At 62.7% G+C, this 56039-nt stretch carries 52 protein-coding genes, 2 tRNA genes and 4 pseudogenes (1 of these 58 running past the window's edge); 28 read left to right on the forward strand and 30 right to left on the reverse strand.

The window, feature by feature from the left end:
* The 5 genes from ACIPZH_RS05905 to ACIPZH_RS05925 form a co-directional block, all read right to left on the reverse strand.
* Positions 1-193, reverse strand: a 193-nt coding sequence (locus ACIPZH_RS05905) for a hypothetical protein (RefSeq protein ID WP_400635519.1), incomplete at its 3' end; no start/stop codon positions are given.
* 98 nt (positions 194-291) lie between these two features.
* Complete coding sequence (locus ACIPZH_RS05910; protein ID WP_241806334.1) at positions 292-582, reverse strand: PA4642 family protein; 291 nt, start codon at positions 580-582, stop codon at positions 292-294.
* Between the two features lie 67 nt (positions 583-649).
* Positions 650-1120, reverse strand: a complete 471-nt coding sequence (locus ACIPZH_RS05915) for a hypothetical protein (protein ID WP_400635520.1) — start codon at positions 1118-1120, stop codon at positions 650-652.
* A gap of 53 nt (positions 1121-1173) precedes the next feature.
* A complete protein-coding gene (locus tag ACIPZH_RS05920; protein WP_400635522.1) occupies positions 1174-1647 on the reverse strand; it encodes a WbuC family cupin fold metalloprotein in 474 nt (157 codons plus the stop codon).
* 2 nt (positions 1648-1649) lie between these two features.
* The gene (locus ACIPZH_RS05925; protein WP_012316248.1) at positions 1650-2207 is read right to left on the reverse strand and encodes a hypoxanthine-guanine phosphoribosyltransferase; all 558 of its coding nucleotides are present in this window, start codon (positions 2205-2207) and stop codon (positions 1650-1652) included.
* Positions 2208-2366: 159 nt separating this feature from the next.
* On the opposite strand from ACIPZH_RS05925, the gene upp reads away from it, so the two are divergent.
* Positions 2367-3005, forward strand: coding sequence for a uracil phosphoribosyltransferase (gene upp / locus ACIPZH_RS05930; protein WP_011532223.1), 639 nt, complete (start codon positions 2367-2369; stop codon positions 3003-3005).
* A 2-nt stretch (positions 3006-3007) separates the two neighbouring features.
* Complete coding sequence (locus ACIPZH_RS05935; RefSeq protein ID WP_400625956.1) at positions 3008-4273, forward strand: uracil-xanthine permease family protein; 1266 nt, start codon at positions 3008-3010, stop codon at positions 4271-4273.
* Between the two features lie 46 nt (positions 4274-4319).
* Here the strand turns inward: ACIPZH_RS05935 and hemH are convergent, their stop codons facing one another.
* Together hemH and ACIPZH_RS05945 are read right to left on the reverse strand one after the other, a co-directional pair.
* A complete protein-coding gene (hemH, locus tag ACIPZH_RS05940) occupies positions 4320-5333 on the reverse strand; it encodes a ferrochelatase (RefSeq protein ID WP_400625954.1) in 1014 nt (337 codons plus the stop codon).
* Positions 5334-5346: 13 nt separating this feature from the next.
* Positions 5347-6252 carry a TIGR01777 family oxidoreductase gene (locus ACIPZH_RS05945; RefSeq protein ID WP_241806329.1) on the reverse strand — a complete coding sequence of 302 codons (906 nt, stop codon included), beginning with the start codon at positions 6250-6252 and terminating at the stop codon, positions 5347-5349.
* Between the two features lie 186 nt (positions 6253-6438).
* Between ACIPZH_RS05945 and ACIPZH_RS05950 the strand changes: the two genes are divergently transcribed.
* From ACIPZH_RS05950 to ACIPZH_RS05970, 5 genes are all read left to right on the forward strand, one after another.
* Positions 6439-7425, forward strand: a complete 987-nt coding sequence (locus tag ACIPZH_RS05950) for an NAD(P)/FAD-dependent oxidoreductase (RefSeq protein ID WP_012316253.1) — start codon at positions 6439-6441, stop codon at positions 7423-7425.
* Between the two features lie 106 nt (positions 7426-7531).
* On the forward strand, positions 7532-8500 hold the full coding sequence (locus tag ACIPZH_RS05955; RefSeq protein WP_400625952.1) for a YbgA family protein: 969 nt from the start codon (positions 7532-7534) through the stop codon (positions 8498-8500).
* Positions 8490-9371, forward strand: coding sequence for a MerR family transcriptional regulator (locus ACIPZH_RS05960; RefSeq protein WP_400635523.1), 882 nt, complete (start codon positions 8490-8492; stop codon positions 9369-9371). The genes ACIPZH_RS05955 and ACIPZH_RS05960 overlap by 11 nt, the downstream gene beginning before the upstream one ends.
* Before the next feature lie 7 nt (positions 9372-9378).
* A complete protein-coding gene (phrB, locus tag ACIPZH_RS05965; RefSeq protein WP_400635525.1) occupies positions 9379-10800 on the forward strand; it encodes a deoxyribodipyrimidine photo-lyase in 1422 nt (473 codons plus the stop codon).
* Between the two features lie 17 nt (positions 10801-10817).
* Positions 10818-11516, forward strand: coding sequence for an SDR family oxidoreductase (locus ACIPZH_RS05970; RefSeq protein ID WP_400635527.1), 699 nt, complete (start codon positions 10818-10820; stop codon positions 11514-11516).
* A gap of 57 nt (positions 11517-11573) precedes the next feature.
* Here the strand turns inward: ACIPZH_RS05970 and ACIPZH_RS05975 are convergent, their stop codons facing one another.
* From ACIPZH_RS05975 to hemA, 6 genes are all read right to left on the reverse strand, one after another.
* Complete coding sequence (locus ACIPZH_RS05975) at positions 11574-12092, reverse strand: acyloxyacyl hydrolase (protein WP_241806324.1); 519 nt, start codon at positions 12090-12092, stop codon at positions 11574-11576.
* Positions 12093-12196: 104 nt separating this feature from the next.
* The gene (gene murI / locus ACIPZH_RS05980; RefSeq protein ID WP_241806323.1) at positions 12197-12994 is read right to left on the reverse strand and encodes a glutamate racemase; all 798 of its coding nucleotides are present in this window, start codon (positions 12992-12994) and stop codon (positions 12197-12199) included.
* On the reverse strand, positions 12987-13742 hold the full coding sequence (locus ACIPZH_RS05985) for a molybdopterin-synthase adenylyltransferase MoeB (RefSeq protein WP_241806322.1): 756 nt from the start codon (positions 13740-13742) through the stop codon (positions 12987-12989). The genes murI and ACIPZH_RS05985 overlap by 8 nt, the downstream gene beginning before the upstream one ends.
* Positions 13736-14566, reverse strand: a complete 831-nt coding sequence (gene prmC, locus ACIPZH_RS05990; RefSeq protein ID WP_241806321.1) for a peptide chain release factor N(5)-glutamine methyltransferase — start codon at positions 14564-14566, stop codon at positions 13736-13738. The genes ACIPZH_RS05985 and prmC overlap by 7 nt, the downstream gene beginning before the upstream one ends.
* Positions 14566-15648 carry a peptide chain release factor 1 gene (gene prfA, locus ACIPZH_RS05995; protein ID WP_400635529.1) on the reverse strand — a complete coding sequence of 361 codons (1083 nt, stop codon included), beginning with the start codon at positions 15646-15648 and terminating at the stop codon, positions 14566-14568. The genes prmC and prfA overlap by 1 nt, the downstream gene beginning before the upstream one ends.
* Complete coding sequence (gene hemA, locus ACIPZH_RS06000; RefSeq protein ID WP_241806319.1) at positions 15645-16922, reverse strand: glutamyl-tRNA reductase; 1278 nt, start codon at positions 16920-16922, stop codon at positions 15645-15647. The genes prfA and hemA overlap by 4 nt, the downstream gene beginning before the upstream one ends.
* Positions 16923-17354: 432 nt before the next feature.
* Between hemA and ACIPZH_RS06005 the strand changes: the two genes are divergently transcribed.
* The 8 genes from ACIPZH_RS06005 to ychF all read left to right on the forward strand — a co-directional run bounded on the left by ACIPZH_RS06005 (position 17355) and on the right by ychF (position 24145).
* Positions 17355-19076, forward strand: coding sequence for a tetratricopeptide repeat protein (locus ACIPZH_RS06005; protein ID WP_400635531.1), 1722 nt, complete (start codon positions 17355-17357; stop codon positions 19074-19076).
* A gap of 4 nt (positions 19077-19080) precedes the next feature.
* Entirely contained in the window at positions 19081-19698 is a 618-nt protein-coding gene (lolB, locus tag ACIPZH_RS06010) for a lipoprotein insertase outer membrane protein LolB (protein ID WP_400635533.1), read from the forward strand.
* Positions 19699-19701: 3 nt separating this feature from the next.
* The gene (ispE, locus tag ACIPZH_RS06015) at positions 19702-20562 is read left to right on the forward strand and encodes a 4-(cytidine 5'-diphospho)-2-C-methyl-D-erythritol kinase (protein ID WP_267818767.1); all 861 of its coding nucleotides are present in this window, start codon (positions 19702-19704) and stop codon (positions 20560-20562) included.
* Positions 20563-20581: 19 nt separating this feature from the next.
* A tRNA-Gln gene (locus ACIPZH_RS06020) sits at positions 20582-20656 on the forward strand.
* A 48-nt stretch (positions 20657-20704) separates the two neighbouring features.
* Positions 20705-21646 (forward strand): ribose-phosphate pyrophosphokinase, encoded by a 942-nt coding sequence (locus tag ACIPZH_RS06025; RefSeq protein WP_003247410.1) that lies wholly within the window; start codon positions 20705-20707, stop codon positions 21644-21646.
* A gap of 118 nt (positions 21647-21764) precedes the next feature.
* Positions 21765-22361 (forward strand): 50S ribosomal protein L25/general stress protein Ctc, encoded by a 597-nt coding sequence (locus ACIPZH_RS06030; protein WP_267818769.1) that lies wholly within the window; start codon positions 21765-21767, stop codon positions 22359-22361.
* Positions 22362-22437: 76 nt separating this feature from the next.
* Entirely contained in the window at positions 22438-23022 is a 585-nt protein-coding gene (gene pth / locus ACIPZH_RS06035) for an aminoacyl-tRNA hydrolase (protein ID WP_176512175.1), read from the forward strand.
* A 22-nt stretch (positions 23023-23044) separates the two neighbouring features.
* A complete protein-coding gene (gene ychF / locus ACIPZH_RS06040) occupies positions 23045-24145 on the forward strand; it encodes a redox-regulated ATPase YchF (RefSeq protein ID WP_008099042.1) in 1101 nt (366 codons plus the stop codon).
* A gap of 137 nt (positions 24146-24282) precedes the next feature.
* Here the strand turns inward: ychF and ACIPZH_RS06045 are convergent.
* Positions 24283-24528 (reverse strand): annotated as a pseudogene (locus ACIPZH_RS06045) (DUF1016 domain-containing protein); the annotation flags it as partial.
* Positions 24529-24581: 53 nt separating this feature from the next.
* Positions 24582-24851: a hypothetical protein gene (locus ACIPZH_RS06050; protein WP_267818776.1), complete on the reverse strand. Its 270-nt coding sequence runs from the start codon at positions 24849-24851 to the stop codon at positions 24582-24584.
* Positions 24852-25404: 553 nt separating this feature from the next.
* Between ACIPZH_RS06050 and ACIPZH_RS06055 the strand changes: the two genes are divergently transcribed.
* Entirely contained in the window at positions 25405-27126 is a 1722-nt protein-coding gene (locus ACIPZH_RS06055; RefSeq protein WP_400635535.1) for a SulP family inorganic anion transporter, read from the forward strand.
* Between the two features lie 4 nt (positions 27127-27130).
* On the opposite strand, the pseudogene ACIPZH_RS06060 reads toward ACIPZH_RS06055, so the two are convergent.
* From ACIPZH_RS06060 to ACIPZH_RS06080, 5 genes and pseudogenes are all read right to left on the reverse strand, one after another.
* Positions 27131-27458 (reverse strand): annotated as a pseudogene (locus tag ACIPZH_RS06060) (hypothetical protein); the annotation flags it as partial.
* Positions 27440-27586, reverse strand: a complete 147-nt coding sequence (locus ACIPZH_RS06065) for a DUF2955 domain-containing protein (RefSeq protein WP_400625931.1) — start codon at positions 27584-27586, stop codon at positions 27440-27442. The pseudogene ACIPZH_RS06060 and the gene ACIPZH_RS06065, both read right to left, overlap by 19 nt.
* Positions 27587-27663: 77 nt before the next feature.
* Positions 27664-28482, reverse strand: a complete 819-nt coding sequence (gene ppk2 / locus ACIPZH_RS06070) for a polyphosphate kinase 2 (RefSeq protein ID WP_400635537.1) — start codon at positions 28480-28482, stop codon at positions 27664-27666.
* A gap of 51 nt (positions 28483-28533) precedes the next feature.
* A complete protein-coding gene (gene ycaC / locus ACIPZH_RS06075; protein WP_400635539.1) occupies positions 28534-29154 on the reverse strand; it encodes an isochorismate family cysteine hydrolase YcaC in 621 nt (206 codons plus the stop codon).
* A gap of 107 nt (positions 29155-29261) precedes the next feature.
* The gene (locus ACIPZH_RS06080) at positions 29262-30251 is read right to left on the reverse strand and encodes a Fic family protein (RefSeq protein ID WP_400635541.1); all 990 of its coding nucleotides are present in this window, start codon (positions 30249-30251) and stop codon (positions 29262-29264) included.
* Between the two features lie 227 nt (positions 30252-30478).
* Here ACIPZH_RS06080 and ACIPZH_RS06085 point away from each other — a divergent pair, with 227 nt between their 5' ends.
* The 3 genes from ACIPZH_RS06085 to ACIPZH_RS06095 all read left to right on the forward strand — a co-directional run bounded on the left by ACIPZH_RS06085 (position 30479) and on the right by ACIPZH_RS06095 (position 33906).
* Positions 30479-30868 carry a YybH family protein gene (locus ACIPZH_RS06085; RefSeq protein ID WP_400625925.1) on the forward strand — a complete coding sequence of 130 codons (390 nt, stop codon included), beginning with the start codon at positions 30479-30481 and terminating at the stop codon, positions 30866-30868.
* 91 nt (positions 30869-30959) lie between these two features.
* Positions 30960-32462, forward strand: coding sequence for a cytosine permease (locus ACIPZH_RS06090; protein ID WP_241806307.1), 1503 nt, complete (start codon positions 30960-30962; stop codon positions 32460-32462).
* A gap of 13 nt (positions 32463-32475) precedes the next feature.
* Positions 32476-33906 carry an aldehyde dehydrogenase family protein gene (locus tag ACIPZH_RS06095; protein ID WP_400635543.1) on the forward strand — a complete coding sequence of 477 codons (1431 nt, stop codon included), beginning with the start codon at positions 32476-32478 and terminating at the stop codon, positions 33904-33906.
* Between the two features lie 270 nt (positions 33907-34176).
* On the opposite strand, the gene ACIPZH_RS06100 is transcribed toward ACIPZH_RS06095, so the two are convergent.
* From ACIPZH_RS06100 to ACIPZH_RS06110, 3 genes are read right to left on the reverse strand one after another with little or no spacing between them, the layout of a single operon-like run.
* Complete coding sequence (locus ACIPZH_RS06100; protein WP_400635545.1) at positions 34177-36576, reverse strand: DUF3772 domain-containing protein; 2400 nt, start codon at positions 36574-36576, stop codon at positions 34177-34179.
* A 56-nt stretch (positions 36577-36632) separates the two neighbouring features.
* The gene (ada, locus tag ACIPZH_RS06105) at positions 36633-37685 is read right to left on the reverse strand and encodes a bifunctional DNA-binding transcriptional regulator/O6-methylguanine-DNA methyltransferase Ada (RefSeq protein ID WP_400635547.1); all 1053 of its coding nucleotides are present in this window, start codon (positions 37683-37685) and stop codon (positions 36633-36635) included.
* A gap of 29 nt (positions 37686-37714) precedes the next feature.
* Positions 37715-38341 carry a DNA-3-methyladenine glycosylase family protein gene (locus ACIPZH_RS06110; protein WP_400635549.1) on the reverse strand — a complete coding sequence of 209 codons (627 nt, stop codon included), beginning with the start codon at positions 38339-38341 and terminating at the stop codon, positions 37715-37717.
* Positions 38342-38510: 169 nt separating this feature from the next.
* On the opposite strand from ACIPZH_RS06110, the gene ACIPZH_RS06115 reads away from it, so the two are divergent.
* From ACIPZH_RS06115 to ACIPZH_RS06125, 3 genes are all read left to right on the forward strand, one after another.
* Positions 38511-39026 carry a sigma-70 family RNA polymerase sigma factor gene (locus ACIPZH_RS06115; protein WP_267824101.1) on the forward strand — a complete coding sequence of 172 codons (516 nt, stop codon included), beginning with the start codon at positions 38511-38513 and terminating at the stop codon, positions 39024-39026.
* Entirely contained in the window at positions 39013-39969 is a 957-nt protein-coding gene (locus ACIPZH_RS06120; protein WP_400635551.1) for a FecR domain-containing protein, read from the forward strand. The genes ACIPZH_RS06115 and ACIPZH_RS06120 overlap by 14 nt, the downstream gene beginning before the upstream one ends.
* Positions 39970-40063: 94 nt before the next feature.
* Positions 40064-42538, forward strand: a complete 2475-nt coding sequence (locus ACIPZH_RS06125; RefSeq protein WP_400635553.1) for a TonB-dependent siderophore receptor — start codon at positions 40064-40066, stop codon at positions 42536-42538.
* 52 nt (positions 42539-42590) lie between these two features.
* Here the strand turns inward: ACIPZH_RS06125 and ACIPZH_RS06130 are convergent, their stop codons facing one another.
* Positions 42591-43751 carry an MFS transporter gene (locus ACIPZH_RS06130; RefSeq protein WP_400625909.1) on the reverse strand — a complete coding sequence of 387 codons (1161 nt, stop codon included), beginning with the start codon at positions 43749-43751 and terminating at the stop codon, positions 42591-42593.
* 537 nt (positions 43752-44288) lie between these two features.
* Positions 44289-45500 (reverse strand): MFS transporter, encoded by a 1212-nt coding sequence (locus ACIPZH_RS06135; RefSeq protein ID WP_115273844.1) that lies wholly within the window; start codon positions 45498-45500, stop codon positions 44289-44291.
* Positions 45501-45679: 179 nt separating this feature from the next.
* On the opposite strand from ACIPZH_RS06135, the pseudogene ACIPZH_RS06140 reads away from it, so the two are divergent.
* Both ACIPZH_RS06140 and ACIPZH_RS06145 read left to right on the forward strand, forming a co-directional pair.
* Positions 45680-46509: pseudogene (locus tag ACIPZH_RS06140) on the forward strand (FecR family protein).
* Positions 46510-46604: 95 nt separating this feature from the next.
* A tRNA-Met gene (locus ACIPZH_RS06145) sits at positions 46605-46681 on the forward strand.
* A gap of 86 nt (positions 46682-46767) precedes the next feature.
* Here ACIPZH_RS06145 and ACIPZH_RS06150 read toward each other — a convergent pair.
* From ACIPZH_RS06150 to ACIPZH_RS06160, 3 genes and pseudogenes are all read right to left on the reverse strand, one after another.
* Positions 46768-46897, reverse strand: a pseudogene (locus ACIPZH_RS06150) (IS5/IS1182 family transposase); the annotation flags it as partial.
* A 126-nt stretch (positions 46898-47023) separates the two neighbouring features.
* Positions 47024-47827: an RHS repeat-associated core domain-containing protein gene (locus tag ACIPZH_RS06155; RefSeq protein ID WP_400635620.1), complete on the reverse strand. Its 804-nt coding sequence runs from the start codon at positions 47825-47827 to the stop codon at positions 47024-47026.
* A gap of 176 nt (positions 47828-48003) precedes the next feature.
* On the reverse strand, positions 48004-48582 hold the full coding sequence (locus ACIPZH_RS06160; protein WP_400635555.1) for a YcbK family protein: 579 nt from the start codon (positions 48580-48582) through the stop codon (positions 48004-48006).
* A 66-nt stretch (positions 48583-48648) separates the two neighbouring features.
* Between ACIPZH_RS06160 and ACIPZH_RS06165 the strand changes: the two genes are divergently transcribed.
* The gene (locus ACIPZH_RS06165) at positions 48649-49803 is read left to right on the forward strand and encodes a hypothetical protein (RefSeq protein WP_400635557.1); all 1155 of its coding nucleotides are present in this window, start codon (positions 48649-48651) and stop codon (positions 49801-49803) included.
* A gap of 72 nt (positions 49804-49875) precedes the next feature.
* Here ACIPZH_RS06165 and rimI read toward each other — a convergent pair whose 3' ends face one another.
* Together rimI and ACIPZH_RS06175 are read right to left on the reverse strand one after the other, a co-directional pair.
* Positions 49876-50331 carry a ribosomal protein S18-alanine N-acetyltransferase gene (gene rimI / locus ACIPZH_RS06170; protein WP_012316291.1) on the reverse strand — a complete coding sequence of 152 codons (456 nt, stop codon included), beginning with the start codon at positions 50329-50331 and terminating at the stop codon, positions 49876-49878.
* On the reverse strand, positions 50328-51116 hold the full coding sequence (locus ACIPZH_RS06175) for an energy transducer TonB (protein WP_400635622.1): 789 nt from the start codon (positions 51114-51116) through the stop codon (positions 50328-50330). Before ACIPZH_RS06175 ends, rimI begins: the two co-directional genes overlap by 4 nt.
* Positions 51117-51337: 221 nt before the next feature.
* On the opposite strand from ACIPZH_RS06175, the gene mksB reads away from it, so the two are divergent.
* The 3 genes in view from mksB to mksF are tightly spaced (each overlapping or abutting the next) and all read left to right on the forward strand, a layout consistent with a single transcriptional unit that may run on beyond the window.
* Complete coding sequence (gene mksB / locus ACIPZH_RS06180; RefSeq protein ID WP_241806295.1) at positions 51338-52615, forward strand: Mks condensin complex protein MksB; 1278 nt, start codon at positions 51338-51340, stop codon at positions 52613-52615.
* Positions 52605-53312 (forward strand): Mks condensin complex protein MksE, encoded by a 708-nt coding sequence (mksE, locus tag ACIPZH_RS06185; RefSeq protein WP_241806294.1) that lies wholly within the window; start codon positions 52605-52607, stop codon positions 53310-53312. Before mksB ends, mksE begins: the two co-directional genes overlap by 11 nt.
* Positions 53309-56039: the 5' portion of an Mks condensin complex protein MksF gene (mksF, locus tag ACIPZH_RS06190; RefSeq protein ID WP_400635560.1), read on the forward strand. Its footprint extends 101 nt past the window's final position; only the first 2731 of its 2832 coding nucleotides appear in the window; it begins with the start codon at positions 53309-53311; its stop codon lies off the right edge, out of view. The genes mksE and mksF overlap by 4 nt, the downstream gene beginning before the upstream one ends.

The following is a 56039-nucleotide window of genomic DNA, read 5'->3' on the forward strand; positions in this document are numbered from 1 at the left end:
TGGGGGCATTACGCCTGAACAGGCTGAAACGAAAACGCCCCTTGGAGTTATGCCTGTGAGCTAAGTGATCCAGGGCCGCTATGCGGCCCATCGCCGGCAAGCCGGCTCCCACAGGGATCGCGCCAGCTTTTGAAGTTGAGCAAGACAGTTGTTCCCACGGGTACAGCGCAAGGCTCGAGAACTGCGCGGTCATTGGGGGAGCCGGCTTGCCGGCGATGGGCTGAGTAGCAGCCCTGATCACACTAACTGTATGGCATGGCCCCTGGGGCGTTTTTTGTGCCTGGGGATCAGTCAGCCCCGGGCTTTTTCGATGATCTCGATGTACTCAGCCGCATTGCGCTGATCGGCGATCACTTCGACGAAGGTCTTGCCCTGTTCGTCTTTGCCATCCAGGTCCAACCCGGCTTCAACGAAGAACCCTACGAAACGCTCGAAATCGTCGACACGCAAACCGCGGTAAGCCTTGATCAGCTTGTGCTGAGAAGGTGAGGTCACACCATCCGCAGGCTCAAACTGGAGGAACGACTTGATATAGTCGTCGCTGATTTCGTCACCAATCACCTGCTTCTTGTCTTTGCGCATTGCCGGCTCCAACTGGACCATCACGAATTTCGAAGGCCGGCAGTTTACCCCCCACACGCAGCACGTCTCAACGCGTACGTACGGTACCCGTGTGCAAGTCGGCCCAGACATGGCCGTTGGGGTAGGTCAGAAACTGTACATACACCGTCTCGTTGCGCAGCAGGTCCATCACCACTCGGTAGTCGCTGACCGGATAATTCAGGCTCAACGTACGGGTCTTGTCGTCATACACCGGCTTTTTCAGGCTCTTGCCCGCCTCGCCATCGAAGGTGAGCAACACCTGGCTGATGGTCGCACCTTTACTCAGCGGCTTGCCTTTGAGGCGCATCTGCAAGGAGGCTGTGATCGGAATGGGCTGTTGATCAGATTGGCGCTGCGCTCCAACCACTACCGAGTAGTCGGTGACCTGCAACAGTTGCTGGCCGGTCGGCGCTTCCTGGCGCAGGGCCTGGTCATCGGGCGGGAGAAACTGGCTGTGCAGCGGTGCGGCGGCAAGAGGCAGGCTGACCGCCAGCAACAGGGGAACGATCGCACGCATGTGAGGCTCCTTGGCATGAAGGCGCACTCTAGCACGCGCAACGACAGGGGCTGTCAATCGAACTGCGCGAGCATCCAGGCGTGATACTGGGCAACACCCTCTTCGCCTTCATGCGGCGCCCAAGGGGCATGCTCGCCGTCGGCCAAAGGCCGGTACGGGCCCGCCTTGCATTCGAACAGGATGCTGTCCGCCTCGAGCACCACCAAAGAATGGAAGATGCCCGGGCGCAGGTCCACGCCAAGGCAGTCGCCACCGGCCTCGAGCACGCGCTTGTCGATGACGTCACCCTGCTCATCGAACATCAGCAGCCCCAAGCGGCCTTTGAGCGCCAACAAGGTCTCGGCCTTGTCCTCGCTCAGGTGCCGGTGAGGCGCGATGTAGGTGGACGGCTGCAAGCCCACTGCCAAACGGTGACAGGGGTCCTGCATGTCATGGAAGTTGTGATGGTAGCGACCACGCGGTGCCTCGGCGGCTTTTTGCGCCAGCCCGGCAAACAACGCTTGGTCGATGAAAGCAGGCTGGCTCATGATCACAGTCCCTTGACGGCGAAGATGCCGTTCGCGTTACGCCAGTAACCTTTATAGTCCATGCCATAACCGAAGATGTAGCGATCGATGCACGGCAGGCCCACATAGCTGGCCTTCAGGTCCGGGCTGGCCTTGCGGTCATGGTCTTTGTCGATCAGCACCGCAGTGTGCACCGAGCGGGCGCCGGCATGCTTGCAGAACTCGATGATGGCGCTGAGGGTGTGACCCTCGTCGAGGATATCGTCGACGATCAACACGTCACGATCGATGAACGACACCTCAGGCTTAGCCTTCCAGAACAGCTCGCCGCCACTGGTCTGGTTGCGATAACGCGTGGCATGCAGGTACGAGGCCTCCAGTGGGAACTGCAGGTGGGTCAGCAGCTTGCCAGCGAAGATCAGGCCTCCGTTCATGACACAGAACACTACCGGGTTCTTGTCGTGCAGGTCCTTGCAGATCTGCTCGCCAACCTTGGCAATGGCCGCTTCGACTTCGGCTTCGTTGTACAGGCAGTCTGCCTCGCGCATGACTTGACGGATGTGCTCGAGATCAGCGGACATTGCGCTCTCCAGGGGGATTTTGGAAAAGCGGGCAAAGGTACGCATCCGCTCGTCACAGATCAAGCATTTATGGACTAACGTGCAAAAGGACTGCACGACAGCAAAGGCTGAATAGATTAATCTAGCGCGGTTTTTTTGCCCGCCTTTCGGAGCCCCCCTATGCCCACTCGTGAGATCCGCCACCCGCTGATCCGCCATAAGCTCGGCCTGATGCGCCGTGCCGACATCAGCACCAAGAACTTTCGCGAACTCGCCCAGGAAGTCGGCGCGCTACTGACCTACGAAGCCACTCAGGACCTGCCACTGGAAACCTACGAGATCGATGGCTGGTGTGGCAAGGTGCAAGTTGAAAAAATCGCCGGCAAGAAGATCACCGTGGTACCGATCCTGCGCGCCGGCATCGGCATGCTTGATGGCGTGCTCAGCCTGATCCCGGGCGCGAAGGTCAGTGCCGTGGGTGTCGCCCGCAACGAGGAGACCCTCGAAGCACACACCTACCTGGAAAAGCTGGCGCCGGACATCAACCAGCGCCTGGCGCTGATCATCGACCCGATGCTCGCCACCGGTGGTTCGATGGTCGCCACCATCGACCTGCTGAAGAAAGCCGGCTGCAAGGAAATCCGCGCCATGGTGCTGGTCGCAGCCCCAGAAGGTATCGAAGTGGTGGAAAAAGCCCACCCGGATGTGCAGATCTACACCGCCTCGATCGACCAGCGCCTCAACGAACACGGCTACATCGTGCCGGGCCTGGGCGACGCCGGTGACAAGATCTTCGGCACCAAGCAGAAGGACGCCTGACCATGCAGGACGGCTTCAACGACCCGCTCTGGCGCCAGGTCGTTTCGGGCGCGCAGATGCTCTTCGTGGCATTTGGCGCGCTGGTGCTGATGCCGCTGATCACCGGCCTGGACCCTAACGTCGCGCTGTTCACCGCGGGTATCGGCACCCTGCTGTTCCAGCTGGTCACCGGCCGTCAGGTCCCGGTATTCCTGGCCTCGAGCTTTGCCTTCATCACGCCCATCATCCTTGCCAAAGGCCAGTTCGGCCTGGCCGAGACCATGGGCGGCGTGATGGCCGCAGGTTTCGTGTACACCTTCATGGGCCTGATGGTGAAGATCAAGGGCACCGGTTTCATTGACCGCATGCTGCCACCCGTGGTGATCGGCCCGGTGATCATCTCCATCGGCCTGGCCATGGCACCGATCGCGGCCAACATGGCAATGGGCAAGGCCGGTGACGGCGCGGTACTCATGCCGTACAAGACCGCCATGCTGATTTCAATGCCGGCGTTGCTCACCACCCTGATCGTCGCGGTGTTCGGCAAAGGCATCTTCCGCCTGGTGCCGATCATCTCCGGGGTACTGGTAGGGTTTGCCCTGGCGTTCGCCTTTGGCGTGGTCGACACCGCCAAGATTGCCGCCGCGCCTTGGCTTGAGATCCCCAACTTCACCGCACCAGCGTTCAACTGGCAGGCCATCCTGTTCATCGTACCGGTAGCCCTGGCCCCGGCGATCGAGCACATCGGCGGCGTGATCGCAGTCGGCAGCGTGACCGGCCGCGACTACCTGAAGAAGCCTGGCCTGCACCGCACCCTGCTCGGTGACGGCCTGGCCACCACGGCAGCAGGCCTGTTCGGCGGCCCACCCAATACCACGTATGCCGAAGTGACCGGCGCCGTGATGCTGACCAAGAACTACAACCCGAAGATCATGACCTGGGCGGCGATTTTTGCCATCACCCTGGCCTTCATCGGCAAGTTCGGCGCGTTGTTGCAAAGCATCCCGGTGCCGGTGATGGGCGGCATCCTCTGCCTGCTGTTCGGCTCGATCGCAGCGGTGGGCATGAACACCATGATCCGCCACAAGATCGACCTGGGCGAAGCACGCAACCTGGTGATCGTGTCGGTGACCCTGGTATTCGGTATCGGCGGCGTGCTGATCGGCAGCGGCGACGGCCCAGATGATTGGGGCCTGAAGGGCATCGCCCTGTGCGCTATCGTGGCCATTGCCCTGAACCTGATCCTGCCGGGCAACGATGGCTGGAAGAAAGAGAAGCTGGATGTGTAGAAGCGGCCTCGCGTCGCTAAAGGGCCGCTAAGCGGCCCTTTTTCATTCACGCCTTTTCACACATCTGCGCCAGCACCCTCACCCACTCCGGGTGATCATTCAGGCACGGCACCAGGACCAACTCTTCGCCCCCCGCCTCGATGAACTGCTCCTTGCCGCGATCGCCAATTTCCTCCAGCGTCTCGATGCAGTCGGCCACGAACGCAGGGCACATCACCAGCAGCTTTTTGGCACCGGCCTTGGCCAGCTCATCCAGACGCGTCTCGGTATAGGGTTCGATCCACTTGTCCCGCCCTAACCGCGACTGGAACGAGACAGACCACTTGCCGTCCGGGATGCCCATCCTGGTAGCGAACGCCTTGGCCGACGCCAGGCACTGCCCGCGGTAGCACACCGCGCGCACTTCGGCGCTGGCGTCCTTGCAGCAGTCCGCTGCCCGCAGATCATGCTTGCTGCCAGGCATGAGCTTCTTCAGGTGCCGCTCCGGCAAACCATGGAAACTCAGCAACAGGTGGTCATAGTCCTGTTCAAGGTAAGGCCGGGCGCTGGCCACCAGGGCATCGATGTATTCAGGGTGGTCATAGAACGGTTGCAGCACACGCAATTGCAACGGCAAGGCGCGTTCGGCGACAGTCTGGTTGGCCTGCGCCACCACCGTAGTCACCGTACTGTCAGCGAATTGTGGGTAAAGCGGCGCCAGCGTCACGGTGCGTACACCTTGAGCGGCAAGGCGCTCGAGCACCTGCGGCAGCGCCGGCTCGCCATAACGCATGGCGATTTCCACCGGGCCGTGGGGCCAGTGCTCGACCATCGCGGCCTGCAGCCGACGCGTCAACACCACCAGGGGCGAGCCCTCCTCCCACCAGATCGAAGCATAGGCGTGGGCAGACTGCTCCGGGCGCTTGATCAGGATCAGCGACACCAGCAAGCGCCGCAACGGCCATGGCAGGTCGACTACGTAGGGGTCCATCAGGAACTGATTGAGGTAGCGGCGCACATCGGCTACCGATGTGGAAGCCGGAGAACCCAGGTTGACCAGCAACAGCGCGTGATCGGTCATGCAGCGTCCTATGTCAGAGGCGCTTGGACAGGTTGTCCAAGGCCGATTGCAGATCGTTGAAACGGAAGGTGAAGCCTGCGGCCAGCAAACGCACAGGCCGTGCCCGCTGGCCACCAAGCAACAGCGTCGACAGCTCGCCCAGGCCCGCCTTCAGCAGCAGGCCGGGTACCGGCAGTAGCGCCGGCCGGTGCAGCGCACGGCCCAGGCGCCGGGCGAATTCGCGGTTACGCACAGGCTCTGGCGCGCAGGCATTATAAGGACCGCTGGTGTCCTTGTGCCGTAAGAGAAAATCTATCAGGGCAACCTGGTCGTCTATATGCACCCAAGGCATCCACTGCCGGCCATTGCCCAATGGGCCGCCCAGCCCCAGCTTGAACGGCAGGCGCAGGCGCGACAGGAAGCCCCCATCGCTGGCCAGCACCAGCCCCGTGCGCACCAACACCACGCGCAGCCCAAGGGCCTGCGCACGCTGCGCGGTTTCTTCCCACGCGATGCACAGTTGGCTGGCGAAATCCTCGCGTACCGGCGGCGAAGCCTCGGTCAATTCACGCTCACCGCCATCGCCATACCAGCCCACCGCAGAACCCGAAATCAGCACTTCGGGACGTTGCTCGCGGGTCTCGAGCCAGGCCAGCAATTGCTCGGTAAGGCTGATACGGCTGGCCCATAGCACATTGCGCCGTGACGCAGTCCAGGGCCGGTCGGCAATCGGTGCGCCGGCCAGGTTGATCACGGCGTCCACGGGCTCGTCTGCGGCCAGCTCTTCCAGCCGGGCAACACCTCGCACCCCGCTGCCACACAGGCGCGCAACCTGGTCGGGGCGCCGGCTCCACACGGTCAGGCGATGACCTTGGGCGAGCCAGAACGGGCAAAGATGCTGGCCGATCAAGCCAGTGCCGCCTGTCAGCAATATATGCATGGCTGTGTCCTCACAGAGTGCGGCGATGGTCTATTTTTACAGCAAGGCACTTTTTTAACCCAACGCTCTCAGATAAACATAGGCCAACCTGCCCTAAGAAGCGGTATAACCTTATACAGATTTTAAGCATTGTACAGGTTTGCCTGACAGCGTAGTCTGCTTACAGCAAGGTTCGAAGAGGCCATCATGACAGTACCTATTGCCATCATCGGTGCCGGTATCGCCGGCCTTTCCGCTGCCCAGGCCCTGCAGAAGGCCGGGCAATCCGTTCACCTGTTCGACAAAGGCCACGGCAGTGGCGGGCGCATGGCCAGCAAACGCAGCGAGGCCGGAGCGCTCGATCTGGGTGCCCAGTACTTCACTGCGCGCGACCGGCGCTTCGTCGAGCAAGTGCAGCAATGGGTGGCCGCCGGCTGGGCCGAACAGTGGAAGCCGCAGCTGTACAACTACCGTGACGGTGAACTGACTCCCTCCCCCGACGAACAGACGCGCTGGGTCGGCGTGCCGCGCATGAGCGCGATCACCCGCGGCATGCTCAAGGACGTCACGGTCAACTTCGGCTGCCGCATCGCCGAAGTGTTCCGCGGCAAGCAGTACTGGCACCTTCAGGACACCGAAGGCTGCAGCCATGGCCCGTTCAGCCGCGTTGTGATTGCCGTCCCCGCGCCGCAAGCCACGCCGCTGCTGGCCGCGACCCCCAAACTGGCCGCTGTGGCAGCGGGCGTGGTGATGGAGCCCACATGGGCCGTTGCCCTGGCTTTTCAGACACCGCTGGACACCCCGATGCAGGGCTGCTTCGTACAAGACAACCCGCTCGACTGGTTGGCCCGCAACCGTAGCAAGCCAGGCCGCGATGAGCAGCTCGATACCTGGGTACTGCATGCCACCTCCACGTGGAGCAAGCAGCACATCGACCTGGCCAAGGAAGAAGTGATCGAACAGCTTTGGGGCGAATTCGCCGAACTGGTCGGCTGCGTGGTGCCCGCACCGTCCTTCTCCGTGGCGCATCGCTGGCTGTATGCGCGGCCGGCCGGCAGTCACGAATGGGGCGCGCTGGCCGATGCCGACCAAGGGCTCTATGCCTGCGGCGACTGGTGCTTGTCTGGCCGCGTGGAAGGCGCCTGGCTCAGCGGTCAGGAGGCGGCCCGACGCCTGCTGGAGCATCTCGAATAAGCAAAACTGCAAAACTATACAAAAATACTAGTTTGCATAAGTTTGTGGCTGTGCTGGAATAACCTTGTACACGCGCGATTCCATGTACAAGTTTTCGGAGGCAGCCATGCACGATCCATCCGCCCAGCGTAAGCCCCGCATTGCCATCAGCTCATGCCTGACAGGCCACAGTGTGCGCTACAACGGCGGGCACAAGTCGTCCGATCTGTGCCGTACCCAGCTGGAAGAACATTTCGATTGGCGGCCGGTCTGCCCAGAAGTCGCCATCGGCCTGGGCGTGCCCCGCGACCCGATCCGCCTGGTCGGTGACCCCGAACACCCCGCCGTAGTCGGGACACGCAACCCTGGCGAGGACTTCACTGGCCCACTCGCCAGCTACGGCGAACAGATGGCCGATGAGCTGGATGATATCTGTGGCTACATTTTCATGCAGAAGTCGCCGTCCTGCGGGCTGGAACGGGTCAAGGTCTACCAGGATAACGGTCACCCGGCAGTACAGGGCGGCAGGGGCGCCTATGCAGCGGCCTTCTGCGCCCGTCGCCCGGACCTGCCGGTGGAGGAAGAGGGCCGCCTGCACGACCCGGTATTGCGCGAAAACTTCATCAGCCGCGTCTACGCCTATGCGGACTGGCAGCATCTGCTGGCCGAGGGTTTGAGCCGTGGCGCACTGGTGCGCTTCCATTCGCGCTACAAGTACCTGCTCATGGCCAACAACCCGCAGGCTTACCGGCAGCTTGGGCGCCTGCTTGGCAGCATGAGCCGGGACGACGACCCTGAGGTCATCGGGCCCCGCTATTTCAGCCAGTTGATGCAGGCGCTGCGTCGCTGCGCCAGCCGCGGCACCCATGGCAACGTTCTGCAGCACCTCAGTGGCTATTTCAAAGACGCATTGACGCAGCAGGACAAGGCCGAGCTGAAACACATCATCGACCAGTACCAGCAAGGGGTCGTGCCGCTGGTGGTGCCGCTGACCTTGCTCAAACACCATTTGCGCAAGCACCCAGACCCGTACCTGCTGCAGCAGGCCTACTTGCAGCCACACCCCGACAGCCTGGGGCTACGTAATGCAGTCTGAAACGCCCATGCCCATCGGTGAACTGGCCCGGCGCACCGGCGTGAACCCAGTCACCCTACGCGCCTGGGAGCGGCGCTATGGCCTGCTGAAGCCCCAACGGACCGCCAAAGGCCACCGCTTGTATGGTCGTGATCAGGTCGAACGGGTCCAAGCGATCCTGGCGTGGCTGGAACGGGGGGCATCGGTCGGCCAGGTGCGTGAGTTGCTCGACAAACCACCCGGCGCTGCCCCGCAAGGCGACTGGCAAACCCGCCAGCAACAGTTGATCGAGGCCATCGCCAACCTGTCCCAGCGCAGCCTCGACCAGCAGCTGAACCAAGCCATGGCGCTGTACCCTGCCGTCACCCTGTGCGAGAAATTGCTGCTGCCGTTGCTCGATAGCCTGGCGCAGCGTTGGTGCAATTACTTCAATGCCAGGCTTGAACAGGTGTTCTTCCACACGTGGCTGCGCAGCAAGCTGGGGGCGCGGGTCTACCACGACAATCAATCACTGCACGGCCCGGCCGTGCTGCTGGCCCAAGACAGCGAGCACGCCTTCGACCCCAGCTTTTGGCTTTCTGCCTGGTTGCTGAGCAGCAGTGGCATCCCCGTTGAAGTGCTGGAATACCCCGTGAGCGGGGTGGAGTTGCAGCGCGCCGTCACCGCTCTGCAACCTCGCGCCCTGCTGCTGCACCTGGGCCCGCGCATCGAAGGCAGGGCCCTGCTGCGCACCTTGCAGGGCATAGCAGGCACGAAGCTGCTGGGCGGTGCCACGATCTCCCTCCATCAAGCTCAACTGCAAGCCTTCGGTCTGCCCGAGCTTTTCCTGTTCGATACCCCGCAGGCGGCATTGCGAGCGCTGCAAGGCAATGACCGCCTGCCTGTAGAGTAGATACCCCATGCAATTGATCTGGCTGCGCAGCGACCTGCGCGTCAACGACAACACTGCCCTGAGCGCCGCCTGTGAACGCGGCCCTACCGTGGCCTTGTGGCTGGCCAGCCCAGGCCAATGGCAGGCGCACGACGACGCTGCCTGCAAGGTCGACTTCTGGCTGCGTAACCTGCGCGACCTGCGAAAGTCACTCGAGGGCCTCAATATCCCGTTGCTGGTCCGCAGGATCGACACCTGGGATCAGGCGGCGCAAACGCTGCTTGACGTATGCCGCCAGCACAAGATCGAAGCGGTGCACTGGAACGATGAGTACGGCATCAACGAGAACAGCCGCGACCAGGCGACCCGGGCGCTACTGGAAGCTTCCGGCGTTCAGGCCCACAGCTACCTCGATCAGCTACTGTTCCGCCCTGGCACCGTGCTGACCCGCAGTGGGGATTACTTCCAGGTCTTCAGCCAGTTCAAGAAAGTCTGCCTGGAACACCTGCACCGAAGCCTGCCGTCGCAAGCGCCTCGGGTAAAAAGGCAGGCCCCGGTGGACGTCGCCAGCGACCCCATCCCACAGCACATCGAAGGCTTCGACAAACCACCGCGTGCCCTGAGCGAACACTGGCCTGCTGGCGAGGACGAAGCGCACGCCCGGCTGTCACGCTTCGTGGATGAAACCATCGAGGATTACCATCACCTGCGCGACCTGCCGGCTAAACCGGGTACCAGCCAACTTTCGGCTTACCTGGCGGCCGGGGTGGTCTCACCCCGCCAGTGCCTGCACGCCGCACTGGCGAGCAACCGCGGCGAGTTCGACAGTGGTAGTACTGGCACCCAGACCTGGATCAACGAATTGCTCTGGCGCGAGTTCTACAAACATATCCTGACCGGTTATCCACAGGTGTCACGCCACCGAGCATTCCGCACACACACTGAGGCGTTGCCCTGGCGCGATGCCCCTGCCGACCTTGAGGCCTGGGAACAGGGACGCACCGGGTTCCCGATCATCGATGCGGCCATGCGCCAGTTGCTGCACACCGGGTGGATGCACAATCGCCTGCGCATGATCGTCGCCATGTTCCTCAGCAAGAACTTGCTGATCGATTGGCGCAAGGGCGAACGGCACTTCATGCGCCACCTGATAGACGGTGATCTTGCCGCCAACAATGGTGGCTGGCAGTGGAGCGCGTCCACGGGCACGGACTCGGTACCTTATTTCCGTATCTTCAACCCCATTTCGCAGTCGCAACGGTTCGACCCAGAAGGGCACTTCATTCGCCACTGGGTACCCGAGCTGCGCGGTCTGGATGAAAAAAGTATCCATCAGCCTACGCAAAATAAGGATCTTTTCGCCGATAATTCGTACCATCGTCCTATAGTTGACCTAAGTAGTAGTCGCCAGCGTGCACTGGAGGCCTTCAAGGGGTTGTCGCGTAGTTAGGGTGAGGGGTCCGTGCATTGAATCATCCGCGATTTTTCTGGGTTACGGGGGCCGGCAGCGGCCTGGGACTGGCGTTAGTGGAACAGCTGCTCGGGCAAGGGCACCGCGTAGCGGCAAGTGGCAAGGACTGCCAAGCGCTCGATAGCTTGGAAGCGCACCATGGCAGCCGTATCTTGCGCCTGCCCTGGCAGTTGCATGACGAAGACCAGGCAGCCAATGCCTGCCTTCAGCTTTGCCATACCTGGGGCTCGCTGGACAGCCTGATCATCAATGCCGGGGCCAGCGATTACCTGCCGGATACGGTATCGGCCACAGACGTGTTCGAGACGATCGTCAGCAGTAATCAGCTGGCGGCCGAGCACTGTATGGGCAAGGTATTACCGTTGCTGATCAAAGGCGACAAGCCGCAGGTAATGGCGATCTTCAACCGTTATTCAGCCCTGCAGTTGTATGCGCCCACGCAAGTCACAGCAGGTTGGAACAACACACCGCAGTGGTTTCGCGAAGCGCGCCAGTCGCTGAAAAATGAAGGTATTGACCTGACAGTGGTGGCGCCGCAATCGCTGAAGACGCCAGTCACGTCAGCGATGGCCTACCCAGAAGAGTGGACGCCACATAGCGCGGCACAAGAGCTGCTGCGACGCTTGCCACTGCGCGAGCCGGAGCTCGTGCTGGAGGTCACGAACCCCAGCAGCTTGTGGCCGTTGTCACGCTAAGTGATGGGGGGGTTGCCATCCCCTTCGCGGCCCCGCGAAGTGGATGGCAAGACAACTTCAAAGTGCCATGCGGTAATGCAGGCTGTAGCTCTCGACCCCATCATTGGGCTGTTTGATGCCGGCATTGGAATAGTGGATTGCCCGCACGCCAATCTCATGCCCACCTGCAAAACGCAGCCCGAAACCGATGCGGTCTTCGAACTGGAATGACGAACCCAACTCGTTGCTTTCAAGTTCGGTGCTGGAAAATGCAGCCACACCGATACCTGCTTCGATGTAGGGCTTCACCGACTCACCGGCGAACTCGTAGACGAATACAGGTGCGAAAGACAGGCTATGGTTGCTCGCCGTCTCGTCGCCGTCCCAATAGGTGTAAGCACCGTCCCAATAACCCGTCAGCCGCCCGACGCTCGTCTGCCACCAGCTGGCATCCCAGTTTGACTGCAGACCCAGGCGGTAAACTTGCGTGGAGTCCCCCGTCTGCCCCACCGATAACGAAACATCGGCAGCTTGCACTGCCGCGACTTGTCCCAAAGTGATGGCGGCAGCCGCCGCCAAGCCGAGCAGTTTCCTCATGAGAAACATCCTTCTTTCCAATGCTGTTGTAAGTGTTTGCCTCATGGCAGGCTAAACATAGAAATCAGGAGTGGGACGATAGTTCAGCTGTTTTCACGTTTTTTTTACAACTCGAACTTTTTCACACTACCCGACGTATTCCACAGCACAGGAAGGATGGTTTCCAATGACCGCGGCTCGGCGCTGGTCCAGAATGCCGCTTCGCGTGCCGGCCCCTCGGCCAGCAGCCCGCGCGCGGCGAGTAACCGTTGCAGTTGGCGCGCCACCGCCGCCCCGGTATCGATGATAGCGACGTCGGCGGGCACCATCCCGGCCAGCAATGGGCGCAGGAATGGGTAATGGGTACACCCGAGAATCAACGTATCGCACCCTGCCGCAAGCAAGGGCTGCAAGTACCCAAGCAACAGCTGGCGCAATTGCGGGCTACCCAGATCACCCGTCTCGATCAGCTCGACCAGCCCAGGGCAAGGCTGGGTGACCACGCGTACGTCGCTGGCGAAGCGGTCGAGCAAGGCGGCGAACTTGGCGCTCTGCAAGGTGCCGGTAGTGGCCAGCACACCGACCACGCCGGAACGGGTGGCGGCAGCAGCAGGCTTCACGGCCGGCTCCATGCCTACCAGGGGCCAGTCGGGGTAAAGCTCACGCAAGTCGGCAACCGCTGCCACGGTGGCCGTGTTGCAGGCCAGGACCATCGCCTTGGCGCCCTGCGCCTGGAAAAACTCGGCAATGCGCCGGCAACGCTGGCGGATGTAGTCGGGGGTTTTCTCGCCATACGGCACATGCCCGCAATCGGCCACATAGAGCAGCGACTCGCTGGGCAGCAAGCGCTGGATCTCGGCCAGCACGGACAAACCGCCGACCCCGGAGTCCATCACGCCAACCGCTGCCGAGCGCTCAGCCATCGCGCTTGCCACACACCGCACAAGCCGGGTCGCGCTTGACCCGCAGCTCACGCAGGCGCGTGCCCATTGCGTCGATCAGCAGCAAGCGGCCCACCAGCGGCTCGCCAAAACACGCCAGCAGTTTCATGGCTTCCAGCGCCTGCAGGCTGCCGACCAGCCCCACCAGCGGGCCGATCACGCCGGCTTCGCTGCAGGTCAGCTCGTCTTCGCTGCCATGGCCATACAGGCAATGGTAGCAAGGGCTGTAATCGCGCCGAGGGTCGAACACCGACAGCTGCCCTTCGAGGCGGATGGCTGCCCCACTGACCAGCGGCTTACCGTGGGCGAAGCACGCTGCATTGACGGCCTCGCGGGTACCGAAGTTGTCGGAACAGTCCAGCACCAGGTCGACGGCTGCTACCGCAGCAGCCAGGGAATCTTCGTCCAGCGCCTGACGGTGGGCGACCAAGGTGATTTCAGGGTTGATGGCCGCAAGCCGCTGCAGCGCCGAGTCCACCTTGCTCATGCCAACGCTGCCACTGTCATGGATGACCTGACGCTGCAGGTTGGTCAGGTCGACGGTATCGAAGTCCGCCAGGTGCAGCTCCCCCACACCCGCGGCTGCCAGGTAGAGCGCCACCGGTGAGCCCAGACCACCCAAACCGATGATCAGCGCCTTGCTTTGCTTGAGGCGCAACTGGCCTTCGATGTCCACCTGTGCCAGCAGGATCTGCCGGCTGTAACGCAACAATTCCTGATCGGTCAGCATGGCAGGCGCCCCAGGGAAATACGTTCGTGACCGCCCAGGTCCTTGCGGCTGGCCACCTCGATGAAACCTTGCCCGGCCAGCAGCGCGCGCACCGCCTGTGCCTGGTCGTAACCGTGTTCCAGCAGCAGCCAGCCACCGGGCAGCAGATGCGCCGGTGCCTGGCCAACGATCAGCCGCAGGTCGTCCAGGCCATCGTCCCCGGCCACCAGTGCACTGCTGGGCTCGAAGCGCACATCACCGGCAGCCAGGTGCGGGTCTTGGGCAGCGATGTACGGCGGGTTGCTGAGGATCAGGTCGAAACGCTCCCCGCTCAAGGCACTGAACCAGTGGCTGGCGAGCACCTTCACGTTACCCAGGCCCAAGCGTTGACGATTACGCTCAGCCAGCGCTACCGCTTCCTCGACCCGGTCCAGTGCCGTGACCTGCCAGGCCGGGCGCTCGCTGGCCAAGGCCAGTGCTATCGCGCCAGTGCCGGTGCCCAGGTCGAGCACCTTGGCGGGCGTTGCAGGCTGCAGCTCAAGCGCCGTCTCGACCAGAAGCTCGGTATCAGGGCGCGGAATCAACGTGTGAGGTGCCACTTCCAGGTCGAGTTTCCAGAAGCCCTGTTGGCCCAGAATGTAGGCAACGGGCTCGCCACCCCGGCGACGCTCAAGGTAGCCCGCGTAAGTCTGCGCATCCTCGCTGCTGACGATGCGCTCAGGCCATGTGTGCAGGTAGCTGCGAGACTTGCCGATGGCCGCTGCCAGCAGCAGTTCGGCATCCAGGCGTGCGGTGGGCGAATCGGGCAATTGCGCAGTGCGCAGCAGGCTGGCGATGATGGTCATCAATCCCCCAGTGCCGCCAGCTGATCAGCCTGGTATTCAGCCAGCAACGGTTCGATCACCGCGTCCACGCCCCCGGCAAGGACATCGTCGAGGGAATACAAGGTCAGGTTGATACGGTGATCGGTCACCCGCCCCTGTGGATAATTGTAGGTACGGATACGCTCTGAGCGGTCGCCCGAACCGACCAGCAGTTTACGCTCACTGGCGATGGCGTTCTGCGCCGCGCTGGTCTGCATGTCATTGAGCTTGGCCGACAGCCAGGACATGGCTCGGGCGCGGTTCTTGTGCTGCGAACGCTCCTCCTGGCACTCCACCACGATGCCAGTAGGCAAGTGGGTGATGCGAATGGCCGAGTCTGTTTTGTTGACGTGCTGGCCACCGGCGCCGGATGCGCGGTAGGTGTCCACGCGCAAATCGGCCGGGTTGATCTCGATAGCCACTTGTTCATCCGGCTCGGGCAGCACCGCGACAGTACACGCCGAGGTGTGGATACGGCCTTGCGATTCGGTTTCAGGCACCCGCTGCACGCGGTGCGCGCCAGACTCGAACTTGAGCTTGCCGTAAACGCTGTCGCCTTCGACGCGGGCGATGATCTCTTTATAGCCGCCGTGCTCGCCTTCGTTCTCGGAGAGAATTTCAAGGCGCCAGCCGCGCCGTTCGGCATAGCGCGAATACATGCGGAACAGATCGCCCGAGAAGATGGCCGCCTCGTCGCCACCAGTGCCTGCGCGAATTTCGAGGAACACGTTGCGCCCGTCATTGGGGTCTTTAGGCAACAGCATGCGTTGCAGCTGCGACTCCAGCCCCAGCAGTTGCTCCTTGGCTTCGCGTACTTCTTCCACAGCCATTTCGCGCATATCGGGGTCGGCGTCCTTGAGCAGCGCCTGGGCACCTTCAAGGTCGTCCTGCACCTTGCGCCACTCTTTATAGGCGCCGATCACCGGCTCCACTTCGGCGTATTCGCGAGAATAGGCGCGAAAGCGCGCCTGGTCGGAAATGACTTCGGCATCACCCAGCAAGGCGGTGAGTTCCTCGAAGCGGTCCTGGAGCGTGTCCAGTTTGTTCAGCAGCGACGCTTTCATTGCAAGGATTTGTCCGTCGAGCCCTCATTGAGGGCAAAGAGTTCCTGGGCCATGGCCAGCGCATCGAGGCGGCCCTCGGCCGAGAGCTTTTTCAACTGCACGCTGGGCGCATGCAGGAGTTTGTTGGTCAGCCCCCGGGCCAGTTGCGCCAGTACCTCCTCGGGGTTGCCACCGTTGGCCAGCAGACGCTGGGCCTTTTGCAGTTCTTCGTCGCGCAGGCGCTCGCTTTGCTGGCGATAGGCGCGCAACACATCGACCGCAGCCAGTTCGCGCAGACGCACCATGAAGTCTTCGGCGCCCACCGAGACCAGCTCTTCGGCCGCCTGGGCCGCGCCCTGGCGGCTCTTGAGGTTTTCCGCGACCACTTCGTGCAGGTCATCGACGGTATACAGGTACACGTCGTCGAGCTCCCCTACCTCCGGCTCGATGTCGCGCGGCACGGCGATGTCGACCATGAAGATCGGCTTGTGCCGGCGCTGCTTCAGCGCGCTTTCCACCGCGCCCTTGCCCAGGATGGGCAGTTGGCTGGCGGTCGAGCTGATGACGATGTCGCTGTGCGCCAGCTCTTGTGGGATATCGGCCAGCAACACGGCGTGAGCCCCGAACTGCTCGGCCAGCAGGCTGGCCCGCTCCAGTGTACGGTTGGCCACGACGATACGGCGCACGCCCTGCTCATGCAGGTGGCGGGCAACCAGGGTGATGGTTTCACCGGCGCCGATCAGCAGCGCCTGGCTGCGCCCCAGGTCACTGAAGATCTGCCGCGCCAGGCTGACCGCAGCGAACGCCACCGACACCGGGTTCTCGCCGATCGCGGTGTCGGTACGCACCTGTTTGGCTGCGCTGAAGGTGGCCTGGAACAGGCGCCCGAGGAGCGGGCCCACGGTGCCAGCCTCGCGCGCCACGGCATACGCCGACTTCATCTGGCCGAGGATCTGCGGTTCGCCAAGTACCAGCGAGTCGAGGCCCGAAGCAACCCGCATCATGTGCCGGACGGCATCATGCTCTTCATGGATGTAGGCACTGGCGCGCAGTTCATCCAGGCTAAGGCGGTGATAATCGGCCAGCCACTGCAGGACCGCCTCGGCGGACAACTGATCCTGTTCTATGTAGAGCTCGCTGCGGTTGCAGGTCGACAGGATCGCCGCTTCACGGCTGGCGGTCAGCCGACAAAGCTGCTGCAGGGCGTCGACCAGCTGCTCTGGGGTAAACGCCACGCGCTCGCGTACGTCTACCGAGGCAGTCTTATGGTTGATACCAAGTGCAAGAAAGGCCATGCAAGGTCGCTGGTTGTGACGAGAAGCCGATAATTGTCCTCTTTCGCAGGTTTTAGAACAACCACCGTTCGCTATTGTCGTGAGGGTGAGGCGCGCAGGCCGCGAAACCTTGCCAACCCCTGACCTGGGGCCATTGCCCCTGGGCCCCGAAACCCATGTCAAAAAATGGCCAGGGAGCGGGAACATGCCCTTTATCGCCTATAAAAATCGACGATATCCAGGCTCAAGCCCTTGGCCAGCACTTGAAAGCAGTCAGACTGGCGCGTTGCCGAGCCGGCGGCGACAAGCCACAGGGCAGTGAACATCCCACCTACCCCGCTGTCCCACCTAATCACCAGCAACGCTGTAAAGCACGACCTTCGCAGGTGGGTTTGCCCCCGCGCTTGTGTCATCATGCTCCGACCGCCGGTAAGTCCTTCTAAGCCTCTTCATATGAACAGACCCTACGCACTGCTGCTTGCCTTCGCCCTGCTCCAGGGCTGCCAGAGCCTGGCCCCACACAAGGCCGAGCCTCCCGTTGCCGAAGCCGGCAAGGCAGAGGCCGACAAGCCCGTGGTGTATGGGTCGTTCAAGCAGGACACGCTCTACAGCCTGCTGGTGGCCGAACTCGCCGGCCAGCGCAACCGGTTCGATATCGCCCTGGCCAATTACACCGACCAGGCCGAGAAAACCCAGGACCCGGGCGTGTCCGAGCGCGCCTACCGCATCGCCGAGTACCTCGGCGCTGACGAGCCGGCCCTGGACAGCGCACTGATCTGGGCCCGCAACGACCCACAGAACCTCGACGCCCAGCGCGCCGCTGCCATCCAGCTGGCGCGGGCAGGCCGCTATGACGACTCCATGACCTATATGGAGAAGGTGCTGCAAGGCCAGGGCGACACGCACTTCGATTTCCTCGCCCTGTCGGCCGCCGAAACCGACCAGAGCACCCGCGACGGCCTGATGCAGAGTTTCGATCGCCTGCTGGTCAAGTACCCCGACAACAACCAGCTGGTGTTCGGCAAGGCCCTGCTGCTGAATCAGGATGGCAAGGCTGAAGAAGCCCTCGAGCTGCTTGAGTCGCACCCGGCGCAAAATGGCGAGATAGCTTCGACCCTGCTGCGCGCCCGCCTGCTCCAGGCCCTGGACCGCGGCCCGGAAGCGCTGCCGCTGCTGCGCGGGGCGATTCGCGACAACCCAGACGACAAGCGCCTGCGGCTGACCTATGCGCGCACCCTGGTCGAACAGGACCGCATCGCCGATGCCAAGGCCGAGTTCATCAGCCTGGTCCAGCAATACCCCGATGATGACGAGCTGCGTTACTCGCTGGCGCTGGTATGCCTGGAGAACAAGGACTGGGATGAGGCCGAGAGCTACCTGCGCGAGCTGATCGAGCGTGACAGCAACGTCGACGCCGCCCACCTGAACCTGGGCCGCATTGCCGAAGAACGCCACGACCCCGCCGGAGCCCTGAGCGAATACGCGCTGGTCGGCCCGGGCCCGGATTACCTGCCGGCACAATTGCGCCAGGCCGATATCCTGATCGCCAACGGCCGTGGCACCGAGGCGTCCCGCCAACTGGCCCAGGCCCGCGAGGCGCAGCCGGAGCTCGCCATCCAGCTTTACCTGATCGAGTCGGAAAGCTACAGCAACAACAACAAGGACGCCCAGGCCAACCAGGTGCTGCAACAGGCCATCCAGCGCTACCCGGACGACCTCAACCTGCTTTACACCCGCGCCATGCTCGCCGAAAAGCGTGACGACCTGCCGCAGATGGAAAAAGACCTGCGCGCCATCATCGCTCGCGAACCGGAAAACGCCATGGCGCTGAACGCCCTGGGTTATACCTTGGCCGACCGCACAACCCGTTACACTGAAGCCAAGGCCCTGATCGACAAGGCCTATGAGCTATCCCCGGACGACCCGGCAATCCTCGACAGCAAGGGCTGGGTCGCCTACCGCCTGGGTAACCTCGAGGAGGCCGAGCGTTACCTGCGCCAGGCCCTGGAGCGCTTCCCCGACCATGAAGTGGCTGCTCACCTGGGCGAGGTTCTGTGGGCCAACGGCAAGCGCCGTGAAGCTCGCCAGGTCTGGGCCAAGGCCTTCGAGGCCCAGCCCGACAGCCCTATCCTGCGCAAGACCGTCTTGCGCCTGACCGGATCCGAGACCCTTTAACGCCATGTTTTTGCGCCATTGCATCACCTTCACCCTGATCGCCCTGCTGGCTGGCTGTGCCGGCTTCGGTAGCCGCGAGGCCCTTCAAGGCCACGGCGACCCACTGCAGTGGCGCACCCATAAAGCGCAATTGAGCAGCCTCGATGGCTGGCAGATCAACGGCAAGGTCGGCATACGCGCGCCGCGCGACTCCGGCAGTGGCACGCTGTTCTGGTTGCAGCGCCAGGACTATTACGACATCCGTCTGGCCGGCCCGCTGGGCCGAGGCGCAGCACGCCTGACCGGCCGCCCCGGCGGTGTGGTACTGGAAGTGGCCAACCAGGGCCGCTACGAAGCCGCCAGCCCCGAAGCGTTGCTGGAAGAACAGCTGGGCTGGCAGTTGCCGGTGTCGCACCTGGTCTGGTGGGTGCGCGGCCTGCCCGCTCCCGACAGCAAGAGCAAGCTGACCCTCGATGGCGACAGCCGCCTGGCCAGCCTGGACCAGGACGGCTGGCAGGTGCAGTACCTGAGCTATACCGAGCAGAACGGCTACTGGCTGCCCGAGCGCCTGAAACTGCACGGCAAGGACCTCGACGTGACCCTGGTGGTCAAGGACTGGCAGCCGCGCCAGCTGGGGCACTGACCGATGCACAGGCTCACCCTGCCCGCCCCGGCCAAGCTCAACCTGTGGCTGCACATCATCGGCCGCCGTCCGGACGGTTACCACGAACTGGAGACTGTCTTTCAGTTTCTCGAGCACGGCGACGAACTGACCTTCGCCCTGCGTGAAGACGGCGCGATCCGCCTGCACACCGAAATCGAAGCGGTGCCCCACGACAGCAACCTGATCGTGCGCGCCGCGCGCAAGCTGCAGGAACAGTCCGGCACCGGGCTTGGCGCCGATATCTGGCTGACCAAGGTGCTGCCCATGGGCGGCGGTATCGGCGGCGGAAGCTCGGATGCCGCGACCACATTGCTGGCGCTGGCGCACCTGTGGCAACTGGATTGGGACGAAGATCGCCTGGCTGCCCTGGGCCTGACACTGGGCGCCGACGTCCCGGTGTTCGTGCGTGGCCATGCTGCATTCGCCCAAGGTGTGGGTGAGCAACTGACCCCGGTCGACCCGGCAGAACCCTGGTACGTCGTACTGGTGCCGCAAGTGTCTGTCAGCACAGTAGAAATTTTTTCACATCCACAGTTGACACGTGATTCCCTCCCCCTTAAGATGCGCCCCGTTCCCGAGGGAAACAGTCGAAATGACTGCCAACCGGTGGTAGAGCAAAGTTACCCGGAAGTTCGCAACGCGTTGAATTCACTGGGTAAATTTACTGAAGCTCGATTAACCGGCACTGGAAGTTGCGTGTTTGGGGCCTTCCCAAGCAAAGCCGAAGCTGATAAAGTTCTGGCCCTTCTTTCAGCGACCCAAACAGGGTTTGTGGCGAAAGGAAGCAATGTTTCGATGTTGCATCGCAAGCTGCAAAGTCTGGTCAAGAAGTCGAGTGCATAGCGCTCGCAGCAACAGATACAGGGGCGTCGCCAAGCGGTAAGGCAGCAGGTTTTGATCCTGCCATGCGTTGGTTCGAATCCAGCCGCCCCTGCCATTTTCCTTATACTCATCCAGGTATACCCTCAGCCTCCAGGTACTGCGCGTGTCCAAGATGATGGTCTTTACGGGGAACGCTAACCCCGATCTGGCTCGGCGTGTCGTACGTCAGCTGCATATCCCTCTCGGTGACGTCTCTGTCGGTAAATTCTCCGACGGTGAGATCAGCACTGAGATCAATGAAAATGTCCGCGGTAAAGACGTCTTCATTATTCAGCCGACCTGTGCCCCGACCAACGATAACCTGATGGAACTGGTAGTGATGGCCGACGCCTTCCGCCGCTCCTCAGCATCCCGAATCACCGCCGTGATTCCTTACTTCGGATACGCCCGCCAGGACCGCCGTCCGCGTTCGGCACGTGTAGCCATCAGCGCCAAAGTCGTCGCTGACATGCTCACTGTCGTGGGTATCGACCGTGTTCTCACCGTCGACCTGCACGCTGACCAGATCCAGGGTTTCTTCGATATCCCGGTCGACAACATCTACGGCTCGCCCGTACTGGTCGACGATATCGAAGACCAGCGTTTCGAGAACCTGATGATCGTCTCCCCGGACATCGGTGGTGTCGTGCGCGCACGTGCCGTCGCCAAGTCCCTGGGTGTCGACCTGGGTATCATCGACAAACGCCGTGAAAAGGCCAACCACTCCGAAGTCATGCACATCATCGGCGACGTCGAAGGGCGCACTTGCATCCTGGTAGACGACATGGTCGATACCGCCGGCACCCTGTGCCATGCGGCCAAGGCACTGAAAGAACACGGCGCGGCCAAGGTTTATGCCTATTGCACGCACCCTGTCCTCTCGGGCCGTGCGATCGAGAACATCGAGAAGTCGGTACTGGACGAGCTGGTGGTGACCAACACCGTTCCGCTGTCCGCCGCTGCTCAAGCCTGTGACCGTATCCGCCAGCTGGATATCGCACCGGTTGTCGCTGAAGCGGTCCGCCGTATCAGCAATGAAGAATCGATCAGTGCGATGTTCCGTTAAGCGGAACAGGTACTGATATGAAGCGCCCCGCCCCAACATGTGTTGGGGCGGGGCTTTTTTGCCATCCCCGTTGGCGCTGGTCGCAAACGCCCTCGGGGGGCTATTTTGGAGAAACAAAATGACTGATTTCACTCTGAACGCCCAAGTGCGTAGTGACCTGGGGAAAGGTGCGAGCCGCCGCCTGCGTCACACCGCCAACATCCCAGCCGTTGTATACGGTGGCGATAAAGAAGCTCAATCCCTGACCATCGTGGCCAAGGAAATCGCCAAGCTGTTCGAAAACGAAGCTGCCTTCAGCCACGTTATCGAGCTGAACGTCGACGGCGCCAAGCAGAACGTCGTAGTCAAGGCCATGCAGCGCCACCCGGCCAAAGGCTTCATCATGCACGCCGACTTCGTTCGCGTCGTTGCTGGCCAGAAGCTGACCGCTGTTGTTCCAGTGCACTTCATCAACGAAGAAGCACCGGTCAAGAAAGGCGGCGAGATCTCGCACGTTGAATCGCAGATCGAAGTTTCCTGCGAAGCCAAAGACCTGCCTGAGTTCATCGAAGTCGACCTGGGCAATGCTGAAATCGGCACCATCATCCACCTGTCGGACCTGAAAGCTCCGAAAGGCGTAGAGTTCGTTGCTCTGGCCCACGGTGATGACAAAGCTGTTGCCAACGTTCACGCGCCACGCGTTGCTCCAGAAGCTGAAGAAGGCGCCGCTGAGTAATCCACTCGCGCGCCGGTGTTGATCGGGTTACAGTGCCGCGCACCGTAACCCACCAACTCCAAGGAAGAGCCCCTACGTGACCGCCATCCAGTTGATCGTCGGCCTGGGTAACCCCGGCCCCGAATACGAACAGACCCGGCATAACGCAGGGGCTCTTTTCGTTGAACGCATTGCCAGCGCCCAGCGCGTCTGCTTGACCGCTGACCGCAAGTATTTCGGCCTGACGGCTAAATTCAGCCATCAGGGCAACGACGTTCGTCTGCTCATCCCCACCACCTACATGAACCGTAGCGGCCAGTCCGTGGCGGCGTTGGCCAATTTCTTCCGCATCAAGCCGGAAGCGATCCTGGTGGCGCATGACGAACTCGACCTGCCTCCGGGCGTCGCCAAGCTCAAGCGCGGCGGCGGCCATGGCGGGCATAACGGCCTGCGCGACATCATCGCGCAGCTCGGCAACCAGAACGACTTCCACCGCCTGCGGCTTGGCATCGGCCACCCGGGTGACGCCAAACTGGTCTCCAACTTCGTCCTGGGCCGCGCGCCGCGCGCCGAGCAGGAGAAGCTCGACGCCAGCATCGATTTTGCCCTCGGCGTGTTGCCTGACGTGCTTGCCGGCGATTTCGCCAAGGCAATGCGCGAGCTGCACAGCCAGAAGGCCTGATTTCCTAGAGAGGGGAATACCCATGGGTTTCAATTGCGGCATCGTCGGCCTGCCCAACGTCGGCAAGTCCACCCTGTTCAACGCCCTGACCAAGTCTGGCATCGCGGCGGAGAACTTCCCCTTCTGCACCATCGAGCCGAACAGCGGCATCGTGCCGATGCCAGATGCCCGCCTGGCTGCGCTGGCGGAAATCGTCAAGCCTAATCGCATCCTGCCGACCACCATGGAGTTCGTCGACATCGCCGGCCTGGTGGCCGGTGCCTCGAAAGGTGAAGGCCTGGGCAACAAGTTCCTCGCCAACATCCGCGAGACCGACGCCATCGCCCACGTGGTGCGCTGCTTCGAAGACGAAAACGTGATCCACGTTTCCAACAGCGTCGACCCCAAGCGCGACATCGAGATCATTGACCTCGAGCTGATCTTCGCCGACCTGGACAGCTGCGAGAAGCAACTGCAGAAGGTCACCCGCAATGCCAAGGGCGGCGACAAGGAAGCCCTGGCGCAAAAGGCAATCCTGGAAAAGCTGATCCCGCACTTCACCGAAGGCAAGCCGGCACGCAGCCTGATGAAGAACATGGCCGACGACGAGAAAGCCGTCATCCGTGGCTTCCACCTGCTGACCAGCAAGCCGGTGATGTACATCGCCAACGTGGCTGAAGATGGCTTCGACAACAACCCGCACCTCGACGTGGTCAAGGCCATCGCCGAAGAAGAAGGCGCGGTCGTAGTGCCGGTGTGCAACAAGATCGAAGCAGAGATCGCCGAACTGGACGATGGTGAAGAGAAGGACATGTTCCTCGAGGCCCTGGGCCTGGAAGAACCTGGCCTGAACCGCGTGATCCGCGCCGGTTACGAGCTGCTGAACCTGCAAACCTACTTCACTGCCGGCGTGCAGGAAGTACGTGCCTGGACCGTGCGTGTCGGTGCCACTGCCCCGCAGGCAGCGGGCGTGATCCACACCGACTTCGAAAAAGGCTTCATCCGCGCTGAAGTGGTGGCCTATGACGACTTCATCCAGTTCAAGGGTGAAGGCGGTGCCAAGGAAGCCGGTAAATGGCGCCTGGAAGGCAAGGACTACATCGTTAAAGACGGCGATGTTATGCACTTCCGCTTCAACGTATAACGGCAGTAAATCCGCGGCGCCCCGTTCGCGGGTAGACCCGCTCCCACAGGTACTGCGCCGCTCTTCAGGCTGGCGCTAACCTGTAGGAGCGGGTCTACCCGCGAACGGGGCGCCGCCGTTTCAGGCCAGTGAAAAGCCCCGGACTTGGGAAGACCAAGAAACTCCAACAGAATCGGATCACGCACAAAATCACGCGGACTCTGGCACCCCGTATGCACATTGGTCACAGCTTCCTACCTCACAGCCGCGCGATCTTGACTCGCCAACAGACGCTCGTAAAACAGCGTACCGATTTGCCGATTCAGCGCACGGCTGCTCCAATTCTGGAGGGCAGCTTCATTCATGTACCACTGCCGAGCGATGTCGCTGTCGACCTTGAGAAGCGATTGAGGAGGCCTCTGCGCGGCCAGTCGCTAAGAGACCTGAGGGTAAACGGTCAGTGCCAAGTAATATCTCCAGCCTCCCGAGTCAGCACCAATTCGGTCAACGCCCGCCCCATCTGCACGTTGTGCACGGAATTGACCAGCATGCCGATACCCGGCTCGCCGACATTGCCGCAGATGTATTCGTCGAGGGTGTCTTCAATACCGCGCAGTAACTGAATGACATAGAGCAATGCCTCGGCTGAGGGCATGTCGTTGTTGATGGTGTAGAACGAGCGGGAGCTGGGTTTTGCGGTGGGCGGATCAGGTACAAGCTTTTTCATGATGCTTCTCCGAGTTCAGTACACGAAGCCCCCACTCAACGTCCTCTCACAGAAGCAGGGTGGCAGCCGAACGCGGGGTGAGAGACCGGCGAACATCGGAATTCCGGCCAGGCAAACGCCTGCCCACGAACGGCTGCCATAACACTGGCACGATGTATCACCGGGCTCTCACACCCGATCGTCAAACCATGACGACCTGGGGAAATTAGCCCTGATACTCATCATCGACAACAGAGGAACGGCAGCTGCGCGCGTAGGATAATTCCCAAGCTAACTTGAACTGAAGTATTTGGTTTCAGGTTAGGAAAGATCCTACGCCTGAAGGCTTGCTCGGCAGTAGTGCCCAAAAAAACGAATGATGGTAAAAAACCCCGGCCAACGTTGACAGTAGTGGGTTGCTGTAGCCCGCGCAGGACAATTACCAAGCTATCGTGAATTGAAGCATCTGGTTTCAAGTGAGTACCTGGCTCACGCCTCGGGGCTGGCGCACTACCGCCTGTTTGCGCCAGCCTACCAAAAGCACTTCATGCGTCCTCCGCCCAGGAGCCCCACCATGCATGAAACACCTCCCCGCCCCGGCTTCGACTGGCAACGCTGGCTCCCCGGGCTGGCCACCCTGGTGCACTACCAGTTCGCCTGGCTGCCCAAGGACATCGCTGCCGGGCTGGTACTGACCACCATGCTGGTGCCCGTGGGCATCGCCTACGCCGAAGCCTCCGGAGTACCCGGCATCTACGGCTTGTACGCGACCATCGTGCCGTTGCTGGCCTACGCGTTGTTCGGCCCCAGCCGAATCCTGGTGCTCGGCCCTGATTCGGCGCTGGCCGCGCCGATCCTGGCGGTGGTGGTGCAGTACGCCGCCAGCGACCCCCAGCGCGCCATCGCCATCGCCAGCCTGATGGCCCTGGTGGCGGGCGCCTTCTGCATGATCGCCGGGTTGCTGCGCCTGGGCTTCATCACCGAGTTGCTGTCCAAGCCTATCCGCTATGGCTACATGAACGGTATCGCGCTGACCGTGCTGATCAGCCAGTTGCCCAAGCTGTTCGGCCTCTCGATCGATAGCCAGGGGCCCCTGCGCGATCTGTGGCAGCTGGCACAGGCCCTGATCGCCGGCCAGGGGCACTGGCCCAGCTTTGCCATCGGTGCCGGCAGCCTGGCGCTGATTCTGCTGCTCAAGCCCTACAAGCGCTTACCGGGCATCCTGATCGCCGTGGTGCTCGCCACCCTGGCGGTAAGCCTCTTCGGCCTCGACCAGATGGGCGTCAAAGTACTGGGTGAGCTTCCCCAGGGCTTGCCCAGCTTCGCCCTCCCCTGGGTAACCGACATCGACCTGATCGAGGTGCTGCTGGGCGGCATCGCCGTGGCGTTGGTGTCGTTCGCCGATACCAGTGTGCTGTCACGTACCTACGCGGCGCGCCTGAAAACGACGGTCAACCCGAACCAGGAAATGTTTGGCCTGGGGGTAGCCAACCTGGCATCCGGGCTGTTCCAAGGCATCCCGATCAGCAGCAGTTCGTCGCGTACACCGGTGGCTGAGGCGGCCGGCTCGAAAACCCAGCTTACCGGCATCATCGGCGCGGTGGCGGTGACCATCCTGCTGTTGGTCGCCCCCAACCTCATGCAGCACCTGCCCACCAGTGCGTTGGCCGCAGTGGTGATCGCGGCGGCATTGGGGCTTTTCGAGTTCGCCGACCTCAAGCGCATCTTTCGCATGCAGCAATGGGAGTTCTGGCTGTCGTTCACCTGCTTCGTGGGGGTTGCGGTGTTCGGCGCCATCCCCGGTATCTGCATCGCCGTGGCGATTTCGGTGATCGAGTTTCTGTGGGATGGCTGGCGGCCGCACCATGCGGTGCTCGGCCGCGTCGACGGCACCCGTGGCTACCATGACGTGCAGCGTTATCCACAGGCTCGCCGGGTACCGGGGCTGGTGCTGCTGCGCTGGGATGCGCCGCTGTTCTTCGCCAATGCCGAGCAGTTTCAGGCCAAGGTGCTGGCAGCTGTGGATGAGTCGCCTACCCCGGTGCAGCGCCTGGTGATTGCGGCGGAGCCGGTGACCAGTATCGATATCACGTCCGCCGACATGCTGGCCGAGCTCGACCGGGCCCTGGAGGCCCGGGGGGTCGAGTTGCAGTTCGCCGAGATGAAGGACCCGGTGAAAGACAAGATGAAACGGTTCGAATTGTTCCAGCACATGGGCGAGACGGCGTTTCACCCCACTGTCGGCGCGGCGGTGGATGCCTATCTGCAAGACACCGGGGTGAACTGGAAGCCATGAGCCGCTAAACGGCCTTGAGCCGACGCCGGTCGAGCCATATCAGCAAGGCACTCGCATACAGCGACACGGCCAGAAACAACGCCATGCGGACCGCAAACGCCCGATAGACGTCCTGGCCAGCGGCACTGTCCTGCACTGACTGCCCCAGCAGGATGAGCAGGGTGGTCAGGCAGCTTACCCAGTAGGCAGGGCTGTGCCGCGTGCTTGCCACCTGATAGAGCCTGCGCCCCTGCCAGCACCGGCGAGCCGATGAGTTCGCGGCTGGCATGCCGAGCCCGGGTTTCCCCAGCCTGCTGCCCAAGGCTCACCGCCTTCATGACAAGCGGCATGAACGCAACAGCACCGCGAACACCGGCGCCAATATGGGCACCGGCAAGCCACGGCCGAAACCCGCCACCAGGCAGAGCGCCACGCCTAGCGCCAGGCGCAGCGCGCGCAGGCGGCGCAGCTCAATAGGCATAGGACCACCGTGGCCTGAAGTAGGCTGCCGTCATGTGGCATAGGTTCGTACCCTTGCGACCCTGCGCAGTGAGGGAATCAGAAACGCTCTTGGACCACTTTGAAGGGATAGGCTATGGCTTTGTACTTACCGATCTTGCCGCGTTTGGGCAGCTTCACCACCTTGTCGCCGGTGACGTCCTTGTAGGGAATGCGCGAGAGCAGATGGCTGATGATGTTCAGGCGAGCACGGCGTTTGTCGTCGGAGTGGGCCAGAAACCACGGCGCCCACGACGAGTCGGAGGCAGCGAACATCTCATCGCGGGCGTGGGTGTATTCGTCCCAGTGGGTGTAGGACTTAAGGTCCATGGGCGAGAGTTTCCATACCTTGCGACCGTCATTGATGCGATCTTGCAGGCGGCGGGTCTGCTCCTGGGCGCTGACTTCGAGCCAATACTTGATGAGGATGATCCCTGACTCGACCATCAGCTTCTCCAGCAAGGGGACCACCGACAGGAACTTGCTGGCCTGCTCCTCGGTGCAGAAGCCCATTACCCGTTCAACACCGGCGCGGTTGTACCAGCTGCGATCGAAAATCACCACCTCCCCCGCTGCGGGCAGGTGGTTGAGGTAACGTTGGGCATACATCTGGGACTTTTCCCGTTCGGTCGGCGCCGGTAGTGCCACCACCCGGAACACACGCGGGCTTACCCGCTCGGTGATGGCCTTGATGGTACCGCCCTTGCCGGCACCATCACGGCCCTCGAACAAGATGCACACCTTCAGGCCCTTGGCCACGACCCATTCCTGCAGTTTCACCAATTCCACATGCAGGGTTTTGAGCTGTTTGTCATAGGCCTTGCCGCTCAGCTTCTCAGCGGGCGCCTGCAAGTCTTTCTTCCTGGACGGCTTGGCCATGACACGCTCCTCTGGGGCGAATGAAAGTCAGTATGGTCGATCCCCGGGGTTTTACTTGGCCAACTTGCTGTAGCTGGTCATCAGGTTGCGGTAGTCGGGAATGTGGTTGGAGAACAACGTGCCCAGCCCTTCGACATCATTGCGCCAGTCGCGATGCAGCTCGCAGGCCACCCCGAACCAGGTCATCAGTTGCGCCCCGGCTGCCTCCATCCGCCGCCAGGCCGAATCGCGGGTCAGCTCATTGAAGGTGCCGGAGGCATCGGTAACCACGAACACCTCGAAACCCTCCTCCAGCGCCGACAACGCCGGGAAGGCCACACAGACTTCGGTGACCACGCCGGCGATAATCAGCTGCTTCTTGCCCGTGGCCTTCACCGCTTTGACGAAATCTTCGTTGTCCCAGGCATTGATGTTGCCCGGCCGGGCGATGTAAGGCGCGCCGGGGAACTGCTCCTTGAGTTCTGGCACCAGCGGCCCGTTGGGACCGGTTTCGAAACTGGTGGTGAGGATGGTGGGCAGCTTGAAGTACTCGGCCAGGTCGGCCAGTGCCAACACGTTGTTCTTGAAACGGTCGGGGTCGATATCGCGGACCAGCGACAGCAAGCCGGTCTGGTGATCGACCAGCAGCACTGCGGCGTTGTTCTTGTCCAGACGTTTGTATTGGAAGGCCATGACAGATCTCCTTGCGAACGCAGGTTGGGAGTTTCAGCGTAGGCAAGGATTGAGGTTGGGATACGCCGTCAGTCGGCGAAGGCCTGGATGATCACGTCCACAGCATGTCAGTTACGCACTCGTCGGTAGTGCTGGGTCGGACTGCGCGGTGAATCTGGCTCTGTCATTTCGATCAGCCCTGCAGCCAAAGCAGGTTTCAGATAGCTTTTGCTGAACGTGGGGCGGTGAGAAAGTCCTAGACGCTGCATCAACTCATTGCTTTTCAACGCTGAACCCGGCGGAAGAATACTCAAAAGGCTGGCTACTTGATCGGTTACTTGATCGGTTACTTGATCGGTAGCCCTGGCTTCAACAAGTGCCTGCAGCAGAGCACTCAGCATGAACTCAGCAAACGGTGTTGCCTCAGCTGCCTGGTCTGAAGCTGCAAGCGCTGCGTAATAGGCGTCCTGTTGCTCACGGATAACAGTTTCCACCGGCATGAATGCCATAACAGGGCGCCAGCGACTTAGCAGGAGTGTCTGCCATAACCTCCCCATCCGCCCGTTACCGTCAGCGAACGGATGGATGAATTCAAATTCGTAATGAAACACGCAGCTTACAATCAGAGGATGCCACTCACTGCGGGCCAGCCAATGCAGAAGGTCCTGTACCAGCGTTGCAACCCGGCTGGCGGGTGGCGCCATGTGCAGCAGCTTTGCCTCACGGTAGATACCCACGCCACTCTCGCGGAAGTGACCTGCATCATCAATCAGACCCTGCATCAGTAAACCGTGCGCAGTCAGCAAATCGGATTGACGATCCGGCTGCCAGGCCGGCATCGCATCGTAAGCAGAGAAGGCGTTGCGGACTTCCTGGATCTCGCGTGGCAAACCCATTACTCGCTTTCCATCCAATAGCGCGGTCACCTGCTCGACGGTAAGGGTATTGTTTTCAATGGCAAGCGATGCCTGGATGGTCCGTATACGGTTACCTCGGCGCAGTTGGGGTGTGAAGGTATCCTCCCGATAAGCCGTCAGTTGCCCCACGCACTCACTGATCTCGGCGACCAGTGCCAATATTCGCGGCGTTACTGTCAGCGGCGGCTGATAATTGCTCATCGCCTGTATTTCCTTTGAATTCAAAAGACCTGAAGAGGGGCTGCATTGCCACCCATAGGCCACACGCAATTGCCTTCACCTTATCCACTGCTATGGCATGGGTAAAGCAAGCGGGGCTGTTGGTTCACGAATTTCTAAACTAATTATTTCCCCCCAGCGATTTTTCCCCCCGCCCCTCCCCACCAGAATCGCTTCACCACAATCACAAAAACCGTGAGGCCACTCCCGTGGACCAGACACTCCAGGTACGGCAGGCCGCCGCCGACCTCGTCGCCGCCTTCGCCAGCAACGACACCGCCCGCTACTTCGCCTGCTTCAGCGAAGATGCCACCTTCCTTTTCCACACCTTGGCGCAACCGCTGCTGTCGCGCGGTGCCTACGAGGGCCTCTGGGCCCAATGGCAGGCCGATGGCTTTGCCGTGCTTAGCTGCGTTTCGAGCAATGCCCAGGTAAGCCTGCAGGGTGATGTGGCGGTTTTCATGCACGATGTTGCCACGCACATCCGCATCGCTGGCGAACAGCAGCAACTGGCCGAGCGCGAAACCATTGTGTTCCGCCGCCACGGCGAACGCTGGCTGGCCTGCCATGAGCACCTGTCGGTCGTCACCGCAGCCTGATTCACCTTTACGCGGCCCTGCCGCCCTGCCATCGCACCCACAAAAGGGCCGCGCCCCGCGCCGGCCTACAACAACGCGCTGGAGCATCACCATGAGCCACTCGACCGGTATCGAGACCAATGGCGTCGAACAGATCCCTGACGATCAACGCGACGCCTCCCCGCTGGACCTGTTCCGCCTGATCTTCGGCGGTGCCAACACCTTTGCCACTGCCGTGCTGGGCAGCTTCCCGGTGCTGTTCGGGCTGTCGTTCCAGGCTGGGGTCTGGGCGATCCTGCTCGGCGTCGGCGTGGGTGCGCTGATCCTTGCCCCCATGGGCTTGTTCGGTGCGCTCAACGGCACCAACAACGCGGTGTCGTCGGGCGCACACTTCGGCGTGCACGGGCGCATCGTCGGCTCGTTCCTGTCGCTGCTCACCGCCGTGGCGTTCTTCTCGCTGTCGGTATGGAGTTCCGGCGATGCCCTGGTCGGCGGCGCCAAGCGCCTGGCAGGGCTGCCGGAGACCGACCTGACCCTGGGCCTGGCCTACGGCCTGTTCGCCACACTGGTGCTGGTGGTGTGCATCTTCGGCTTCCGCTTCATGCTGTGGGTCAACAAGATTGCCGTGTGGGCCTCGAGCCTGCTGTTCCTGCTGGGCATCTTCGCCTTCGCCGGCCCATTCGATGCGGGCTACGCCGGGAGCGTCAGCCTCGGCCAGGGCGGGTTCTGGGCAGCCTTCGTCGGCGCGGCGATCCTGGCCATGAGCAACCCGGTCTCGTTCGGCGCCTTCCTGGGCGACTGGTCGCGCTATATCCCGCGGCAAACGCCCAAGGCGCGCATCATGCTGGCGGTGATCGCCGCCCAGGCTGCCACGCTGATTCCGTTCCTTTTCGGCCTGTGCACCGCGACCCTGGTGGCCACCCAGGCCGCGGACTATATCGCCGCCAACAACTATGTGGGTGGCCTGCTGGCGATTTCGCCTAGCTGGTTCTTCCTGCCGGTGTGCCTGATCGCGGTGATCGGTGGCATGTCTACCGGCACGACTGCCCTTTACGGCACCGGGCTGGACATGTCGAGCGTGTTCCCCCGCCTGCTCAGCCGCGCGGGCGCCACCGTGCTGATCGGGGTAATGGCCATTGCCTTTATCTTCATCGGCCGCTTCACCTTCAACCTGGTACAGAGCGTTTCGACCTTCGCCGTGCTGATCATTACCTGCACCAGCCCGTGGATGGTGATCATGATTCTCGGCTTGATCACACGTCGCGGCTTCTATCACGCCGACGACCTGCAGGTGTTCACCCGCGGCCAACGCGGCGGCCACTACTGGTTCCTGCATGGCTGGAACTGGCGCGGCATGGGGGCGTGGATCCCCAGCGCGGTGGTCGGCCTGTGCTTCGTCAACCTGCCTGGGCAGTTCGTCGGCCCGCTGGGCGACCTGGCTGGCGGCATCGACGTGAGCCTGCCGGTCACCCTGAGCATGGCCGGTGTGCTTTACCTGCTGCTGCTCAACCTCTTCCCTGAACCTGCCGGCGTGTATGGCCCCAACGGCCCGCGCTGGGTGCGCTGCAAAAGCACCTCACACACGCCGGTGCTGAACCCGGCCGAAATAGCCTGACTGGATAACGATCATGACCACTTCCCACTACATTGCCGGCCGCTGGGTCGAAGGCCTGGGCAGCGACTGCATCAGTGTCAATGACCCTGCACTGGGCCAACCTTTCGCCGAATTGATGGCCGCCAGCGTTGCCCAGGTCGACCAGGCCGTGGCGGCGGCGCGCGAAGCCCTGCCCACATGGAAGCAGGCAGGCGCCAGCGAGCGTGCGGCCTACCTGCGCGGTTTTGCCGAGCAGCTCGGGCAACGCCGTGAAGCATTGATCAGCCTGCAAATGCGCAACAACGGCAAGCCTCGCCACGAGGCCGAAATCGACCTGGACGATGCCATAGCCACCTTCGCGTATTACGCCGACCTGGCCGAGCAACTGCCGCAAAGGAACCGCGAAGTGGCGTTGGCCGCACCGGGCTTCACCGCCCGCACCCGGCTGGAGCCGGTGGGTGTGGTCGGCCTGATCGTGCCGTGGAACTTCCCGTTGGTGACCAGCGCGTGGAAGCTCGCACCGGCCTTGGCTGCAGGCTGCACCGTGGTGCTCAAACCCTCGGAAATCACCCCACTGATCGAGCAGGCCTACGGCCAGATCGCCGATACCCTGGGCCTGCCTGCGGGCGTGCTGAACATTGTCAACGGCAAAGCCGAGACCGGCGTCGCACTGAGCAACCACAGCGGTGTGGACAAGCTGTCTTTCACCGGCAGCAACAGTGTCGGCAGCCAGGTGATGCGCAGCGCATCGGCACAGTGCCGGCCGGTGACCCTGGAGCTGGGCGGCAAATCGGCAATCGTGGTCTTCGATGATTGCGATGTGGACCAGGCGGTAGAGTGGATTGTCGCCGGTATTACCTGGAACGCGGGGCAAATGTGCTCGGCTACCTCTCGCTTGCTGGTGCACGAGGGCATTGCCGATGCGCTGCTGCCACGCCTGCAACAGGCACTGGAAACGCTGCGCGTGGGTAACCCACTGACCGAAGAAGTGGACATGGGCCCGCTGACCAGCCAGGCGCAATGGCTGAGGGTTGCCAGCTACTTCGCCACAGCCCGTGAAGAGGGGCTGCAGTGCCTGGCCGGTGGCAAAGCGCTGGACCGCGACGGCTGGTTTGTCAGCCCGACGCTGTATACCGACGTACCGGTGGGGAGCCGTCTGTGGACTGAAGAGATCTTTGGGCCGGTGCTGTGTGCGCGCCGTTTCACCACCGAAGCACAGGCAATTGCCGAGGCCAACGACAGCCGTTTCGGCCTGGTCGCCACGGTTTGCTCAGCGGACCTTGAGCGCGCCGAGCGGGTGGCCGATGCGCTGGAAGTCGGGCATGTGTGGATCAACTCGGTACAAGCGGTGTTCGTCGAAACGTCTTGGGGCGGCACCAAGGGTAGCGGCATCGGGCGCGAGCTCGGGCCTTGGGGGTTGTCGGGCTACCTGTCGGTCAAGCATGTGACGCGTTGCCTGGGCTGACAGCTCCGTTATGGGGGCTGCTGCGCAGCCCATCGCCGGCAAGCCGGCCACCGCGACCGCGTAGTTCTTCAGATCTGCGCTTTACCTGTGGCCGCAACTGTCTTGCCCAATCTCTAAAAGCCGGCGCAATCCATGTGGGAGCCGGGCTTGCCGGCGATCACCGGTGAAGCCGGTGCCATTCACCGCTGCGCCTGTATCGCCAGCAAGACAGTCGCTCCCACGTTCAGCCCTGACACAGCACCACCGCAGGCCGGCTTGCGCGCAAAGCCTTCACGCCGGCTCGTCGCCCTGGCGCGCGCCCTCCTGCACCAGCACCATGCTCTGCGGTGAAGACAGGGCAATGCCCTCATCACGCAAACGCCCCAGGATGGTGAACAGCAGGTCGCTGCGCGCCCCCGACACCTGCCGCGGCCCCGCCACATAGCCACTGACACTGATCACCATACCGCTGGCCGTCAGGTCCTTGAAGGTTACCGACGCAGCCGGCGCGTCCAGGATCGCTTCATGCTCGTGAAAAGCACTCAGCAGCAGGTCGCGAACCTGGTTGGCATCGGTATCCAATGGCAAGGTCAGGGTAATGCCCACCACGCCCAAGGCATTGCCCATGGTCACGTTGCGCACGTTCTGCGAGATGAACTGCGAGTTGGGCACGATCACCGTGGAGCGGTCAGACATCTGGATCTCGGTGGCGCGCACGTTGATGCGGCGAATGTCACCCTCGACGCCGGCCAGGCTCACCCAATCGCCCACCTTCACCGGGCGCTCGGTGAGCAGGATCAGACCGGAGATGAAATTCTGCACGATCTGCTGCAAGCCGAAACCGATACCCACCGACAGCGCACTGACCACCCAGGTCAGGCTGGTGAGGTTGATGTGCAGCGTCGACATCACCAGCATGGCCAGGAACAGGAAGCCCAAATAACCGACCAGCGTTACCAGCGAGGCACGCATGCCGGCATCCATGTCGGTTTCCGGCAGCAGGCGCTCGCTCAGCCAGCGCTTGAGCACACGGATACCGAGCATGCCGCCCAACAGCAACGCCACGGCCAGCAGGATGTCCTGGGGCACGATGTTCAGGTTGCCGAGTAATTTGCCACCGGTGCCGTCCCAATCGCCCAGGCTCAGCAGCAACTCGCCCGGGCTGGTGCCAGAGGGCATAAACGCCAGCATCACGGCCAGGAACAGCAGGACCGTGCGGCTGACACCGGTCAGGATGGTGCTGACCTGCGCCTGGTGGCGTGGTGCCAGGCCCAGCGACGACGCCAGTGCCAGGCCGCCAGGTTGGCGCGGTGACAGCAGGATTTCGCACAGGTCAGCCAGGAAGGTGGTCAACAGGTAGGCGCAGGTGGCGACCACACTTATCCACAGCAGCTTGGCAGTGAGGAAGTAGGCCAGGGTGAGGTAACCGGCCAGCAACGTCAGCAGGATCAGCCCGACCCACACCACGATCACGAATGGGATCAACCCTGCCAGCCCGGTCGGGCGCGCCAGCCCATGTTTGCGCAAGGTACGGCGGTAACGTACCAGCGCCGCCAAGAAGATCGCGGCCACCACCAGCGCGGTCAGGCCATTGATGGCGACAGTCAGCGCCAGGCTGGTGCCGATCACACTGTTGATGCGCTCGAAGGTCAGCATCACCATCAGTGCCAGGGCCAGCAACTTGGGGAACCAACCCAGAGCAGTGGCCACTTCGTCGGGGATCGGCGGCAGGCGCCAGGATGGCCGTTGCAGCATCAACATGGCCCGGCCAAGGCCGGTGATGAACGCACTGAACACCACGAGCAGGAGGAAGTGGTTGGTCAGGTTGGCCATGTCCGAGCCCAACCTGGCACTACTTTCAAGGCCCCAGCGCAGCAGCGACACGGCACCGGCGATGGTGCCCAGCGTGGCCAGGCTCACGCTCAACGCCAGTGCGCTTCGACGTAGCCGGCCTTCGGGCAGCCAGCGTACCATGGCCGCTGCGAGCAAGCGCTCAAGCACCAGGCGGACCAGTGTCCAGACCAGGGTCGCAGCCACCAGGCTGGTGATGAAGAGCCCGCGGTGTTCAGCGCTGAAGGCACTGGCGACGGCATCGACCGCCTCGCCGCGCAGGTCACGCAGGCGCATCACATCGTCCTCGGTAGGACGGATCAGCGACTGCCAGAAGGCAGGGCTCAGCGGGCTGGCCGCGCGACTGGTAACTTGCGAGTTGAACTGGCTACGGCGCAGGTTGACGATTTGCGTGGACAGGTCGCGCGCCGACTGGGTCAGCTTGGTGGCCTGATCCTGCTCAGCGAGCACGGACTTTTTCTGCGCCTCCAGCTCCTTGCGCTGCACGGCCAGAGTGGCGGCTTCGTCCTTCTGCACCGGGCCGAGGACCTTGAGCTTGTCGTCGAGGCTCTGTACGTCGGCAGCGCGCAAGCTACTCAGCGCATCAGCCTGGCGCTGGACCTGCACGGTAGCCATGCGCAGTTGCGAGAGCAGGTCGTCGTTGGCGTTGCTGGTCACGCCCTGACGAATCTGGTCGAGCCTGTCGCTCAACTGCTCGATGCTTGCGTTTTCATCAAGCACCGGCAGTTCGCCGGCAACCAGGTTGGCAACCGGCACGGAGGCCGACCAAGCCGGCGACGCCAGCGCCAGCATCAGGGCCATTACACCCAGGTAAAATCGGGCAAGGCAGGCACGCCTCATCGAACGTTCCTCATCACAAGGCTATTTGGCGGTGGATTCTACGCGGCTTACGGCGTTCAGGAGAGTGCCGTTTCTCGCTCCAACAGTTGCCGCTTGCGCTCCACCCCCCAGCGGTAGCCGCTGATGTCGCCGTCCCGGCGCACCACCCGGTGACAAGGAATCGCCACGGCGATACGGTTGGCTGCGCACGCCATGGCCACTGCGCGCACGGCTTTGGGCGCGCCAATACGCTCGGCGATCTCGGTGTAGCTTACCCGGCCGCCCACTGGAACTTCACACAGAGCCTGCCAGACCCGCTCCTGAAACGCGGTGCCCTGCACATCCAGAGGCAAGTCCAGGCCCAGGGCTGGCGCCTCGACGAAGCCCACCACCTGCGCCACCAGGCGTTCGTACTCGGCATCGCCGCCGATCAGGCGCGCATTGGGGAATTGATCCTGCAATTGCTCCAGTAGCGCCTCAGGCGCGTCCCCCAACAGGATCGCGCAAATGCCTTTTTCACTCTGCGCCACAAGGATCGCCCCCAGTGAACACTGCCCCACGGCAAAATGAATGGCCGTGCCCGCACCACCGGCACGGTACTGGCGCGGGCGCATGCCCAAGCGCTGATCGGCGCTTTCGTAGAAACGGCTGTTGGAGTTGTACCCTGCAGCAAAGATGGCATCGGTCACCGATGTTTTTCCCTCGCCCAGCCCCTCGCGCAGGCGCCGGGCGCGGAAGGCTGTGGCATAGGCCTTCGGCGTGAGGCCGGTTTCGGCCTTGAACAGGCGGTGCAGGTGGTACGGGCTGACACCCAGTTGGGTACCGAGCTGGGCCAGGCCGGGTGGGTTGTCCGGGGTTTCGAGCAGGCGGCAGGCGCGTGCTACCAGTTCGCCGTGGCGAACGCTCGACGGCTTGCCCTGGCAACGCCGGCAGGGCCGATAGCCTGCGGCCTGCGCGGTGGCGGCATCGGTGAAGAATTCGACGTTCTCGCGCTTGGCCATGCGCGCTTTGCAGCCAGGTTGGCAGTAAATGCCGGTGGTCCGCACGGCGTAGACGAAATGGCCTGCCGCCGCCGCATCGCGGGTGTATACGGCTTGCCAGCGTTGTTCGTCAGTGGTGTAGGGCGTCATTGGGGTATGCCTCAACTAAGCTGATCGTCTCAGGCCCGCCACAGATACCAGGCTGCCACAGTCCGGTAGGGGCGCCACCCGGCGCCCAGCGAACGCATCTGCGCTGGTGTCGGCGCCTTGCCCAGCCCCTTGAGGCGACGATACCCCTCGCGCACGGCGAAATCGTCCACCGGTAATACATCCGAACGCTCCAGGCTGTAGATCAGCAGCATCTCGACGGTCCAGCGGCCCACGCCCCTCAACGCAACCAGGCGCTCGATCAACGCCTCGTCGCTCATGCCCAATGCCTCTTCCCGGCACGGCACCGCGCCATCCAGCGCGGCCAGGGCAATCCCCTGAATCGTCGCCAGCTTGCTGGCGGAAAACCCACAGGCACGCAGCGTTTGCGGCGCCACCTCAAGCAACTGCCTCGGCCCGGGGAACCCATCGTCAGGAAACAACGCCAGCAATCGTCCGAGTATCGCCTCGGCCGCTCGTGCATGCAGTTGCTGGTACGCAATCGCCCGGACCAACGCCTCATAAGGCTCGCGCCCCGGCGTCGCCCGGTGCAGGCACGGCCCGGTCGCAGCAATGTGCCGCGCCCAGTCAGGGTCCAGCGCGGCCAGGTACTCGGTGGCTTCGCGGTAGGCTTCAGGCGAGAGGTCGGCCAGGATCATCCGTAGCTCCAGTGGGTTCAAGGCAGGACCAGCTTAGCCCAGCCACGCATCGTGGAAACGCCGAATCTTGCGCAGCTAATTCCTGGCAACCATTGCCCCGTGCCATCATCCATGCATAGAATTGAGAACTATTCACAGTCACGTGCGCTTCATGGGGTCAGCCGCTACGATGCAGCTCAACGACACGCTCAAACCCGCCGAAGTCGCCCTGCTCTACCAGTCCCATCACGCTTGGCTACGTGGCTGGCTGCGCAGCCGGGTCGGCTGCCAGGAACACGCTGCAGACCTTGCGCAGGACACCTTCGTGCGCCTGCTGCGTGCGCGCCAGGTTTCGCCGATCAAAGAGCCGCGGGCATACCTGAGCAGCATCGCTCGCGGCCTGATGATCGACCAGTTCCGCCGTCGCGCCCTGGAGCGCGCCTACCAGGAAAGCCTGGCCCAGGTACCTGAAGGCGAAGTACCCAGTGAAGAGCATCGCCTGGTGATCCTGGATGCCCTCGAGCGCCTTGACCGCGCCCTGCACCAGCTCAGGCCACGCGCCCGTCAGGCCTTTCTGCTGGCCCAGCTCGATGGCTTGAGTATCGCGCAGATAGCCCTGCGCCTGGGCGTTTCGCGCGCCACCGTCGAACGCGACCTGGCCAAGGCCCTGGGCGTCTGCTACCGGTTGCGCTATGCCGAACTGTGATCATGCACCCGCCCAGGCTCAGGTCGACCAGGCCATCGAGTGGCTGGTGAAGCTGCGCTTCGACACCCCCAGCCCGGCTACCGAACGGCAGTTCCAGCAATGGTTGGCCCACCACCCCCACAATGCCAAGGCCTGGCAACGGGTGAGCTCCCTTAGCGACGAGCTGGCGGGGCTGCCCAGCGACCTTAGCCGACGCACCCTGGATGGCCGCCAACGTCAGCGCATCAATCGCCGTGACCACCTCAAGTTGCTGGCGGTGATAGCGATCGGCGGCAGTGTCGGTTGGGCCGCGCGCGAGCCGCTAGGCCTGCCCGCCCTGGTGGCCGACAGCCGCACCGGCACTGGCGAACGTCGCCGCTTACAAGGCAGCGATGGCAGCCAGATCCAGCTCAACACCGCCAGCGCTATCGACCTGCGATACGGCGCCGAGCTGCGCGAACTGGCGCTGCTGCGCGGTGAAGTCAGCCTGGCCTGCAACCCTGGCGACAACCGCCCGTTCCGCATCACCACCCGGGTTGGGGCCATGGCCACCCGGGACGGCCAACTGCTGCTGCGCGAGAACGACCAGGGGCTGCTGCTGGCTGTGCGCCGCGGCGAAGTCACGTTGTTCCCCGCCTCCGCTACACCACGGGTGGTTCGGGCAGGCGAGGTGCTGCAGGTGTCGCCGCGCGGGGCCCATGCACTTGCCTCGTTGCATGGCGACCCGTGGGGCTGGACCGACGGTGTGCTGAGCGTGCAACAGATGCCACTGGGCGAGTTCTGCGCCGAACTGGCCCGCTATCGCCCAGGGCTGCTGCGCTGCGCTGGCGAGGTGGCAGGGCTCAAGGTATCCGGCACTTACCAACTGAACGATACAGGGCAGATTCTGCAACTGCTGACCCGCAGCCTGCCGGTACGTGTCGATTACCGCACACGCTATTGGGTCAACGTAGGGGCTGCCTGAACTTTTTGAAAAAGAATGAGGTGGAATCTCATTCTCGTTCGGCCTGAAGGAACAAAACCCGAAAAGTGGTCTACGAAACCTTCAGGAGCGGTCCATGATCCACCCGTGTTCCCCCCGCAACGACAGGCTGCGCCATGCCGTGCGCGCCGCCGTGTTCGGCATTGGCCTGGGCAGCGCCTTGGCACTGCCTGTACAGGCCACCGCTGCACCCGCCAGCGAGCACCGGCAAATCGACTGGAGCATCCCCGCAGGCCCTCTGGCCCCGGCACTGGACCAGTTGGCGCGCCAAGGCGGCCTGAGCCTGTCGTTCGATGCGAACAGCCTGCTGGGCAAGACCACCCAGGGCGTGCAGGGCCGCCATGAACCGGCTCAGGCACTGACCCTGGTGCTGATGGGCAGCGGTATGCAAGTGCAGCAGGAAGGCGACAACAGTTTTCTGCTGATACCGGCACTGGACGCGGGCAGCGCACTGCAACTGGGTGCGACCAGCATTTCCAGCGATCGCTTGGGCGAAACCACCGAGCACAGTGGCTCGTACACGACCGGTGCGGTCACCATCGGCAAGACTGCACAGAGCATTCGCCACACCCCGCAGTCGGTGACCGTGGTCACCCGTCAGCGCATAGACGACCAGAACATCACCAACCTGACCAACCTGCTGGAGCAGACGCCGGGTGTGGTGGTGAACCTCACCGACAGCGAACGTGTGCAGTACTACTCGCGTGGCTATGCGATCGATGCCATCCAGTACGATGGCGCCACCGTGGTGCAGGGCAGCGGCGGAGGCTCATTCATCCAGAGCGATTCGGCCATCATCGACCGCGCCGAGATCTTGCGCGGGGCCACCGGCATGATCCGCGGCGCGGGTAACCCGTCCGGCACCGTCAACCTGGTGCGCAAGCGCCCGACGCACGCATTCCAGGGCGAAGGCAGCGTCACCCTCGGTTCCTGGGATGCCCAGCGGTATGTCGCCGATCTCTCCGGCCCGCTGACAGACACCGGCAACGTGCGCGGCCGGGTGATCGCCGTTCACGATGACAAAGACCATTTCCAGGACTCGCGCCAAGAGCGCAAAGAAGTGTTCTACGGTGTGCTGGCCTTCGATCTGAATGACAGCACCACCCTGACCACAGGCCTTGAGTGGACCAAGCTCGATGCCACCGGCGCCTGGGGCAACCTGCCCGCCAACTACGATGGATCGCCCCTGCCGCTTGGCCGCAGCACTTACCTGGGTGCCGACTGGAACCGCTGGGACCGCAGCAACCTGCAGACCTTTGCCGAGCTCGAACACCGTTTCGATAACGATTGGTCGCTCAAGCTGATGGCCCAGCGCACGCACTTCGAGCTGGATGACCACGGGTTCAAGCAGACCTACTTCACCCGGGCCAGCGGCGCGGCCAACCCAGGCAACAACCCCTATCTGATGAACTATCAGGTTACCGAGGGCGACGGCGGCGAGAGCCTGCAGAACAACCTGAGCGCCACCCTCAACGGGCCGTTCGAGCTGCTCGGTCGCACCCATGACCTGATGCTGGGTGTCGAGCGCATCCGCAACGATTCCTACGCCTCGGCCACCAATTTCGTCTCTTCTGGGGTGTTCGACATCCGCGAATGGGACCCAAAGACCAGCCTGGCCGAACCGGACATCGACATCACCGCCCATCCGGTGCGCACGCGCACCACCCAGGAAGCGGCCTACGCCACCTGGCGCATTTCCCTGGCCGACCCGCTCACGGCAATCATCGGGGCGCGGGCCAACTGGTATGACTACGAGCAGGAAAACAACGTCAAGGCGAACGGCAAGTTCAGCGTCGACAACAAGATCGTGCCGTACGCAGCGCTGATCTATGACCTCAACGACAACTTCAGTACCTACGCCAGCTACACCGAAATCTTCAACCCGCAGACCGCCACCGACGTCAGCGGCTCGGTGCTGGAGCCAACCACAGGCGAAGCTTACGAGACCGGCATCAAGGGCGAGTTCTACGAAGGAAGGCTGAACACCTCGCTGGCGTTCTTCCGCATCTACCAGGTCGGCAACGCCCTGGATGACCTGAGCGGCCCCAACCCCTGCCCGCCCAACTACACCTCGGGCTATTGCAAGGTCGCTGCAGGCAAGAACCGCAGCCAAGGCTTCGAGCTGGAGATTTCCGGCGAAGTGCTGCCAGGCTGGAACGTAACCGGTGGCTACACCTACAACACCACCAAGCAACTCAAGGACACCATCAGCAACACCGGCAACGCCATCCGCACCACCGACCCCAAGCGCATGCTGCGCCTGTTCACCAGCTATCGCCTGCCGGGTGAGCTGCAAGCGTGGACCGTTGGCGGCGGCGTGCAAGCGCAGAGTGACATCTACAACCGCAGCGGCAGCGCCGAAGCCTCCCAGGCGGGGTATGCGGTGTATAACGCGATGGTCAATTACCGGTTCAACGAGCATTACTCGTTGCAGCTCAATGCCAACAATATCTTCGACAAGAAGTACTACCGCCAGGTCGCGCCGACGCCGACCGGGTATTACTGGGGTGATCCGCGCAATGTCTCGGTGACCTTGCGCGGCAGCTTCTGACGCAGGCTGCCGGCTTGCCCGGCGGCCGGGCCAGCACTGGCAACGACACGCTTCAGTCCGCCACTGCCCGCAGCTTACCGGCCCGCCGGTACGACTGCCGGGCAACGCACACGAACAGCCCTGCCATGATCGCCAGCGCCATCGGCAACCCATGCGGCGCCACATCCATCGCCGCGCCGCTGACCAGCGGCCCGACCAGGCTGCCGACGCCCCACAACAAGCCGACGCTGGCATTGGCGGTGACAAGGTCCTGGCCCTTGAAACGCTGCCCGATCAGCACCAACGCCAAGGTGTAGATACCGCCTGCCACGGCGCCAAGCACCACCAGCAGCGGCCACAGCAGCCAGGTCATCTGCAGCAGCCACGGCAAGGCGATACCGATTGCCATCGCCACCAGCCCGCACACCAGGTGCAGCCCGGTACGCTCGACCCGGTCGGCCAGCCAGCCCAGCGGCAACTGGAAAACCATGTCACCGGCGAACACCACCGTCACCATCAGCGCCGCCACACCCACGGCAAACCCATGGCTGGTGGCGTACACCGGCAACAACGACAGCACGACCGCATCGAAGAACGAGAAGAACAGCACTGCCACGCACAACGCCGGGGCGACGCGGAAGAAGCCCGCCAGGCCGAAGCTTTTCTCACCCTCGTCACCATGCTCCACATGATCGTTCGGCACGGTCAGCACAATGCACACCAGCGCCAGGCCGTAGCACAGGCTCACCACACCGGTGATCCACGGGCTGTTGGCGCCGATCACTGCGAGCATCGCCGGGCCGAGCACCTGGAAGCCGGTGAAGCTGGTGGCGTAAAGCGCCATGATCTTGCCGCGGTTGTGGTCCGGGCACAGTTCGTTGACCCACGACTCACCCAGGATGATTGCGATGCCCATCCCGATACCCAGGCCCAGGCGTAGCAGGGCCAGCATCCAGACCGAATCGAAGGCCAGCTCCAGCAAGGCGATGCTGACGGTGCACAGGCTGAAGCACAGCAGGTAGATGGTGCGCCGGGGCAGGTACCGGCAACAGGCGTCGACCATGAACGCCGACAGCATCATCCCCGCCGCGGGTATGGCCGAGATGATACCGATCTGCAAGGTGCCGGCGCCGGCCTCATGCAGGCGCAACGACACCAGCGGCAGGCTGGCTCCCAGGCTGAAGCCAACCACAGACACGGCGAACAGAAGGCCCGCCAGCAAACGCATATTCATGTACCACTCCAAGCAAACTGAAAAGACGCGCAGATACAGGCGCCCGGGCGCACGCCGGGAAAGCGGGTGACGCAGGGGCGCAGGTCAGTTCAGGGCGAGGTGTGGCGAGAAGGTAAAGGCAAACAGCACACTGCGGCGACGCTTGAGCACCGTATCGCTCGGCCACGCGCGACGCATGGCCTGGAGGGCAGGCTGGCGGGCGTATGGAAGGGATGGGGTACGGCGCATTGCTTTGGCTACTACGCAGGTTGGAGACAAGAGGCGGCACTCTAGGCCAAGCCAGGTTGAGCCGTCAATTGCCCGCGCCCACCGCGCGCAGCAGCACTGCCCCGACAGTGCAAGCGGCGGTCTTGCCGGTGAAGGTGGCGCATGGCACCGGCTTCACCGGTGATCGCCGGCAAGCCGACTCCCACAAGATGGCGGCCTACCCCGAGGAAGTTGGACACCCATCCAATGTCTGGCTCAACGTCCAACCGGTGGCGCGAATCCCTCGTGGGAGCCGGCTTGCCGGCGATTGGGCTGCAAAGCAGCCCCTGCTCAGCGCTTACCCGTGTTAGGCAGAAACACCGCCAACAGGCCGAACAATGGCAGGAACGAACATACGCCATACACGTACTCGATGCCGCGCAAATCCGCGACGTACCCCAGCAGCGCCGCGCCAATCCCGCCGAAGCCGAACATCAGCCCGAAGAAGACCCCGGCAATCATGCCCACACTGCCCGGTACCAGCTCCTGGGCGTACACCACGATCGCCGAGAACGCCGACGCCAGGATGAAGCCAATGACCACGCTAAGCACGGTGGTCCAGAACAGATCGGCGTACGGCAGCGCCAGGGTGAAAGGCGCCACACCGAGGATGGAGAACCAGATGACCGCCTTGCGCCCGATACGGTCACCGATGGGCCCACCAAAAAAGGTGCCGGCCGCGACCGCGCCAAGGAACAGGAACAGGTGCAACTGCGAGCTGGCCACCGACAGATCGAACTTCTCGATCAGATAGAAGGTGAAGTAGCTGGTGAAACTGGCCATGTAGAAGTACTTGGAGAACACCAGCAGGCCCAGGACGACCAACGCCGCGATCACGCGCTTGCGCGAGATGCCATGGGTGGCCTGCACCACCTTGCGTGCCTTGGCCTGGTTGAGGTGCTCGGTGTACCAGCGGCGCAGCATCAGGGTCACGGCGAAGAACAGCAGCCCTGCCACGCCGAACCATGCCACATGGGTCTGGCCGAACGGGATGACGATGGCCGCCGCCAGCAGCGGGCCAAAGGCCGAGCCAGCGTTGCCACCCACCTGAAAGGTCGACTGCGCCAGGCCGAAACGCCCGCCTGAGGCCAGCCGCGCAATCCGCGAGGTCTCCGGGTGGAAGGTCGACGAGCCGATACCCACCAGTGCAGAAGCCAGCAAGATCATCGGGAAGCTGCCGACGAAAGCCAGCATGACGATACCCACCAATGTGCACAGGGTGCCGAGCGGCAACAGGTTCGGTGTCGGCCGGCGGTCGGTGAAGAAGCCAACCCAGGGCTGCAGCAACGACGCCGTTATCTGAAAGGTCAGTGTGATCAGGCCGATCTGGGTGAAACTCAGGTCGTAATTGGCCTTGAGCATCGGGTAGATCGCCGGCAGCACCGACTGGATGAGGTCATTGATCAGGTGCGCCAGTGCACAGAAGGCGATGATGCGCATCACCAGGGGGTTGGCTTGGCTTGCCGAACCGGTGCTGGCAGTGGAGGTGCTGCTGATGGCCATGAGTTTGAGTTCCGTCCTCAGGTGTGGGATCCGATTATCAGGAAACAAATGGATACATAGCTACCTTTTTATCCCGCTTAACCGCGCACTTGCAAATGGTTCTCAATATATTTAGCATCCTCACCGAAAATTCCCGTAATCGTTGGGCGATAACGCCCTTTAGCGAGCACATTTTCAACATGAGCCCGATGCCCGCCACGCAGATTCCGGCCGACGCGCAACAGGAAGCACTCGCGTGGTTCTCCCGCCTGCGCCAGCCTGGCTGCGATGATCGTGAACGGCAGGCTTTCGCCCGCTGGTGCCAGGCCCCGCTCAACGCCCATGCCTACGCCGAGCTCGAAGCTTGCTGGCAGCAATTGCAGGCGCCACCGGCACGGCCCCGCCCGCGCCAGCTCACCGTGCGGCGCAGCCACCTCGGCAAAGCGCTGGCATTGCTGTTCCTGCTGGCGCTGAGCGTGGCGGCGTACCTTTACTGGCCACTGATGCAGCGCCTGGGCAGCGACCTGCACACTGGCGCTGGCGAGCGGCGCAGCGTGCGCCTGGCCGATGGCTCTACCCTGCACATGGGCAGCGCGAGTGCACTGAATGTCGACCTGCGCGGGCGCACCCGCCTGTTGCAGGTTGTGCAGGGCCAGGTAGAGGTGCACGTGGCGCTCGACGGCCGCGCCCTTGAACTGCAGGTGGATGATTCGCGTATCCAGGTGTTCGGTACTCGCCTGATGGTGGCGCGTCATGCCGAGCATGACGAACTGGTGGTACTCAATGGCAAAGCCCTGATCGCCCAGGGTAGCGACCAGCGTATGGTGTCTGCGGGTGAGCGGGTGACCTTCACCGAGGCGCGGATCGGCCCGGTGCAAAAGGCCGTTATCAAAAACGCGGGCGCTTGGCGCAGCGGCGGGTAAGCGGCGACTTCGACCTCGACCGCGCTGCAGAAACCCTCGACGCGCTGGTTGCCGAGCAGCATCTGCAGCTGTACAGCATTCTCGGCCAATGGCTGATCGTGCGCTGAAACCAGGCTGGGCGGCTAAGTTTTTGAAAGCGTGCAAATTTTTTTTGAAATGAGTGTTGACAGAGGGGCATCACAAGGGAATAATGCGCGCCATCGGCTACATAGCTCAGTTGGTTAGAGCATAGCATTCATAATGCTGGGGTCCGGGGTTCAAGTCCCTGTGTAGCCACCAAACTTGAAAAGGGCTTACCGCAAGGTAGGCCCTTTTCTTTTGCCCTCGAATAATTGACAGGTTGTGTGGCATCGATCGTGAGATCGCACCTGTTGGATCTTGGTCGCCAGGCCACCGCGACTGCAGCCAAGAGCGTGATCGGCAGGTTCGTCAGCCCCTTTTCTTCCGAGCGCCAATTGAGGCGCGGTTTGCGCGCACCGCGGCTGAATCGATCATTTTGCAGACCTGTCACCGAACACCTTGCCGCTGATGGCGGGTAACTTTACAAAGTCTCAGCGTAGGCGCCCATTGAGTGCCTCCGGATTTCGTACAGAACCTGAGCGAACCCCGCTGCATTGTCAATTATCTATCAGTCCTATTGCGAATTTCATACGCAGTGTTCGCTAAGGCCTTGCTACCATGTTCCACCAACTTTGCGACATCACTAGTTGATGGAGCGCTCACCTGCATCAAGTAAAGCGCCTCCCAAGATTTATGTAATCGCCTGAGCTCTATATATTTAATTACCAGCTCCCTATTAGACTCACCGTCTGGCCCCACAAACATACTTGCCTGGCTTAATTGAACTTTGTGTATAGCACGATCTGCGATTTCTTTGGTCACCCACAGCTGAGTGCGCTTAGACTCCCGGTTTGGCGATCGTGAACTGGCCGCTACCCCCTCCCGGCTAAGCTGCGCAGGGGTCAATGGCCGATTTTGGTTTGTAGGGGAGGGCGACCTCGGTACTACGTGTACAGGGGACCTGGACCTGGACCTGGACCTGGACCTTAGCATTGAACTTTGACTTCCCTGCGGCGATTTACTGGGGAGCATCCAATCGTAAATCCTCCCCGTTCCAGCATAGTACATGCGGCCACTAGGATCTGTCCGATTCACGGGATCTCCTGCACAATAAGCATAGGCATTCAACCCTCCCGCTTCGAATGGACTAAGTTCATCAGGCGAATTGAACCGCATGAGAATCGTATTATAAAAACGATATCCATTACCGAGAAAATAGCCCTCTGGCAACAACGACCGCATCTGGCCTAAAAAACCTGTCAGCGACTCCATGTTCGGGGCAAGACCATAAGGAGTGTAGGCTACCGATCTGCGCTCCACCCCGGACTCGCTCACTACAGAACCCAGGTTATCCGAAACCCGCATTCGCTTTTGTATAGCATCATTGTCGGAGCGTTTCACGGTGCATATCCTATGAATGATCGAGGATCATCATTCACGATACTCCGACCTTGGGATACTGTTAAAAATGCTAGTTTTCTTAGAAGGCATTTTTAACAATCTCCAACCGATCAGCCAAAGCATCTGACAATAAGTCAATTTCACTTGCTGCAGAACGACGAGCCAGGACTGCCATCACCGCCCCAGGTGCGATAGCCCGCGGTGTCGATATGGATGCGGCCCGTCGGGTAGCGGCCCAGCCCCATGCCCCAGGCCTGGCCATGCTGCTGCCAGAAGCGGCACAACGGATTGGGGTCGGCCCAGCCCGGCAAGAGGATATCGACGGCGAAGGCACGGGTGTGTGCGCTGTTCACGGCGCCCCCTGCACACCTGTTCAAGCCAGGGTCACGGTAGGCCGAGACCACTTCGAACTGACGCAGGATGCCTTCATCAGCCAGCGTCTTGATCAGCGCCAGCGTGGAACGCACCGCCGGCCAGTTGCCTGGCGGCGGCACGGCAAACGGTGAAGCCTTGCACAGCCGCCAGTCGGAGGCCGAGCGCAGCAGCTGATGAATCGGCACCACGCCATACAGGCGGGCATCCACCAACATCTCACGGAAGGGCCGGGTCTGATGATCCCCGGCCCACTGCGCGAACATCCACAGGTCACGTTCATCGGCCTGAGCCACGCCGCCCAGCATCAGGCTTGTGGCCATCAGCAGCCATTTCGTCCTTTTCATCCCCGCTCCCTCTGCCCCAGTATGAGCATCGCCGCCAATCGGGGCGGCCATTACAAGGAGTTAAGCATGCACAAGATTGCCTTACCCAGCCTGGCCGCCCTCGCCTTCAGCGGGCTGGCCGCAGCCGATGCTCAGCTCGACCTGGGCGATGCCCAGCGTGTCACTCGCCTGTTCGCATTCCCCAACAACTGCCACGTGATCTGCTTTCGCCCATGGACGCTGGAGCAGACGGTCGAGCACTACCTGACCATGAGCGTACGCCGCGACGGCTACGCTGGCGCCCAGGTGCACGTGAGCCGCGACGCAGACCGCCTGCACGCGACCATCAGCGATGTGCCAGCCAGTTATACCGAGCCACTGCGCCAGCTGCTCGACAGCGGCGAGCTGGCCTACCAAGGCGCCACCGAGCTGAACAGGGACGGCAAATGGTCCTACGACTGGTACCTGTTCCTGCCGTTGGGCATGGCCCTGCAGAACCGCCGCAGCATCGAGCTGCTGCATTTCCCGCCGGATTATTCGCTGACCCAGGCCCAGGACTACCTGCGCTCCAACACCACGGACCGCTGGGCAGAGCTGCTGACCTTCAATGGCGTGGCGGCCAGCGACACACCGGCCTACCAGACCATCATCGATATCGCCCCGATTGCGGCCCCGGCCAGTGCCGGGGAAGCGCTGAAAGACACCTACAGCTACTTCAACACTTACCAAACCCGCATGGTCAGGGAGATGACCGTGCCCCTCGATGCATCAGCCCTGCCGATGGTGGCTTTCGGCGCCCCCGTGCGCAGCTGGGTCGAGCAGCAGTATGGGCCCCGCGTCGGCGTGCTGGGCCTGGTCAGCATCAGCCCGCAGGCGGGCGCCAGCGTGCCGGTGCTGGGAGCCAACCACCCGAGCGCGATCTGGTATGCGGCAGACAAGCAAAGCCATGGTGGCAACGAGGACGAAGCTGATGCAGCAGGGCTGAAGATGATGGGCCAGGACCTGACGGCGGCGTGCTGGCAGGCCGGCATGGGGCGCAATCGGCAAGCCGATGCGAAGCTGACGCTGGAAGCGTGCTCGAACAAGTGGCAGGTCACGCAGAAGAAGCAGACCTGTGAATTGTTCTTCCGCACCGTACGCAAGTACCCACCAGAGCAGGCGGCGGCCAAGTGCAATACCGGGGTGGTTACGAGGGCCCTGAGGGATTTGCGTGCACCAATCGAGAGGCTTCAGGATCTTTGATCGATGCAGCCTGTGCTGGCCTCTGCGGGCGCGGGCTTGCCCCGCGAAGAGGCCAGCAAACGCAACGCATTGTCAGTCTTCGAGCAAGGTACACGCCATCACCAGCGCATCCTCACGCCCGCCAGCCACCGGGTAGTAATCCCGCCGCCGGCCAATCTCGTTGAAGCCGTAGCGCTCATACAGGCGATAGGCCGACTGGTTGCTGGCCCGAACCTCCAGGAAGCACTCCCGCCCATTGAGCTGATACGCGCGCGCCATCAGGTGCTCGAGCAAGCGCAGCCCCAGGCCACGCCCCTGGTTCTCTGGCTTGACGGTAATGTTCAGCAGGTGCGCTTCGTCGATGATCACGTTGATCACACCATGGCCGACCTGCTGCTGGCCATCGAACATCAGCCACACTTCGTAGGACTTGAGCGCATCCTGGAAAATCCCGCGGGTCCAGGGATGGCTGAACGCGGCATATTCGATCTTAAGCACGGCATCCAGATCCGCCTCGGTCATGGGGCGGAAACTGATCGATTCACTCATTCAACGCTCTTCCAGCGCGCCATCAGCTGGCGCATCGCTTTCCAGACGTCCGCCTTGCGCTGCGGCTCGTCCATCAACAGTTCAAGGCCCGGCAAGGCCCAGGCGTCGCCCAGGCCGTCGAGCTTGAGTACTTGGTAATAGGCCTGGGCGTCGGTATTGGCGGCAAAGCGCAAGGCCGGCATGCCGATCAGCCAAAGGCAGGTGCAAGGGGCTTGTTCAAGGCGCGCCTGGATGAAGCCCTGGACGAAATCACGCGCTGCCTCCGGCCCCTGGTCCATGTTGCCACGCACCAGCAGCGGCCAGCGTACCGGCTCGCCGATGATCTGCGGGGCATCTGGCAGGCCTGCGGCGCGTAGCATGTCCTTGAGCAGCAGGTAGGACGGGTCGCGGCTCTGGAACGGCTGGCCGGTGGCCAATTCCACCAGCAGCAGGCAGTTGCCGGCGCGCAGCAGTTGCAGCGAAAAACGCGGTGGCGGCACGGGGGCCGGGCGTGGTGCGGGGGCTTGCTCCTCGGCCTCGACCGCTTTGGCAGCGGGCTTTGGGGTAGTGCCCGGGCGCGGAATCTCGATTTTCGGCCGCTCCCCGGAGCGCGCCTGTGGTGCGACCGGCGCTTCGTTGGCAGAGGCTGGCGAAGGCCTGACCTCGAACGCGGCCTGCTCGACCGGAACCTGCGGCAACAGCAACTCGGGCCGCGACGGCGCAGCGAACGGCAGTTCGGCGCGCGGCAGCCAATGCACCACTTGCATGGCGGAAAGGTAGGCGCGGCGGCGGGGCTCGGTCAGCAAGGCACGGGTATCCGGGGGGCTGGAACAAGCGGGCATTCTAACGCTGTTGGCTGCCGAGCGCCGCAACTGGTCGGCAGAAAATTGCCGCCTGAACTGGCCAGGGGGCCAGTGAACCCCCCAGGCAACTCAGGGTTATCCCTGATTACAGACCAAGGGGTGAAATCCTCACCCCCGGATGCAGTACAATCGCCCCCTTTTTACTTGGCAACGAGTAGACGCCAATGATCGAACCCAAGCGCGTCCTGCGCGCCCTAGCCGAACACTGGGCCCTGATCGAGCCGCTGTGCGAGCGCTTCGACCAAGGCACCCTGAGCCTGGTCGAACTGCGCCAGCAGCTGGGCCGCCAGCAAGTGGAAAGCACGCCGCAGGACATCACCCAGCTGCTCGACGTGTGGATCCGCCTGGATATCCTGGTCCCGGTGGCCAAGAGCCCGAACCGTTTCGAGCTCAACGCCCAGATCCACGACTTCCTCGCCTACCTGCGCCGTGAGCACCGTCTGGGCCTGTGCCTGGAGATCGAGGCCTACCTGCGCCACCTGGAGCGCCTTGCCGGGCATATCCAGGATGCTTTCGACAACCGCGACAGCGATGACCTGGCGCGCCAGCTGCGCCTGCTCGACATGCGCGTGCGCGACGTGCTGAAGAAGCTCGACAACGATGAACAGGCGCTGGTCGCCGTGGCCGAACGGGCCAAGACCAGCAACCGCCAGATCCCGCTGCGCCAGCGTTATGCCGAAGTACTGGCGACCTGGGACGAATACGTCGAGCCGATGATCCAGCTGGTCAACGCCGACGGCGCCTTCGAACAGGGCGTGCGCAAGGTCGAGACCGTGCTGCTGAAACTGCTCGGCGAACAGGCGCGCCTGGGCCACCTGGTCGACGACGACATGCTGCTGCGCACCCATGCGCGCATCCTCGAGATGCAGACCAGCGCCCAGTTGACCCTGCGCCACGCCCGTGAACTGCTGCTGCCGCTGCGCGAAGAAGCGCGCCGGCACAATGCCGTGACCCGCGGCGCCGCCCTGGCCCTGTCGGTCATCCGGCGCAAAGGTATCGACGCGGTGCCGCAGGCGGCCATGCCATTGTTCACCCGGCCGCAGAGCACCTTCCTGGGCAGCGCCAGCCAGGTCGAGGCGTACGTTTATGCCCTCGCCCGCTTCGAGCCGAAACCGGCCAGGTTCCCCAAGGCGCACAAGACCCAGACTGGCCCGCTGCCGCGCGCGCCACGCACGGTCAAGGAAATGCTCGAGCGCTGCGAAGATGCCCTGCCGCTGCCTGACCTGATGGTCTGGCTGCTGGACCAGGAGCCCGACGGCGCCACCGACGAACTGTTGTACTGGTTCTCGCGCCTGTCACGTGAGAAGCGCTTCAAGCGCGAACGCCTGGAACGGCGCGAGTACACCACCCACGAACACCTGGTCAGCCTGCGCTCGTACGCCCTGACATCCAGCCGCGAAGCGCAACCTGAAACCAACGCGAGCCCAGCCAATGCATCTTGATCTTTCCGAACTGTCCCAGCTCGCGCCGATCTTCCGCGAGCTGTTCAAAGGGTTCCACATCAGCCGCCGCGACCCGGAGCTGTACGCCCAGCTGTCGAACTTCCAGGACCAGTACCGCACCCTGTTCAAGGCCTTGGGCTTCGAGCTGGTGTGCGATACCCGCGGTTTCTATTACTTCGTCCCCGAGCAGGCCGCCGCGCAGGTCAACAAGACCGCCCAGCGCCTGTCGCTGTTCACCTTCATTCTGGTCGAACACCTGGCCGACCAGGGCCGCGACCCGATGGCGGTACTCGACGGCGGCAGCATCGGGCGTGATGAGCTGCCCTCGCTGCTGGACAAATACCGTGACCTGTTCCTGCAGGCTGAAGTGCAAACCGTCGACGAGCTGGAAGAAAAGATCATGCGCCGCATGACCCAGCTCGGCTTCGCCCACGAGGAAAACGGGATCTACCGCTTCCTGCCGCCGATGCACCGGTTCCTCGATGTGTGCCTGTCGGTGCAGCAGGACCGCGACCTGGCCGCCAGCCTGCACAGCGATCTGCCGCTGCCAACGCCGGTGCTGGTCGAGGAAGAAAGCCCCGAAGCGCTGGCCCACACCGACGACCCGCTCGACCTCACCCCGTTCGAGGGCGAAGAAAGCGAAGAAGAGGCCCTGGCCCGGGCCATCCGCGAAGAGCAACAGGAGATTGACGCATGAGCCAGGAACGCTATGGCATCCGCCGCTTCGCACTGCTCAACACCGCCGGCTACAGCCTGGGCCTGTTCCCGCTGGAGCACCCGCTGTCGGTCTACGGCGCCAACAACCTGGGCAAATCCGCTTCGATCAACGCCCTGCAGTTCCCGATCCTGGCGCGCATGTCCGACATGAGCTTCGGCAAGTACAGCCTGGAGCAGTCGCGCCGCTTCTACTTCGCCAGCGACACCTCGTACATTCTCTGCGAACTCAACCTGCCCCACGGGCCCCACGTGGTTGGCGTGGTCGGGCGCGGGCCGGGCGGCGGTTTCGGCCACCAGTTCTTCGCCTACAAGGGTGAACTGGACCTGGACCACTACCAGAAGAACGACACCTGCCTGCGCCAGAAAGAGCTGTTCACCAACCTCGAACGCCTGGGCCTCAAAGCCTACGAGCTCAAGCCGGACGAGCTGCGCCGGTTGCTGGTCGGCGGCCACACGTCGGTGCCGCTGGACCTGACCATGATCCCGCTGCGCTCGACCAGCGAACAGAGCCTGAAAACCTTCCGGGCACTGTTCATCAACTTGCTGCACATGCGCGAAATCACCGCCGCCAAGCTCAAACAGCTGTTCCTCGACGCATTCGAGCACAGCCTGCGCTCGGGCAGCGTCGACTACATCGCCGCCTGTGAAGAAGCCTTCCGCGACGTACGCCGCATGGAGCAGGACTACAACGCGCTGGTTGCCGCCGGCCCGCTGGTCGAAGCCCTGGCCGGCGGCGTGGCCCAGCGCGACATCCTGCGCGGCAAGCTGCACCGCCTCTCGCCACTGCTCGACAACCTGCTGGGCACCTGGCAGGAATACGCCATGGCGCGCAAGGAAGAGCTGGTGATCCAGGCCGAGCACTACCGCGGCGAGCAGGATCGCCTGCAGAACGACCAGCGTGGCGGCACCCAGGAGCTGATGCGCCTGGAACGTGAAATCACCGGTATCCAGCGCTGGCTCGGTGAGCTGTCGGTGCTCAAGCACCGCTTTGCCCTGGTCGATGACGTCAAAGTGCTGGAGCAGCAACTGCTGGCCGCCAAGGACGCCCACGACGAACTGGCCGGCGCCTTGGCCCAGTCGCGGCAGTTCTCTGCCGAAGACCTCGACGAGCGTGTACGCGACCTGGAAAAACGCCTCAAGCAGGTCAGGCAGCAGCTCGACCACGCCGACAACAACAGCTACGCCCGCCTGCGCGAAGAGTTTTCGCAGGCAGACGTCGACCGCCTGATGCGCCTGTTCAACGGCGCACTGTTCAGCCTGCCGCTGGGCGAGCGCGGTATCGAACTGGACGACAGCGACCTGTGGGTGAAATCGCTGGAAGCGGTGCTCGATGGCTTCAAGGGCGAGCGCTTCGAGGCCCCGGGCATTTCCATCGATCTTTCGCACATCGACCCTCCCGCCCTGCAAGCCCTGGCCGACCGCGCGGCCCTGCGCGACCAGAAGGACCGCCTGGAGCGCGAGCTCAAGCAGCTCAAGACCCAGCAATCGGTGGCCGCCGACCGCAGCGCCTCCAAAGCCCAGACCGAAGCCCTGTACCAGGAGGTGCTGGACGCACAGAAGGCCCTGGAAGACTACCGTCGCAGCGAAACCCTGGCGGCTGAAGAGCCGGAGAAGCTGGAACAACTGGCGCAATTGGAAGCGGCCCAGGACGAACTCAAACGCTCCAGCGATGCCTTCACCGAGCGCGTCCAGCAACTGTCGGCCAAGCTGCAACTGGTCGGGCGGCAGATCGCCGACCTGGAAGCCAAGCAGCGCACCCTGGAAGACGCTTTGCGCCGCCGCCAGCTGCTGCCTGCCGACCTGCCGTTCGGCACGCCGTTCATGGAAGCGGTAGACGACTCCATGGACAACCTGCTGCCGCTGCTCAACGATTACCAGGACAGCTGGCAGGCCCTGCAGCGTGTCGACAACCAGATCGAGGCGCTGTACGCCCAGGTGCGTCTGAAGGGCGTGGCCAAGTTCGACAGTGAAGATGACATGGAGCGGCGCCTCCAGCTGCTGGTCAATGCGTATGCCCACCGCACCGACGAGGCTCTGACCCTGGCCAAGGCGCGCCGTGCCGCAGTCACCGACATCGCCCGCACCCTGCGCAACATCCGCAGCGACTACGACAGCCTCGAGCACCAGCTGGCGCTGTTCAACCGCGAGATCAACAAGCGCCAGGTTTCCAACCTGCAGAGCTTCCGCGTGGTACTGGCGCCGAACAAGGAAGCGCTCAAGCATATCGACCAGATCATCCACAGCGCCGGCCAGTACGAGGAAGGCGAGACCCTGTCGGTGTTCGACCTGACTCAGAATTCGGAGCAGGATCACAAGAACGAAGAAGCCAAGGAGTACCTGGCACGGCTGGTGGCGGCCAACCACAACCAGCTGGGCCTCAAAGACCTGTTCGAACTGGCGTTCGAGATCACCAAGATCAACAGCCAGCCGGTGATTCACGCCGACATCGACGGCGCCGCCTCCAACGGCACCACGATGACCATCAAGGCGCTGACCAACATGTACCTGTTGCTGCACTTGATGGATCGCGACCTGGCCGGGCGTATTCGCCTGCCTTACTACCTGGACGAAGCGGCGGACATCGACGAGCGCAACCAGGCCGCGCTCCTGGAGACCAGCCTGCAGCTGGGCTTCGTACCGATTCTGGCGAGCGTGAAGCCACAGGTATCGGCGCATGTGGCGATCGACCTGGAAGGCGGTAGCGGGC

Origin of the sequence: Pseudomonas sp. NPDC089758 (assembly GCF_044748705.1) — a bacterium.
GTDB lineage: Bacteria > Pseudomonadota > Gammaproteobacteria > Pseudomonadales > Pseudomonadaceae > Aquipseudomonas > Aquipseudomonas putida_X.

Coding starts and splice junctions, on each gene's coding strand:
- ispE (WP_267818767.1), top strand. CDS start 19,702: ATGCACAGGCTCACCCTGCCCGCCCCGGCCAAGCTCAACCTGTGGCTG.
- ACIPZH_RS06005 (WP_400635531.1), top strand. CDS start 17,355: ATGAACAGACCCTACGCACTGCTGCTTGCCTTCGCCCTGCTCCAGGGC.
- phrB (WP_400635525.1), top strand. CDS start 9,379: ATGCAATTGATCTGGCTGCGCAGCGACCTGCGCGTCAACGACAACACT.
- ACIPZH_RS06055 (WP_400635535.1), top strand. CDS start 25,405: ATGCATGAAACACCTCCCCGCCCCGGCTTCGACTGGCAACGCTGGCTC.
- ACIPZH_RS05910 (WP_241806334.1), bottom strand. CDS start 582: ATGCGCAAAGACAAGAAGCAGGTGATTGGTGACGAAATCAGCGACGAC.
- upp (WP_011532223.1), top strand. CDS start 2,367: ATGCCCACTCGTGAGATCCGCCACCCGCTGATCCGCCATAAGCTCGGC.
- ACIPZH_RS05915 (WP_400635520.1), bottom strand. CDS start 1,120: ATGCGTGCGATCGTTCCCCTGTTGCTGGCGGTCAGCCTGCCTCTTGCC.
- ACIPZH_RS06095 (WP_400635543.1), top strand. CDS start 32,476: ATGACCACTTCCCACTACATTGCCGGCCGCTGGGTCGAAGGCCTGGGC.
- ACIPZH_RS06120 (WP_400635551.1), top strand. CDS start 39,013: ATGCCGAACTGTGATCATGCACCCGCCCAGGCTCAGGTCGACCAGGCC.
- ACIPZH_RS06110 (WP_400635549.1), bottom strand. CDS start 38,341: ATGATCCTGGCCGACCTCTCGCCTGAAGCCTACCGCGAAGCCACCGAG.
- ACIPZH_RS05975 (WP_241806324.1), bottom strand. CDS start 12,092: ATGAGGAAACTGCTCGGCTTGGCGGCGGCTGCCGCCATCACTTTGGGA.
- hemH (WP_400625954.1), bottom strand. CDS start 5,333: ATGACCGATCACGCGCTGTTGCTGGTCAACCTGGGTTCTCCGGCTTCC.
- rimI (WP_012316291.1), bottom strand. CDS start 50,331: ATGAGTGAATCGATCAGTTTCCGCCCCATGACCGAGGCGGATCTGGAT.
- ACIPZH_RS05960 (WP_400635523.1), top strand. CDS start 8,490: ATGCAGTCTGAAACGCCCATGCCCATCGGTGAACTGGCCCGGCGCACC.
- prmC (WP_241806321.1), bottom strand. CDS start 14,566: ATGACCATCATCGCCAGCCTGCTGCGCACTGCGCAATTGCCCGATTCG.
- ACIPZH_RS06050 (WP_267818776.1), bottom strand. CDS start 24,851: ATGAAAAAGCTTGTACCTGATCCGCCCACCGCAAAACCCAGCTCCCGC.
- ACIPZH_RS05955 (WP_400625952.1), top strand. CDS start 7,532: ATGCACGATCCATCCGCCCAGCGTAAGCCCCGCATTGCCATCAGCTCA.
- lolB (WP_400635533.1), top strand. CDS start 19,081: ATGTTTTTGCGCCATTGCATCACCTTCACCCTGATCGCCCTGCTGGCT.
- ppk2 (WP_400635537.1), bottom strand. CDS start 28,482: ATGGCCAAGCCGTCCAGGAAGAAAGACTTGCAGGCGCCCGCTGAGAAG.
- ACIPZH_RS05920 (WP_400635522.1), bottom strand. CDS start 1,647: ATGAGCCAGCCTGCTTTCATCGACCAAGCGTTGTTTGCCGGGCTGGCG.
- hemA (WP_241806319.1), bottom strand. CDS start 16,922: ATGGCCTTTCTTGCACTTGGTATCAACCATAAGACTGCCTCGGTAGAC.
- ACIPZH_RS06125 (WP_400635553.1), top strand. CDS start 40,064: ATGATCCACCCGTGTTCCCCCCGCAACGACAGGCTGCGCCATGCCGTG.
- ACIPZH_RS05985 (WP_241806322.1), bottom strand. CDS start 13,742: ATGCTGACCGATCAGGAATTGTTGCGTTACAGCCGGCAGATCCTGCTG.
- murI (WP_241806323.1), bottom strand. CDS start 12,994: ATGGCTGAGCGCTCGGCAGCGGTTGGCGTGATGGACTCCGGGGTCGGC.
- ycaC (WP_400635539.1), bottom strand. CDS start 29,154: ATGGCCTTCCAATACAAACGTCTGGACAAGAACAACGCCGCAGTGCTG.
- ada (WP_400635547.1), bottom strand. CDS start 37,685: ATGACGCCCTACACCACTGACGAACAACGCTGGCAAGCCGTATACACC.
- prfA (WP_400635529.1), bottom strand. CDS start 15,648: ATGAAAGCGTCGCTGCTGAACAAACTGGACACGCTCCAGGACCGCTTC.
- ACIPZH_RS06160 (WP_400635555.1), bottom strand. CDS start 48,582: ATGAAAAGGACGAAATGGCTGCTGATGGCCACAAGCCTGATGCTGGGC.
- ACIPZH_RS06030 (WP_267818769.1), top strand. CDS start 21,765: ATGACTGATTTCACTCTGAACGCCCAAGTGCGTAGTGACCTGGGGAAA.
- mksB (WP_241806295.1), top strand. CDS start 51,338: ATGATCGAACCCAAGCGCGTCCTGCGCGCCCTAGCCGAACACTGGGCC.
- ACIPZH_RS06115 (WP_267824101.1), top strand. CDS start 38,511: ATGCAGCTCAACGACACGCTCAAACCCGCCGAAGTCGCCCTGCTCTAC.
- ACIPZH_RS06080 (WP_400635541.1), bottom strand. CDS start 30,251: ATGAGCAATTATCAGCCGCCGCTGACAGTAACGCCGCGAATATTGGCA.
- ACIPZH_RS06130 (WP_400625909.1), bottom strand. CDS start 43,751: ATGAATATGCGTTTGCTGGCGGGCCTTCTGTTCGCCGTGTCTGTGGTT.
- ACIPZH_RS05950 (WP_012316253.1), top strand. CDS start 6,439: ATGACAGTACCTATTGCCATCATCGGTGCCGGTATCGCCGGCCTTTCC.
- ACIPZH_RS06135 (WP_115273844.1), bottom strand. CDS start 45,500: ATGGCCATCAGCAGCACCTCCACTGCCAGCACCGGTTCGGCAAGCCAA.
- ACIPZH_RS05945 (WP_241806329.1), bottom strand. CDS start 6,252: ATGCATATATTGCTGACAGGCGGCACTGGCTTGATCGGCCAGCATCTT.
- ACIPZH_RS06165 (WP_400635557.1), top strand. CDS start 48,649: ATGCACAAGATTGCCTTACCCAGCCTGGCCGCCCTCGCCTTCAGCGGG.
- ACIPZH_RS06090 (WP_241806307.1), top strand. CDS start 30,960: ATGAGCCACTCGACCGGTATCGAGACCAATGGCGTCGAACAGATCCCT.
- ACIPZH_RS06065 (WP_400625931.1), bottom strand. CDS start 27,586: ATGCCTATTGAGCTGCGCCGCCTGCGCGCGCTGCGCCTGGCGCTAGGC.
- ACIPZH_RS05935 (WP_400625956.1), top strand. CDS start 3,008: ATGCAGGACGGCTTCAACGACCCGCTCTGGCGCCAGGTCGTTTCGGGC.
- ACIPZH_RS06100 (WP_400635545.1), bottom strand. CDS start 36,576: ATGAGGCGTGCCTGCCTTGCCCGATTTTACCTGGGTGTAATGGCCCTG.
- mksE (WP_241806294.1), top strand. CDS start 52,605: ATGCATCTTGATCTTTCCGAACTGTCCCAGCTCGCGCCGATCTTCCGC.
- ychF (WP_008099042.1), top strand. CDS start 23,045: ATGGGTTTCAATTGCGGCATCGTCGGCCTGCCCAACGTCGGCAAGTCC.
- ACIPZH_RS05925 (WP_012316248.1), bottom strand. CDS start 2,207: ATGTCCGCTGATCTCGAGCACATCCGTCAAGTCATGCGCGAGGCAGAC.
- ACIPZH_RS06155 (WP_400635620.1), bottom strand. CDS start 47,827: ATGCGGGTTTCGGATAACCTGGGTTCTGTAGTGAGCGAGTCCGGGGTG.